We start from the raw sequence: 57,671 nt of genomic DNA, 5'->3' as shown, positions 1-57,671 counted from the left end.
GCGCACTTAAATCAATATCCGCTAACCAATTCAAGTGAACAGCTTCTAAAGAATCTGAATAAAGCGCTTCGTTGTTAAAGCTTTGTCCTACATAGAGAATATTCTCTTCTAAGTTTTTTCCGATGACAAACCAAGGGTCACCTGCACCACCGATTCCAAGACCTTGTCTTTGACCGATTGTGTAATACATTAATCCGTCGTGTTTACCTTTCACTTCACCTTCTAATGTTTGCATTTCACCTGGTTTAGCTGGTAGGTATTCACTCAAAAACTCTTTGAAGTTTCTTTCGCCAATAAAACAAATTCCTGTGCTGTCTTTCTTTGTTGCAGTTGCTAAATCATGTTTTTTGGCAATTTCACGGACTTCAGACTTATCAAGCTCTCCTAATGGAAACATCAGTCTCGGGAGTATTTCTTTCGGTATTTGATTCAAGAAATACGTTTGATCTTTATTTGAATCAACTCCGCGAAGCATTTGTGCTTGACCATCTATTTCACTGACACGGGCATAATGCCCAGTCGCCAAGTAATCTGCTCCTAACCCCATTGCATGGTCTAAGAAAGCCTTGAATTTAATCTCTTTATTACACATGACATCCGGATTCGGCGTTCGTCCCGCTTTATATTCATCTAAAAAGTAGGTAAACACTTTATCCCAATATTGCTTTTCAAAATTTACGGAGTAGTACGGAATGTCTAACTGGTTAGCAACACGTGCAACGTCTTCGTAATCTTCCGTCGCTGTGCATACACCAAACTCATCTGTGTCATCCCAGTTTTTCATGAAAATTCCTACGACATCATAACCTTGTTGTTTCAAAAGCAACGCAGTAACAGATGAATCGACGCCTCCAGACATACCGACCACTACTCTTGTGTCTTCTGGCTTTTTCATTTTTTCACCACCTAACCTCTTGTATGATTTGGCAATAACCTGTTTAAGATTTTGCTGATTCTTTCAACACAAAACTGAATTTCTTCCTCGCTCGTTTCGATTCCAAAGCTAAAGCGAATGGAATTATATATACGGTCATTTTTTTCACCATACATTGCTTTTAATACATGTGATGGATCAATCGAACCGGCAGTACAAGCAGAACCGGAAGAAACCGCAATGCCTTCTAAATCTAGATTCGTCAAGAACATTTCTACTTCCACACCCGGAAAACTAATGTTCAAGATATTTGGCATATGCTCTTCTTTTTTTCCATTCATGTGATAATCGATGGAAAGTTCGTTCAATCCAGCAATGAATTTCTCGCTGAGCCTTTGATAATGAGTCATTCGATCTTCTCGTTCTTTCTCCAACAACTCAATAGCTTTTTTAAACCCTACAATCCCAAGCATGTTTTCTGTACCGGATCGCCACTTTCTTTCTTGTTCCCCGCCGAAAATTTGTTGAGCCAAATGAATATCATCATTTCGATATAAAAATCCGATTCCTTTTGGTCCGTAAATTTTATGCGATGAAACAGATAGAAGGTCAACATTGAGTGCAGTCACATCAAGTTTTTCCAGTCCGTACGCTTGTACAGCATCCGTATGGAAAATAGCTTGGTGTTCTTTTAAACGTTCACCAATAGCCTCAATCGGTTGTTGCATGCCAGTTTCGTTGTTTACCCGCATGATGGAGACGAAAATTGTATCCGGTCGAAGGGCTTCTTCAACTGCTTCGACAGAAACGACTCCCGACTCATCCACAGGGAGAAAGGTCACTTCAAAGCCTTCCTTTTCTAACTCCTCCATTGGATGTAAAACAGCGTGATGTTCAATCTGGGTCGTGATGATATGCTTGCCTTTATGGGCATGAGCCCGTGCAACTCCAAAGATCGCTAGATTGTTTGCCTCGGTTGCTCCACTCGTAAATATAATCGAAGAAAAATCGGCTCCGATACTCCGTGCAGCTTCGCTTCTAGCTTCATCCAATAGTTTTCTGCTTTCTCTGCCAAAGGAGTGGATACTGCTTGGGTTTCCATATGTCCCTTCCAGTGCTTCCATCATTTCTTGTTTGACTTCAGGGTGTAAAGGAGTTGTTGCTGCGTAATCTAAATAAACGCGTTTCACAGAAGTCACCTACTTTTTCTATTAAATATAAAACATATCTTCTTCTTGATAAATGGAGCCATCGTGCTCTGCTAAATCAGCCAACGTTGTTGAATCGAGTACATCCTTTACGGCGTCACGAATTCGTCGCCACAATTCTTGCTGAGCAGGTTGTTCATCCTCCATCTCTTCAACGGGGCGAATCGGTCCTTCAAGTGGTTTTATGATGTCTGCTGCCGTTATATTTTTCGGCTCTTCAGCCAATAAATAACCACCTTTAGCTCCGCGAACACTTCTGACCAAACCAACATTGCGAAGTGGTGCGATTAATTGTTCAAGATAATGTTCAGATAAATGATATTCTTGTGCAATTACTTTTAGCGAAATCGGATTTTTACTCGGATGTCCTTTTGCCAATGCAATCATGATCGTTAGTCCGTATCTCCCTTTCGTAGAGATCTTCATCCAATATCCCCCTCATCAATAACCAAATCTAACAGATGGATTGGCACCTTTTGCGAAAACCATCTGACATTATAGCATGTTTTAATACATTGTGGAATTTAATGAACTAGCGCTTCTTTTCATCCTGTCGCGATTCGTTCGATAACTTTTTCAACTTCTCGTATGTTTGCGCATATCTTTTTTCTTCACCTAACATTTTAGGCTGATAATATGACATACCACGGAGGGACTCAGGTAAATATTCTTGGTAAACCCATCCAGTAGAAGAATGATGCGGGTATTTATATTCAACTCCATGTCCCAGGTTGGATGCACCTGCATAATGCGAATCCTTTATATGATCTGGTATATCCGCCGTCACACCTTTTTTGACATGCTTAATCGCTTTATCCAGTGCTTTATAAGCGGTATTCGACTTCGGTGATAAACATAACTCAATGGTGATCACACTTAGAGGAATCCTCGCCTCAGGCAAGCCTAATCGTTCGACGGATTGAATGGCAGGCAACACACGTGCAGCTACGGCTGGACTAGCCAAACCAATATCCTCGTATGCAATCACCAACAATCGACGCATGATGGCTTCCAAATCGCCGCCTTCTAACAGTCTAGCTAAATAATATAAGGCGGCATCCGCATCACTGCCACGAATACTTTTTTGAAACCCCGATAGCAGATCGTAATAAATGTCTCCTTTATTATCATGCACAAAACCTTTATTTTGAATGCTTGACTGAACCGTTTCGAGTTCTACTTGGTAGGTACCTTCATCCGTCATATCCGAAGCGTAAACAACTTCTTCTAAAATCGTTAAAGCTGTACGCCCATCACCTGTCGTTTCAGCGATCAGCTTCAGATGATCATCCGAAATATCAATCGTCATGTGGGATAATCCTCTTGGGTCTTTTAACGCTCGATGAAGAAGTCCTAATATATCGTCTTGATTCAACGGATGTAATTGCTTGATCTGCCCACAGCGTGATCGAATTGCATTATTTACACTATGATAAGGATTTTCAGTTGTCGCACCGATGAATGTTATAATTCCTTCCTCCATCGCATTTAGCAATGTATCCTGCTGTCCTTTGTGAAAGCGATGAATCTCATCGATGAACAAAAGCACATTTCTAGTTAATTTTGCTTCTTGGATAATCTGTTCAACCTCTTTTTTGCTGGCGCTTGTCGCATTAATCGCAAAGAATTCCATATTGGAAGAACCTGCAATGGCATAAGCTAAAGAAGTCTTCCCAGTTCCGGGTGGTCCATACAGAAGCATTGATGGTACATATCCATTTTTAATCATTTTATATAAAGAAGTGTTCTCACCGATCACATGTTTTTGACCGACAACTTCTTCAATTTTCTCAGGTCGCATACGGAATGCAAGTGGTTCATTATTAAACATATCGTTCTCCTTCAATTCATGCTCAATCTTTTTCTATTTTACTATAGATGTCCAGTTTTTTCTGAGTTTGAGCCTGGATTTCTATGTATATTATCCTCACAACTTGCACATGATAGAAATAGGAAACTATCATTCGAGATAAAAGGAGTTGGGAATATGGTTAAAGTGAGGCAAGACGCTTGGTCTCATGAAGATGATTTATTACTGGCAGAAACTGTGCTTAGACATATACGTGAAGGAAGTACACAATTAGTGGCTTTCGAGGAAGTCGGTGACAAACTGAATCGAACGGCTGCTGCATGTGGTTTTCGGTGGAACGCTGAAGTCCGTAAAAACTATGAAAAAGCAGTAGACTTGGCCAAAAGGCAACGGAAAGAACGTAAAAAAGCAATGAAGCAACAAGCAACGAATGGAGTCACAAACATCTCCGAAGCGAAAGAAATAACGAAAACGAATCAACAACCTACCACCATTGATGAAATTATTCATTTACTAGAACAACTAAAAGAATCTACTTCAATCAATGATGAAGCTGAATTCGAGCAAATGAAGGAATATAATCAACAGTTAACCAATGAAAATGAAGAATGGAAAGCAAAATACGAACAACTGCAAAAAGATTACGATACCTTAAAAGAAGATTACCAGACATTTGTGAACATCATGGACCGTGCAAGGAAAATGGTCGTATTGGATGAAGATTCGTCCCTATCCTCACCTGCTTTTAAGATGGCGAAAAATGGCAATTTAGAGCAAATTGCGAAATGAAAAAAGCAGGACACAAAGCATGTTCATTAAGATCTCTCAATAATTGATTTCTTCCAATATAAACATATAAAAAAAGCTATTTTAAGGTTTGCTTAAAATAGCTTTTTTGTATGTACACAATCCCAATTGTGCCGTTCCTCCTTAATGTTTTGAACCCGCTCCAGGCAGGTGGGTGTCCTGTTCTGTGCTTTGTATGTCCTATAAAAGGCATATACGCCACACAGAAACGCCGGACTCCCTTACATAAAAGTGTTCGGTCAAAACGTACGACGGAGAAGACGAACACATTAGGATTGCTCTGTTTCAACTTTGTAATCAAATAATATCACATACATTATCCAATATCAAGAGATACAAGCGCCCAATTTTTGGTTTTCTTAATCTTTTTTTAGAATATTCAGCTTACTGGTTTTCATTATCTTTCAATTCTAAGTGTAATTCAGCTAGTTGCTCATCCGACACCTTAGACGGCGCCTCGGTCAATGGATCTGATGCTGATGCTGTCTTCGGAAATAAAATTGTGTCGCGAAGATTCGTTTTGCCGGCCAAAAGCATCACCAAGCGATCAAAGCCAAGGGCAATTCCACCGTGTGGAGGTGCTCCAAATTCTAATGCTTCCAACAAGAATCCAAATTGTTCTTCTGCGGATTCTTTTGTGAAACCGAGGGCTTCAAACATTTTATATTGCAAGTCTTTTTCGTAGATACGCAATGATCCACCACCGAGTTCAAAGCCATTTAACACAACATCATAAGCTTGTGCTTGAACATTTTCTGGTGAATCTGTCAATTGATCGATATGCTCAGGCTTTGGCATTGTAAATGGATGGTGAGCTGCGTGATATCGTCCATCTTCGGAATCATATTCAAACAATGGCCAGTCAGTAACCCATAAGAAGTTTAGTTGCTCTTCATTGATTAAGCCAAGCTCTTTTCCTAATTTTAATCGAAGTGCACCTAAGCTGTCGTAAACAATTTGTTTTTGATCAGCGACGAATAGAAGCAAGTCATTTGCTTTTGCATCTAGCTGATCACGTAATGATTTAGCATCATCTTCATCGAAAAATTTGGCGATCGGACCTGTCAATGCACCATTCTCGTCAATTTTAATCCATGCTAACCCTTTTGCTCCATAGATTTTCACAAAATCCGTTAATTGATCGATGTCTTTTCGTGAAAATTGGTCAGCCTGATTTTCAACATTTAATGCACTCACTTGACCGCCGTTTTCCACGGTTTGTTTAAACACATTAAAGTTTGAGGTTGCAGCGAACTCATTGATTTGTTTTAGCTCCATACCGAAGCGTGTATCCGGTTTGTCTGACCCATATCGCTCCATTGCTTCTTGATAGGTCATTCGAGGAAATGGATCGGCTATGTCTTTTCCTTTAACCTCTTTTACGACAAATCGAAGCATCTCTTCCGTCATGTTCATGATTTCTTCTTGGTTCATGAAAGACGTTTCAATATCAATTTGTGTAAACTCAGGCTGGCGATCGGCACGTAAATCTTCATCACGGAAACAACGAGTAATCTGATAATATTTTTCGAATCCTGAGACCATCAGCAACTGCTTAAAGAGTTGCGGCGACTGTGGTAACGCATAGAACTCTCCTTCATGAACACGACTAGGGACTAAATAATCCCGCGCTCCTTCAGGTGTGCTTTTCGTCAACACTGGCGTTTCCATTTCCAAAAAGTTTTGTCGATTCAAATACTGGCGAATGGCTTGGGCAATTTCATGCCGTAAAATAAATGTTTCTTGCATCGTATTCCGTCGTAAATCTAAATAACGATATTTCAAACGAATTTCTTCTGAAACATCTATTTTATCCTCAATCTGGATCGGCAATGCCTTCGATTTACTGATAATCGTCAGCTTGTTGGCTACGATTTCAAGTTCACCTGTTTTCATCGATGGATTGATGGTACCTTCATCTCTTTGTTTCACAACACCAGTAACCTCGATGACATATTCACTTCGAATCCTTTCTGCTTGCTCCAATGCTTCTTTCGATTCTGGACTGAATACAACTTGCACAACCCCTGAGCGATCGCGTAAATCAATAAAGATCAGTCCGCCAAGGTCCCGGCGTCGTTGTACCCATCCTTTTAATAATACAGTCTGCTCCTCTTGATCAAGAGTAAGCATCCCGCAGTATGAACGTTCGAGCATCTTATTTCCCTCCAATATAAGTTGCAATCTCGTTGAGTGGAACGGTCGTTTGTTCCCCGGTTGCTAATTCTTTTACTTTTGCTTTACCTTCATTCATTTCCTCTTCTCCAAGGATGACGACAAATTTAGCTTTCGCCCGTTCAGCTGCCTTAAACTGAGCCTTCATTTTTTTATTCAAATAATCCCGGTCAGCTCGAATTCCTTGTTGGCGTAGTTGATGAATGAGTTCGGTTGCTTTGAATGTCACTTCATCGCCAATCGAAACGATATAACAATCAATTCCTGCGTTCGTTTCAAGCGATAGCTTTTCGGCATCAAGTGCCATCAACAATCGTTCAATACTCAAAGCAAAACCGATTCCTGATGTTTCAGGGCCACCAAGATCTTCAATTAATCCGTTGTATCGGCCACCACCGGACAGTGTAGTAATGGAACCAAACCCTTCTGCTTCACTCATGATTTCAAAAGCAGTTTGTGTATAATAGTCCAATCCCCGAACAAGATTTTCATCTACAGTATAGGAAATCCCCATCGCATCCAAATGTTTTTTGACAGATTCAAAGTAGTTGCTTGAATACTCATTGAGGTAATCCAATATAGACGGTGCTGTTTTCATCGCTGGATGATCTTGATCGACCTTACAGTCCAGTAAACGGAGTGGATTCTTTTCCAGTCTAACTTGACAATCTTGGCATAGCTCTTCTTGATGTGGCTGAAAATGGTTGATCAATGCTTCCCGGTGGCTTTGACGGCTTTCTCGGTCGCCTAGACTATTGATGACTAACTTAAGCGACTTTAATCCAAATGCTTCATAGCACTCCATCGCAAATGCTAATACTTCCGCGTCAATTGCCGGATTGTCACTACCAATCGCTTCAATGCCAAACTGAGTAAATTGCCGCGTGCGTCCTTGTTGTGGTCGTTCATACCTGAACATCGGCCCGATATAATACAATTTAGTAGGCTGCTCTGGTAGTCCGTGCATTTTATGTTGTACATATGATCTTGCTACAGAAGCTGTGCCTTCAGGGCGTAATGTTAAGCTTCTCCCACCTCTGTCTTCAAATGTGTACATCTCTTTTTGAACGATGTCTGTTGTATCACCGACACCTCGCTGAAATAATTCTGTTCGCTCAAACATAGGCGTACGTATCTCTCTATAATGATATTTTTCCGATAATTTTCTTAACGTATTTTCAATGACTTGCCATTTCTCTGTTGCTTCTGGCAATAGATCTTCCGTACCTCTAGGTATATGAATCAACGTCAGTTCCTCCTTCGTTTTATGTAATTCTTTTGAAAATAAAAAAATCCCTATCAATCCGCATTCCAATTGATAGGGACGAGTTTACCCCGTGTTGCCACCCTGATTAAAGCAACCTAAGAGAGTTGCTTTCACTTCATTTCATTAACGCTTCTCGCGGCCTATACCTACTTTTACATTCGGCAAGGCACCTCCGGAATGTCTTTCACAAAGGACATATGAGTTTGCTTCCAGCCATGGCAAACCCTCTCTGTCATATGTGTTTCTTTGCTACTTTTTCCCTCATTGGTATTGATCACTATTCAATTAATTTCAATTATCATAGCTATATTTCAATAGCTTGTCAAGACTAATCATCTGTATCCAATATTAAGGTGACAGGGCCATCATTGATCAGTGACACTTCCATGTGTTCACCAAATTTCCCTTCTTCTACTTCTATACCTAACTGTCTAATCCGATCATTAAATTGCTGGTATAATTCAAGTGCTTGGTCTGGCTTAGCCGCTTGCATAAAGTTAGGCCGTCTGCCTTTCCTTGTATCTCCATATAATGTAAATTGAGAGATGGATAAAATTTTACCATGGACATCTTTAAGTGAAAGGTTCATTTTCTCCTGATCATCTTCAAATACTCGCAGGTTAATGATTTTCTCTGCTAAATAGTTCACATCTGTTTCGGTGTCTTTTGTCGATACTCCAAGTAGAACGACTAGTCCATCTTGGATCTCGCCTGTCCGTTCTCCGTTGACATCGACAGCACCACTCGTCACACGTTGAATTATAGCTCGCATTACTTTTACCCCTTTATCCATCAAAATCCATTAGTGAATCAGTCGCTGAACGGCAAAAACATCTCGGATCTTTTTAATACGTTCGACGATTCGTCGTAAATGCTCTAAATTGTGAATTAAAATGGTTAAGTTAATCGTTGCAATCTTATTCTTGTCTGATTTTCCATTCACATGCGTAATGGAAGTATTCGTCTCATTGACAGCTTGTAAAATTTCATTTAAGAAGCCACTACGATCATAACCGGTAATTTCCAAGTCTACATGATAACTTTGTTGACGCTGGCTGTTTCGTTCCCATTCCACATCGATCAAACGTGTTTCATCTTCATTGGAAATGTTTGGACAATCGGCACGGTGCACGGAGACTCCTCTTCCTTTTGTAATATAGCCGACAATTTCATCCCCTGGAACAGGGTTGCAACATTTCGATAGACGGATAAGCAAATTATCGAGTCCGCGCACAATGACACCAGATGTAGAGGCTTTCCGTTTTTGTGGAGAGACTTCATTTTGAAGATTTTCAAGCGTCTGTTCCAAATTGACTTCTTTTTCTTTTTGACGAATTTTTTCAGTTATTCGATTGGTAACTTGAAGAGCCGTTACACCTTGGTAACCCACTGCTGCATACAAGTCATTCTCATGTTGAAAATGAAACCGATCTAATGCCAACTGAATATTTTCTTCCGTCAATACTTCTTTTGGTTGGAGATCCATATTCTTAATCTCTTTTTCTACCAACTCACGTCCACGTTGAACATTTTCTTCTTTCCGTTGTCTTTTGAAAAATTGTTTAATTTTATTTTTAGCTTGAGTTGTCTTCGTTATTTTCAACCAATCTTCAGAAGGCCCATACGAATGCTTGGAAGTCATGATCTCAATAATGTCGCCCGTTTTCAATTGATAATCAAGCGGTACGATTTTCCCATTTACTTTGGCACCAACCGTTTTGTTCCCAACCTCAGTATGGATTCGATAAGCAAAATCCAACGGTACGGAGCCACTCGGCAATTCGATGACATCTCCTTTTGGTGTAAAAATATAGACCATGTCTGAGAAGAAATCGAACTTGAGTGATTCCATGAATTCCTCTGCATCTCTCGTTTCATTTTGCCATTCCAGGATTTCTCGGAACCATGCTAGTTGTTTTGACATATCTTTTGGGGCATCGTTCTCTGCTTTTCCTTCTTTGTAAGCCCAATGTGCCGCAATTCCATATTCAGCAATCTCGTGCATTTCAGAAGTTCTGATTTGGACTTCTAACGGATCACCTTCCGGACCGATTACCGTTGTATGAAGTGATTGATAAAGATTTGGTTTCGGCATGGCAATATAATCTTTAAATCGTCCAGGCATTGGTTTCCAAAGCGTGTGAATAACCCCTAATACGGCATAGCATTCTTTAATATTTCTCACGATAATTCGCACAGCCAGCAAATCATAGATTTCGTTAAAATCTTTCTTTTGAATGGCCATTTTCCGGTAAATGCTATACAAGTGTTTTGGTCTACCGGATATTTCTGCCTCTATGTTAATTTCGCCTAATTGCTCATTAATTTCTCCAATAACCGTATCAATGTATTGTTCACGTTCACTTCTTTTTTGCTTCATCAGTTGAACAATTCGGTAATATTGTTGCGGATTCATGTAGCGAAGCGCCGTATCCTCAAGTTCCCATTTTATGGTTGAAATTCCGAGTCGGTGAGCCAATGGCGCGAAGATTTCTAAGGTTTCATTTGCGATTCTCCGCTGTTTTTCCTCCGGTAAAAATGATAATGTGCGCATATTATGTAGTCGGTCGGCAAGCTTAATTAAAATCACGCGAATATCTTTCGCCATCGCGATAAACATTTTCCGGTGATTTTCTGCTTGTTGTTCTTGCTTAGATTTATATTTGATTTTCCCTAGTTTCGTAACTCCATCAACCAATTGAGCCACTTCTTCACTGAAAGCTTCTTTTAAATCATTATAAGTGATTTCGGTATCTTCGATTACATCATGAAGAAATCCGCCTGCTATTGTTGCCGGATCCATCTTTAGATCAATTAAAATATCTGCCACTTGAATTGGATGTAAAATATATTCTTGACCGGACTTTCTAATTTGACCTTCATGGGCTTTGGCTGCATATTCATAGGCACGCTGAAGAAAAGCCACGTGTTCTTCATTCATATAATGACTGGCTCTTTCTATCACTTGATCGATTGTTCGTATACTGTGTTTAGACATATACAACCACCTAGCTGCTTCCTTTTCTTTTTTTCCATTATTCATAAATAAATGGCATATGTAAAGAGAAACACTTCTTTTTGTGCGTTTCACACGCCCCGTTGTAGATTTTTCGCAATTATTAATTGCTCTGTTCGTTCACTCAATTGAGTGGATATAATTAAAAAAGAGTTGGCTGACCCTTTCGAAGAGTCAGCCGATCAGCTTATTCATATGTCATTAACGGTAAAATGTCATAGCCTTTCAACTTGTCACGGCCATTTAAATAGGCTAACTCAATCAAAAAGGCACACCCTACAACTTCTCCACCTAACTCTTCCACTAATTGAATCGTCGCCTCGACTGTCCCTCCAGTGGCCAATAAATCATCTACTACTAAGACTTTTTGCCCTGGCTTAATGGCATCCTTATGAATTGTCAAAACGTCTTTTCCATATTCCAATCCATAGTCTACCTTAACAGTCTCTCTTGGAAGTTTTCCTTCTTTTCTCACGGGTGCAAACCCAATTTCAAGTGCGTAAGAGACTGGGCATCCAACAATGAATCCTCTAGCTTCAGGACCTACTACAAGTTCGGCTCCTACTTTTTTGGCATACTCGACAATCTCGTCCACTGCTGATTTAAATGCTTTCCCATCATCCATCAATGTGGTGATATCTTTAAATTGAATTCCTTCTTTTGGCCAGTCTTCAACGATTGTTATATGTTTTTTATAATCCATGTAAGACTACTCCTTCCTTCCCTTGGCGACCGCGTCTCATGGAAATCCACTCTTTCAATTCTTTGTAGTTTGAGTAATATAGCGTTTTTTCCATTTTTATTCGGTTTAACCGTTGTTGATAAGTAACTGATTCACTTAATTGTTTAGGTTTTGTTTGATCGAGATAATAAATGTCACCATCTACTATATTAACAAAATCTAGATCAAAAAACACTTGGAGCATAAAATCCAATTCGTCTTCACTGACTTTTTTTGCTTCTGCCAGCAATTGACGTTGTTGATATTCAATAATTTGATGTTCTTTAATAGTGATAAATAGGTCTTTGAATGCTTCTCTTGATGGAAATCGTTCAAAGTATGATGACCGTTCGATTTGATAGCATACGTACAGTGTGTGAAATGAAAGACGCCCTAATACGTTTTCCAATTCTTCTAGTGTATTTGGTAAATCATGAATCAGTAGATGCTTATGTTCTTCTAAGTAGTGCAGATCAGTCGTGTTTTCAACGTGAAATGCTGAAAAATTCATTTCTTTTGGTTTGTTTTCAGGTTGAAAATAGATAACCGCCAGCTCATCCGGTGAAACCGAAGAGGGTAAGTTAAACTTTTTTCCACGGAAGTCAAAGAGCTGCCATTCTTTGCATCGTACATCTTTTAACAATACCTGTAATTTCCGATTACCATTCCACTCATTGATCTGTACTTCACCAGCTAAATCAATCTTACTTCCAGTACTTAACCGATCAACGACATCTCCAATCTGAAAACCTACAGCTTCAATCCGCTTACCACCAGCGTTCCCAGATAGCTTCAAATGATTACTCTTCGCACCGATTTTACGTAACTCTTTAATTTCCACATCATTGATTTGAAACACTGGCCGATTATTATTCATGCCAAACGGTGCTAGCATTTCAACTAATTCCGGAAAATCCATGTCAACTTCTTCCCAATCGATCACTTCTTCTATTTGAAGTGTCGGGTGGAAATCAGCGGGTGTTAACTCACTCTCAGCTTGCTGATTAAGTTCTCGTCTCAATTCATCAATGTCTTCTGTACGTACGGTCATGCCTGCCGCTTGCGGGTGACCTCCAAAATGAACAAATAAATGCTTCAGTTCCATGCCATGTTTGAAAATATCAAAAGCAGGAATGCTTCTGGCGCTTCCTTTAGCTACTTGTTGTGTATTATCGATGCTTAACATCAGTGTCGGACGATGGTATTTATTGATGATTCGAGAAGCAACAATACCTAGCACTCCAGGATTCCAGTCCTCTTTTGCAATGACCAAAATCTGGTCATCTGAATAATTTGTCTCAATCATTTCATCTGCTTCTTCAAAAATCTGCTGAACAAGCTTCTGTCTTTCCTTATTAATTTGATCGATCTCTAGCGCCATTTCAGCGGCCAACACGGCATCTTTCTCCAATAACAGATCGACAGCCAATCCTGCGTCTTGTAATCGACCGACAGCATTTAACCGCGGACCAATGACAAATCCAATGTTTTCAGTTGTCATCGCACCAGTTAATTTACCAATATTTTTCAAGGCCATCAATCCGGGTAACTTCGTGTGAGTCAATGCTTTTAATCCTTCCCTCACAATCACCCGATTTTCGCCAATCATCGGTACCAAGTCTGCTACCGTACCAATTGAAGCCAGAGCTAGATAATCATCGTCCAATTTTCCAGTCAATGCGTGTGCCAATTTTAAGGCTACACCTGCTCCCGCCAAATCATTAAATGGGTATTGGTTCGATAATTTTGGATGGATCATTGCGACAGATTCAGGTAACTCATCTTGCTCTTCGTGGTGGTCTGTGATGATTAAATCCATCCCTAGTTCAATTGCTAGTTTCGCTTCTTCAGGAGCAGCAATACCGTTATCGACCGTAATAATCAAACTGACGCCATGCGCTTTGATTGCTTGGAAGGCTAGTTCATTCGGTCCATATCCTTCTGTAAAGCGGTTCGGGATGTAGTAGTCTACATCAGCTCCCATATTTCTTAAAACTGAAACTAGAATAGCAGTAGAAGTCACACCATCTGCATCATAGTCTCCGTAGATCATGACTTTTTCGTTTGTTTGAATTGCTTTATGAATTCGTTTCACTGCAGTATCCATCTCTTCAAACAAAAATGGATCATGCATTTGTTTTTTTGTTGGATAAAGAAAAGTTTCTGCCTCTTCTTTACTATGTATCTTTCTCTTCGCCAACATGCGGTTGACAATCGGAGATGGATGAATCTGTGTTGGTTCATCAATCAGCTGATCGTTCACCAACCAATTCATTTTGCTCTCAAGCATAATAAAAACACCCCTAACGAATCTATTATACTAGAGGTCATTAGGGGTAGCAATAAAGATTAATTCCATTCATTCTTCTGTTCATTTTCCGAATCTTCACCTTGTTGTTGATCTATTTCTTGGTCACCTTCGTAACTGGTACCATGATTTTCTTCAATTGTTGATGTTTCTTCTTGTTCCAAGAAAGATTCATTTTCTTTTTTCAGCTGTCTGATTTCTTTTTTTAATTGATAAAATTTAGCATACGTCACGCTTGCAACAGCTAAGCAACCGAGTAAGGCAGATAATAATATAACAAGTATTAAGGGTGCATCCGTCTGCACAAACAAGAAATCCACCTGCACCGGTTCAACATTAATCACTGCAAAGACCGCAATAATTAGGGCAAATAATAAAGTTAATATAATCCATGTTTGTTGCTTCATCAAAGTCCCTCCTCATCACTTTTGTGCATTGTTCTTTATTTACCCGGTAAGTACGTGTGTTATTCTTTTGGTTTTATGATTACTCGACTAACCACCAACCACTTCTATATGATGCTCACTTTATTCCGTAAAAAGTTACAAAAAGACCCGAACGGATGATAGAAGCTCGTTCGGGTCTAAGACTTGCTATTTTTGTTTTAAACTTGAGGCCCACCGGATGGTTTTTTCTTCTTTTGAACAATTGGATTGGACTCAATATTTCTTCCTCTCCATACTAACCATAGCTGAGCCGCCAAGAACAAGGATGAATACGTTCCTGCAATCAAACCAACGATTAAGGCAAAGGAGAAGTAAGTGATGGCTTGAGCACCAAAGACAAACAGCATGACCGCTGCAAACACAACAGTAATCACTGTGTTAAAGCTACGCGTCAACGTCTGCATCAAGCTTTTGTTAACGACGTGAGCTAACTGCTTGAATGACTTGACTCGTTTTTCAAGACTCAGATTCTCCCTGATCCGATCAAACGTAACAATCGTATCATTGATCGAATAACCGACAATGGTTAAGATCGCTGCAATAATCGTAATATCAAACTCAAACTGGAAAATACTGAATAACGCCAAGATAAAGAATGCATCATGCAGTAATGCGATAATCGCCGTTATCGCAAAAATCAATTCAAATCGGATGGCGACATAGATCACAATACCAATTGAAGCAATCAATACGGCATAAACTGCGTTTTTAGCCAGCTCTTGTCCCACCTGAGGTGAAACGGTGCTGACACTCGGTTGGTTTCCGTATAGTTCTTGAAAATGATTGTTGACTTCAGCAATCTCATCTTGCGAAAGTACTTTGTCAAAGCGAACCATCGCCATTTCTTCGTTATCCCCAGCAAGTACTAGCTGTTTTGGATCATGTCCGAGTTCTTCAAACTCTGTACGCACCTCTTCGACTGTCAATTGGTTCTCAGCCATGACTTGAACTCTGGAACCACTTTCAAAATCGACTCCTAAGTTCAATCGCATCGTTGCTAAAAATATGGCTCCAACAATAATCAACAGAATTGACGTGCTAAAATAAATTTTACGGTGTTTCACAAAATCAAATGTCTTACCTAAGAAAGTCGGTTTAACTTCCTCTCCTTTACTGATATCCATAATTTCATTCGGATTGACACCTAACCATTTTGGCTTATTGTTCAAGGCTTTACTTTTAATCCACAGATTCATCAGTAACCTTGTACCATAAACAGCAGTGATGAAACTTAGTAATATACTGATGATTAACATCGTAGCAAAGCCTTTGACAGAGCTTGTACCAAAGATAAATAAAACAATTGCTGCTAAAATTGTTGTAATATTCGCATCCAAAATCGTAGTAAACGAACGTTTATTACCAGCTTTTGCTGCTGAAGCAACGGTTTTTCCTGCCCGCAATTCTTCCTTCAGACGTTCATACGTGATGATATTCGCATCGACAGCCATTCCAACACCTAAAACGAGAGCCGCAATACCTGGTAGCGTCAATACACCATTGATTAGATTAAAGACGAGCAAAATCAAATAAATATATGCACTAAGTGAGATAACAGCGATGACACCTAGGAAACGATAAACAATGATCATAAAAACAAATATTAGAATAATCCCTAGAATTCCCGCATAAACGGTTTTGTCGAAAGCTTGCTCACCAAATTGAGCCCCGACAGCGACAGAATAAACTTCTGTTAATTCCGCTGGTAATGAACCAGCATTGAGCATATCTGCTAAATTCTTGGCTTCTTCAACGGTAAACGATCCATCAATTTGAACATTTGTTCCAGGAATTGGCTTACTTACACTAGGTGCTGAAATAAATTTCGGGTCTTCTTTCCCGTATTCTTCAGCAAAGGAGTCCCCTTCTTGATAGTCCAGCCAAATAACAATTAAATTTTGTGGATAAGGAACCTCGGCGGTTGGTCTACTCGGTAATTGAGAAACCTCACGCGTTAACTCTTCAAAGTTTTCGTATTCACTATTTGAAAAGTTTCTTTTCGTTTCTAATGTGACAATTGGTTGGTTAAATTCGTTAAAGTTTTGCTGTGCACTACCCTCAACCAGTTCTGAGCCACCAAAATAAAACTCATCTTCTACACTTCGAAAAGACAAACTAGCCGTTGTCGAAAGTATTTCTCTTGCCTCATTTTGGTCACTCACACCAGCCAGTTGAACGCGTATCCGATTTTCACCTTCGATATCAATAACTGGTTCATTGACACCTAGTATATCCACCCGCTTATACAGGCTTTGTACAACAGCTTCCATCATTTGGTTATTTACTTCTTGATCGTCATCAATCGGTTCAACTTCATAAAGAATTTCAAACCCGCCTTGTAGGTCGAGACCAAGTGGAATATCTTTTGTAATTCCTTGGGTTGTCGTTCCGATTATTCCTCCTAAAAGTAGAACAATTAGAAAGAAGGCAATAATTCTGCCTTTTCTTTTCATATGTAAGACTCCTTCCTTGTTAACGTTGCTTCTGTTCGTTCATTTAACCGATTTATTTTTGACCTTCCTCAGTTGCAACTTCTAATGCCCCAATCTGTTGGAACAAATCATCATTATTTGCTTGCTTTTGCGCTTCGACAGTCAAATAACTCATGTATGTACTGCCGCTCAAATGCAATATATCCTGTATAACTTGATGAAGCCTTAACCGTTTTTCTTTTTTCCATACCTTCGCTAAGAGGCACGTCCAGATTTCTTCCGCATTGACTCCATCATAGCCTAACAATTTTAGTTCATCTACTTTACTTTGTAAAACTTCATACGTTTCATTTCGCCATTCATCAACATGTCGAGTATAGTGATCCAATCGTTCGACGCCCCTGTCTATTTTGAATTACAGTCCAATTAATAAAGGCTTAAGTAATTGACATCATAAAGACTTGTCATGACTTGTACCTATTGAAGCATATAAATTATTGTACCTAAAAATTATTCATTTGAGAAGGCAGGGCCTACGAGATGTCCAAACAAACTTTTATTAAAGGTGCATTAATTTTAATTGTCGCGGGTATGATCAGCCGCTTACTTGGCTTTGTCAATCGCATGGTCATGGCCAGATTATTAGGGGAAGAAGGCGTCGGAATCTATATGCTGACAGTTCCGGCGTTATTGTTGATGATTACATTATCTCAAGTAGGGATTCCAGTGGCCGTTTCTAAATTAGTCTCTGAAGCTGTTGCAATCAATGACAGAAAACGAATCAAAAAAATTCTTTATAGTTCGTTTACCATCACAGTCAGTTTGAGCATTGTATTAACTATATTTTTCGCCTTATTCATTCCAGTTATTGCAGAGAGGCTATTATTAGATGAACGGACATTGTTACCGATGCTTGTGATGAGTCCGATTATTATTATCATTGCAATTTCATCTGTATTACGGGGATATTTTCAAGGGTTACAGAACATGAAGCCACAAGCCTTTGCACAAGTCATCGAACAAGTCATTCGAATTGTACTCGTCGTCATCATGATTAAATTACTGTTACCTTTTGGATTGGCTTATGCAGCAGCCGGTGCTATGGGGTCCGCTGTTCTTGGTGAACTCGCTTCATTAGCTTATATTTTTTACTGTTTTAAACGATCGCAGAAAAGAAGACAATTAACCGTTTCACGCTATCCGTTCCGCTCATTGAAAAATACATATGTAAATATATTTCAGATTGCTTTACCGACAGCAGGGAGCCGGATGATTGGCTCAATTACTTATTTCTTTGAACCCATTCTTGTGTCACAGAGTTTATTTATCGCAGGATATACCGTCTCACAAAGCACTTCTCTTTATGGGCAACTAACCGGCTTTGTCATGCCGCTTCTATTATTACCGACTTTTATCACCCACTCATTATCTGTCGCTTTAATTCCATCGGTTAGTGAATCAAACGCCTTAAAGCATCATCGAACCGTTCATTTTCGAATTACTCAAGCATTACGGCTATCCTTTGTATCTGGCGGACTGGCGACCATCTTATTTATGTTATTGTCTGCAAGTTTACTTCAACTGATCTATGGAACGAATAATGGTGCCGAATTTTTGAAGTTTATGGCTCCGTTTTTTATACTGTTGTATTTTCAAGCGCCACTCCAAGCTGCTCTTCAAGCGTTGAATTATGCCAAACATGCGATGATTAATAGCCTGATTGGTGCAATGGTTAAATTATCTGTTTTATGGTTACTCGCGACCAATCCGAATTTTGGTATCGATGGTGTCATTCTTTCGGTCGTTGTAGGGATATTGGTGGTTACGTTGTTGCACTTTGCTGCTTTATATCGTCTGATTCGATTCAAATTACCTGTTTCATTGATCATTCGAATGGGTTTTCTACTTACCCTCTTGTATATCGTTGGGAATTGGATCATCACAAACCATTCTTTTACATCTGACTTTCAATTAATTTTAGTTGTCTCGGTTAGTTTGGGAATCATGTATCTGATTGGTTTACTAATTATGAAGTTAGTGACCATAGAGGAGTGGAGACAACTCTTTCAAAGAAACTCAAAGTAAATGATCGTTGACTAGTTGCAGTTAAGAGACTAGGAACTGTTTTGAATGCTGCTAATCGGGGGTGGAGCTCAATTTTGAGCTCTACCCTTTTGGTGTTTCTGATTGAAGATAGCGCTCTAGGGTGCTCTATCTGCGATTAGAGCGCTTCTATTCAAAGATGGCACGAAGGATGGACACTTTATCTGTGATTAGCGTGCTTCTTTTGTAGAAGTTTACCAAGCTAGCTTCAGTAATAAACGTTGGTGTTTTTAGGTAGCTGTTTGCCTTCCTACTACCGTATTAATTGCCTCTGCTTCTTAACAAATTAAGAATGTCTTAAGCGCTGACTATTCAATATCAACGTTTATCACACAAAAAAACACCGACCGAAGTCAGTGCCTCTCCATTCGTCTAGCCATTTTGTTTTGAAGTAAATAACCGATTGCAGAAATTCCATCACCTAAAAATATCTTACGTATAGATAAATGGATGATAAAATCATCGATATCAATACGACTAGCATTCCGTAAGCCATAAACGTTATAAAACGAATCTTTATCTGGTGTGTGCTAGCTATTCCGGCAACGACGACATTGGCGGATGCTCCTAATAATGATCCATTCCCGCCGAGGCATGCGCCAAGTGCCAATGCCCACCACATCGAATCTGTTGCGACCACTCCATACTGTTCAAATTCAAACAAAACCGGGATCATCGCAGCGACATAGGGAATGTTGTCTAAGAATCCAGATAGCAAACCAGCTGACCATAAAATATACATGGACGATGTCATCGGTTCGCCACCTGTAATGTCCAAAAAGCTCTCTGCCATCCGATCAATCAAGCCGACCTCTTCCAAACCACCGACGAGCACAAACAGCCCAATGAAAAAAAACAATGTTGTCCATTCCATTTTTTCAAAAACCGTTTCAGTCATTTTATCTTTTTCCGATAAGAGTAATAATAATAAGGCTGAACAAAATGCAATCGTCGTCAGTTCAATATGTAAATACCCATGGAAGGTAAAACCAACGATTGTTAAACCTAATATAATAAGTGATTGATACAATAAGGGTGATTTTTTCAGTACATCTGTCGGTTTGATCTTTTCCATAGAGGCTGGGGCAGTTTGTGGCCGCAATTGTTTACGAAACAAAAATAATAATAGTGCCATGACAACAGTGAAGATGATGAGAATAATGGGCCCTAGATGAACAATAAATGAAATAAAGGTAAATCGTTCAACCGCTTGTCCGATCATAATATTCGGTGGATCACCAATCATGGTTGCTGTCCCACCAACATTTGAGAGGATAATCACCATGATCAAGTAGGGTACAGCAGGTAGATTTAATTGCTTCGTCATATTGATGATGACAGGTACAAGTAGCAAGACGGTCGTGACATTGTCCAACAACGCGGAACCGATTGCTGTCATCACTCCGATCCACAAAAACAGAGGAACCGGTTTTCCATTGACCTTTTGAATCATCCAAATCGATATAAACTCAAACACACCTGTTTTCTGTGTAATTGATATCAATACCATCATGGAAAATAATAAGACAATTGTACTCCAATCAACATAAGTCGATAACGCTTCGTCTACACTGAAAATATTGAACAAAATAAGGATTGCAGCTCCACTCAAAGCGACGAGTGCGCGGTTGATTTGATCCCAAAGCAAAAAAATATAACTGATAATGAATACAACTAACGTGATCACTAGTTCCATATCCTTGTCCCCTTTAGTCTCTCTTATCAAATAAGTACGTCTTTTTATAAGGAAACATGCATAATTTATAGCAATAGTCTTAATACAAAGGGGGACAAAGCATAATGAATAATCGATTACGTGGTATCTTATATGGAATTGCATCTATTCTAGTTCTTATGTTTTTCTGCAGTTTGATCATTGCTATGTTTGTGAAATTTACAGATTTATCAAGCACGACGTTAACATGGACAACCTTTATCGCGAGTATTCTCGTTTTGATGATTGGTGGATTTATCGCTGGTAGAAAAACGTTTCATAAAGGATGGCTAACAGGCCTTTTAACCGGGGCTATCTATGTGTTTGGGGTCATGTTTTATCAATTTCTAGCTTACGATTACTGGCTTGCTGATCGTCAAGCAACCTATTTTCTTATTTTCCTCATCGCTGCCATTACGGGGAGTATGTTTGGTGTGAATTTCTCTAAAAATGAAAGTTAAATGTTCTACTGACTTTCCTAAAAAGCGGTACTTAATCATAAGTTGGAGGCTGGGAAGAATCTTTAAAGTTGAGTCAGATTGAAACATTTTGTCAAAAAATACTTGCTTCGGAAACATACTGCCGCATTCAATTACTCAGAGCAAAGTAAGGCCTTTGGAAAGATTGGCTTTCGAATGAGTTAGAGAATGCATGTAAAAAAGAGCACTAACCGAGTAGACTTTTCAATTCGGTTGGTGCCGGTTTTTTTATGTAAGACAAGAAACGGATGATGGCAGGCATATTTGCGGATTAACACTGAAGGTTTGCGAATTAACGCTGAAGCTCCGCTAATTAACACTGAAGATTCGCTAATTAACACTGAAGCCTTGCGATTTAACCCTGAAGATCCACAATTTAACACTGAAGCCCTGCAAATTAACACTGAAGCCCCACAAATTAACACTGAAGTCCCGCAGATTAACACTGAAGATCCACAATTTAACACTGAAGCCCTGCAAATTAACACTGAAGCCCCACAAATTAACACTGAAGGCCCGCAGATTAACACTGAGATCCACAATTTAACACTGAAGCTCCACAAATTAACACTGAAGGCCCGCAGATTAACACTGAAGTTCTAAAACCAAGCACTAAAAACGATCCCCAAAACACTTTGTGATCGATCACAGATGTCACCTTATGCCATTTGGGTACAAGCACCCCCGTAAGCGGATCGCCTAACACCAACGTTCATCACCGAAAATCACGCTAAGTTGTGTATTACCCGAACAACTTCTTTAACCAAAAAAACTGACCAATCAGCAAAAATTGCCTGTTGGTCAGTTTTCTACGTTATTGATTATTGTTCTTCACTTCACGAACCGACGTGCGATCGTATGTAAGCTTGTTTCCATCATTCACTTCAAGTACGATCGTTCCTTCGTCTAATGCATGAATGCGTCCATGCATACCACCGATAGTGACGATTTCATCACCTTTTTGAAGATTGTTTTGCATTTCTCGCACTTGCTTCTGTCTCTTTTGTTGTGGACGAATCAAGATAAACCAAAACAACACAATAAACAATACAATCGGTAATAATCCTGTCAATGCTTCCATCTATATTCCTCCTCCCTAGAAATTCTTTGCGTTTGGTTTGTTAAAACCATATTGTTCGAAAAATTCTTCTCGAAAATCTCCTAAACGATCTTCTGCAATTGCTTCTCGCACTTGCTTCATCAATTTTACCAAAAAGTAGAGGTTATGATAAGTAGTTAACCTTATTCCGAATGTTTCATTTGCCTTAATTAAATGTCGAATGTACGCTTTTGTGTAATTTCGGCATGTGTAGCAATCACAGTTTTCATCAATCGGAGTAAAATCGCGGGCAAATTTTGCATTCCGGACGACCAATCTCCCATTGGATGTCATGCATGTCCCGTTTCTTGCTATTCGTGTCGGGAGAACGCAATCGAACATATCTACGCCGCGGATCGCTCCGTCAATTAATGAATCCGGTGAGCCGACCCCCATCAAGTATCTTGGTTTCTCATCCGGCAATAAAGGCGTCGTGAATTCCAACGCTCGATTCATAACATCTTTTGGTTCACCAACAGATAAGCCTCCAATCGCATACCCTGGAAAATCAAGTGACACTAAATCACGGGCACTTTGTTTACGAAGCTCTTCATATTCGCCACCTTGAACGATGCCAAAAAGCCCTTGTTCTGTTGGTCGCTGATGGGCTGCTAAACATCTTTCCGCCCAACGGGATGTTCTTTCCACCGATTTTTTCATATATTCAAAGCTTGCCGGATATGGTGGGCATTCATCAAAAGCCATCATAATATCTGATCCGAGATCGTTTTGAATATGCATCGCTTTTTCTGGAGACAGAAACAGTTTTGCGCCACTGATATGGTTCCTGAAGTGGACACCTTCTTCTTTAATTTCACGCATGTCCGAAAGACTGAACACTTGGAATCCACCAGAGTCTGTTAGAATTGGCTTGTCCCAATTCATGAACTGATGAAGCCCTCCTGCTTCCTTGACGATATCTTCTCCAGGTCGAAGCCATAAATGATACGTATTTGATAATATGATGTTCGCCCCGATTTCATTCAACTCTTCTGGACTCATCGTTTTAACCGTTGCCAATGTACCAACGGGCATAAAAACAGGCGTATCAAAAGAACCATGGGGTGTATGCACGGTTCCTAAACGCGCGCCTGTTTGCTTACAAACTTTTTTTAACTCATAGGTGATAGCCATGAACTCTCTCCTTGATATTTGATTTCATATTCGTTAATAAATAAACATTGCATCGCCGAAGCTAAAGAACCGATAGGATTTTTCTACCGCTTCTTTATACGCTCTCAATGTTCGTTCTTTACCAGCGAAAGCGCTGACTAACATGATTAGTGTCGACTTTGGTAAGTGAAAATTCGTAATCATTGCGTCAATCGCTTGGAATGTGTACGGAGGATATATAAATATATCCGTCCATCCGCTTCTGGCTTCAAAGGTGCCATTTGTATCGCGGGCAATTGTTTCTAATGTTCTGATGGAAGTAGTTCCGACAGCAATGATTCGATTCCCTTTCGCTTTGATCTCATTAAGGGATGATGCAGTTTGTTCGTCCAATCGGTAGAATTCTGCGTGCATTTCATGATTTTCAATATCATCCGTCTGGACAGGTCGGAAGGTACCTAAACCGACATGCAACGTAACATAAGCGATGTGAACTCCTTTTTGCTTAATTTGTTCCAATAAATCCTCAGTAAAATGAAGCCCTGCAGTTGGTGCTGCTGCTGACCCAACTTCTTTTGCATAAACCGTTTGATAACGGTCTTGGTCTTCTAGTTGTTCTTTAATATACGGTGGTAATGGCATTTCACCTAGCTGGTCAAGAATTTCCATAAAGATGCCTTCATAATGAAAGCGAACGACTCGGCCGCCATGTTCTTTTTCATCAAGGCATTCGGCTTTCAATAAGCCATCACCAAAGTGAATCCATGTACCCACTTTTACTTTCTTGGCAGGCTTTACGAGTACTTCCCAATCATCTCCATTAACTTGGTGAAGTAACAATAATTCAACCTTACCATATGTGTCTGCCTTGTAACCCATCAAACGTGCTGGGAGCACTTTTGTATTGTTTAACACAAGGCAATCACCAGGATTCAAATAATCAATGATATCCGTAAATTGCTGATGGTAAAATTGATCTTTCGCTCGATCGATTGTGAGCAATCGTGATGCTGACCGATCCTTTAGCGGTGTTTGTGCAATTAATTGTTCTGGTAAGTCAAAGTCAAACTCATTAATATCCATGTTGTTCCTACTTTCTATTGATTGCCGATTACTTAAATTTTCCTAAAATAAAAAATACAAGCGATAAAATAATACTAATGACAATAGAGGTCATGACCGGAAAATATACTGTCGTATTCCCTTTTTTGAAAACGAAGTCACCAGGAAGCCTTCCAATCACTGTCCAAAGGATTCCAACAATCACTAATACAATACCTATGAGGATTAGAATTTTTCCTAGCCCATCCATTTAATCGTTAACCTCCCTATTGAAGTGGCGATATGCTTCATACGTTGCAATCCTTCCACGTGGCGTGCGTTGAATATATCCCTTTTGCAATAAAAAAGGTTCATACACGTCTTCAATGGTTTGAGATTCTTCGCCAATGGTTGCTGCCAATGTTTCCAATCCAACTGGTCCGCCTTGAAACTTATCGATAACCCCTAATAAATATTTATGGTCGATATGATCTAATCCAGCCGCATCCACCTGTAACATGTTCAATGCTTCTTTTGTGATATCCACTGTAATGGTGTCCATTTCACTTACTTGGGCAATGTCTCGCACGCGTTTGAGCAACCGATTGGCAATACGAGGTGTACCGCGTGAACGGGAGGCGATTTCCTTTGCTGCATCCTCTTCAATTTCCATTTCAAATATGTCAGCTGTACGTTTAATGATATGACTTAGATCTTTCTCTTCATAAAACTCCAGTCGACTTAATACACCAAACCGATCACGAAGAGGAGCAGAAAGCAACCCAGCACGAGTTGTCGCACCTACAAGTGTAAATGGCGGCAAATCTAATCGTACGGATCGAGCGCTATCCCCTTGACCGATTACAATATCCAAAAAGAAATCTTCCATCGCTGGATAGAGTATTTCCTCAACCGCTCTAGGCAAGCGATGAATCTCATCAATAAACAAGACGTCTCCTGTTTCAAGGGAAGATAAAATCGCTGCGAGATCTCCAGCTCTTTCGATTGCTGGCCCGGATGTCGTTCGAAACTGTACACCCATTTCATTGGCAATAATCGATGCCAGTGTCGTTTTCCCTAAACCTGGAGGACCATATAACAAGACGTGATCCAATGGTTCTTCGCGCATTTTTGCCGCTTCAATAAATATGCTCAAGTTTCGCTTTGTTTTCTCTTGTCCTATATATTGCCTCAATATTTGAGGTCTTAAACTTTGTTCCACCTGAAGATCTTCTCCTTGAAGATCTCCAGAGATCATTCGATCATCCATCATTCCACCCACTTACCGTATTAATAGTTGCAACCCTTTTTTCACTACGTCATCCGTTGATTCAAGATTTTCAGCTTTTAGCTTGCCTTCAATCGACTTAATTTCCCGATTGGAATAACCGAGAGCTCTTAATGCTTCAATCGCTTCATCAACATAAGGACTGGTTGCGTGGATCATATGAATTGTTTCTGTTGTTTTGGATTCTTCATCATGAAAAGTCAGCCACTCTGTCACTTTCCCTTTTAAATCCAAGATCATTTGACGTGCTGTTTTCTTTCCGACACCCGGAAACTTGGTCAAGAATTTCTCATCCTCTTGCTCAATCGCTTGGGCAAAGTCTCGGACAGGTACCTGTCCGATAATTGCACTAGCACTTTTAGGTCCGATTCCGGATACTTGTATTAATTTTTTAAATAATGATTTCTCTTCTTCCCTTTTAAATCCATATAACATGTGTAGGTCTTCACGAACATACTGATATGTATAAACTTTCACTTCTTGTCCTAAGGATTCTTGAAATTGATAAGGATTGGCACAATATATTTCATAGCCGATTCCTGCCGTTTCAACGACCAATATATCGTCTTCAATCTCCTCTAATTTCCCACGAACATAAGCAAACATGAACTTCTCTCCTATTCTTGAACAAATGTTCTCTCATTAGTTTAACATGGAAACCAATCCTTGTGGTCTTATATGAACGATAGAAAAACCAGTCATGATTACCCAGAACCATAACTGGTGCTACTGTTTTATTTCATATTGTGATGGACATCTTGAACGTCATCAAGGTCTTCGAGCATATCAATCAGTTTGTTCATCTTCTCTTGATGATCTTCTGCCACTTCTGCATCAGTATCAGGAATCATCGTCAGTTCAGCTGCTTCCAACGGATAATTCTCTTCTAATGTCTTCTTACAGGACTCGAAATCTTCCACTGTTGTGTAAAGCTCAAACACTTCTTCATTAGATTCAATCTCTTCGCAACCAGCTTCGATGGCTTCGAGCATAAATTCATCTTCATCCATCGAAACATTTTCCCTCGCTATGACGATGTACCCTTTTCGTTGAAACATAAAAGAGACGCAGCCATTTTCCCCTAAGTTGCCGTCATTTTTGGAAAAAGCATGTCTGACTTCTGAAGCTGTTCGGTTTCTATTATCCGTCAACACATCAACCATAACGGCAACCCCTCCAGGGCCATAGCCTTCGTATGTCGTCTCTTCATAATTTTCGCCATCCACGTTTCCGGCTGCTTTCTGTACTGCCCGATCGATATTATCTTTTGGCATGTTATTGGAACGTGCCTTATCAATCGCCAAACGGAGAGCGGCATTTGTTTCAATATCTGTTCCGCCTTGTTTTGCAGCGACATAAATCTCCTTCGCCAATTTCATGAATATTTTTCCTCGTTTTGCATCTTTGGCATTCTTTTTGTGTCTAATATTATGCCATTTTGAATGTCCTGCCATAAACTCCTCTTCCCTTCTTGATTAATCGACTAAATCATATACACGATATACACGACCACTTTCGATGGTCTCTCGTTTATGAATTAATTGGAACAACAATTCAGCAACTTCACCCGGACTTCGTAGCTGTCCTTCTTGTTTAAATTGCTTAAACTTCTCAACGTCTTTAAAGCTTTCACTAGTTGATTCACGAATCTCAGATTGCATGTCAGTATCCATAATCCCCGGACTAAAGGCAACATGTACTTCATCTCGTCCGATTTCCTTAGCTTCCATAGCCGCCGTTTGTGTAAATAAGTTGATCGCCGCCTTTGTCGATCCGTAAGCACTCCATCCATAAGTACTTCGTTCTGCAGCTCCCGAAGTGATATTTACAACGGTAAGCGGTACATCGATTGAACTCTTCTTCAACTCATTGAGAAGAATCATCGGTGCTGTTGTATTCAAAGCGACATGCTTCGAAATGTCATCACTATCTATACTACCGACGGGACCAATCGGCGAAACCATACCGGCATTATTGATCAGCAAGACCTCTTCCGGTGACTCTGCTTCAAGAATTTGGCTAATTTTTTTCCCAACAGAAATTGTGGATTCAGGATCACTCAAATCCGTTGGCAAATGCGTATGCGTTAGTTGGTGTGCTGAAGCTTCTTCATGTACTGTAGGTAACTCAGCCTTTCTCGCAAGCGTAATGAGCTGATATCCCTCTTTTAGCGCTAACATAGCACTTTCTTTTCCCAATCCCCTAGAAGCACCTGTAACAATGGCGTATTTCATTTGGTTTCTCCTCCCTTTTTGAATCTTTTGGTATTCATTTCAAAAGAATGATGTTGAATTGGTTGTTAAATCGGTTATTCTATCCGTGAATCAAAATCAGGGTTTACATCCACAATTATATCAGAGCGATCGGTGATGTCTTCAACAATTTCTTTAACGCGTTGGACGGTTTCTTTCGGATCCGAGCGACTTTCTAAATTAATCGCAACAAAGATTTTGTCTTCTCTGATAGCCAGTCCAACTTGCCGTACTTCTTCCAATTGCATCAACTCATAATAAATATGCCGTTCGGTTTTGTTTCCAGGCCCTTCTTCATCGTTAGTGTTCTCACTTGAATTATTCATGGATCGCTCTAAATTTTTTTGCTCATAATATTCGGTTGGGTTCGAATATAAATTATAACGGATTAACTCCTCATCTGTCACCTTTTGGTCCTTTTGCATCTCTGCCGTTTGCCCACCATCTGTTCTTTGTTTATCCTTTTCTGGATTGACCCAAGTGCATCCGGTCATAATGATCGCTATTAGTGTAAGGAATATCGTTTTTTTAATCATAAAATCACCTCCTTTCATTAGTTTGAGAAAGGAGGTGCTAACCATACATTTAACGTGGTGAAAATTGATGGAAAACCACACATTTATTTGATTGAATTTATTTGTAATAACTGGTTAGTAAGAATAGACATAACCCATACACGGATTGTAGTAAATAAATGGCTGCTGCTGTTGTTCAAGTGAACCCCATCCCTGAACAAAAGTCATGTCTGTGTACAGGGGTTGTGTCATAGGTGCATATCCGTCTGGATAGGAATATGCGTGATTTTGGCTTTTCACTAATGGGGAAGGGATCTGCCACACACGCTCATCCTCTTGAATTTCAGGAAGATAGTCTGCTGTTCTTTCAGGTGGTTCCATCCGAGTCAGTTGGTCATTGGATAACTCTTTATGCTCTTTTTGCTCTCTTTGCTCAATAGAGGTATCCGTATGATTTGCGTCATCACTCTGATTTGCTGAACTAGAACTCACTTGCTTTTTTACTTGCTTTTCTACTTGCTTTTCTACTTGCTTTTCGCGCTCAATGGGAACGCGCAATTTCATCCCTTGCATGAGTTCAAACGGGTCGGCAATTTGTTTATTCATACGAGCAACTTCTTGAAAGGAAAGACCATATTTCTCGGCAATCGACTTAATTGTTTCACCTCTTCGAACAATATGAATTCTCAAATTCAATGACTCCTTTCATTTCAATCTACACTTAGTTTATGCAAGAAGACGAAAAAATTGAGTCAGTAGCCTATAATTCATATGTCTGGTTCAGGCAATAAAAAAACTGCACATCCTTCATACAGGAACGTGCAGTGTTTTCTATTCTTATTCAACAAATTCAAATTCAAAATCTAACAAGCGAACGATATCTCCGTCTTCTGCTCCTCTTTTACGGAGCGCTTCATCGATTCCTAAATGACGCATTTGTCTCGCAAATCGGCGAACAGACTCATCCCGATTAAAATCCGTCATTTTAAATAACCGTTCAATTTGCGGACCTGTTAATACGTAAGCACCATCAGGGTCCCGTGTAATTCGGAAGCTTTCATCGTCTTTTTCATGTCGATAGATCACGCGTTCATCTTGAAGATCTTCTTCTTGCGTTTCAAACGCATTTTTCGGAATTTTTTCCAATGTATCGGCAATTGAATAAAGCAGATTGCTTAAACCTGACTTCGTCAAAGCCGAGATCGGAAAAATTTTCTGTGAACCGTCAAAATGCTCTTTAAATTGTTCAAGTTGTTCTTCAGCACCAGGCATGTCCATTTTGTTTGCAACAATTAGTTGAGTACGTTCCATCAAACGTTCGTCATATTGCTCGAGCTCTTGATTAATCGTTTGATAATCTTCATAAGGATCTCTTCCTTCAGTTGCGGACATATCGACCACATGAACAATTAAACGCGTGCGTTCAATATGACGTAAAAATTGATGGCCGAGTCCGACACCTTCATGAGCACCTTCGATCAATCCTGGTAAATCCGCAATCACAAAGCTCCGATCATCTTCCGTCCGGACCATACCTAAATTAGGGTTAAGCGTGGTAAAATGATAATCGGCAATTTTAGGTTTTGCAGCACTGACGACAGATAGTAGTGTTGATTTCCCGACACTTGGAAAGCCTACTAATCCCACATCCGCCAAGACTTTTAGTTCGAGTTGAACATAAAGTTCTTCACCTGGCTCACCATTTTCAGCAATTTCAGGCGCACGGTTTCTTGCATTACTAAAATGAATATTTCCACGTCCGCCACGTCCGGCTTTTGCAATGACTGCTCGCTGTTTATGCTCGATTAAATCCGCTATGACTTTGCCGGTGTCTGCATTTTTTACTGTTGTTCCTGGTGGCACAGGAACAACGAGTGGAGCAGCGTTTTTACCGTGCATACTTTTGTTCATTCCATTTTCACCGCGGGTTGCTTTAAAATGTTTTTGATAACGAAAGTCCATTAACGTATTCAAACCTTCATCTACTTCAAAAATGACATCACCGCCGCGGCCGCCGTCACCACCAGCTGGACCACCCATTGGTTCATATTTTTCTCGCCGGAAAGCAACGATTCCATTACCACCATCGCCTGCTTTGACGAAAACTTGTACTTGATCTACAAACATTCTCTCACCTACTTATAACGATATTGAAAAACAATTTTTTGCAAATCATTTTCCGTTTCGTTTTCTGGATCATTCTGTTTATCTTTTTCCACATCAGTAATAATATAATCAATTTGGATTTCTGGTTGGTAAGACAAGTGAATCCATAATGAAGTATCTTCTTGGACGACTTCTTCAACTTGGTCTATAACCGATTGAACATCTTGTTCCATAGCTTTGTCATAAGTCCGCAGAGGCTGCGTCTCACCAGTCGTTTTAAAATGTAATCTGACCTCTGGGTGATCTATTTTCCACAATAGTATTCGACTGACATATTCAGGAGCATCTAAAGATTGTAAAGCTCTTTCAGTATTTAGCTCATCAATAAAATGATTTAGCTTGTCCATCGATTCCTCTTTCATATTCATACTTTGATATCCATGAATCACCTGGAGCTCATTTAGTAGCTTGTGCCGATACAACTTCATCGTATTTAAAAAGGTTTCCGTATCCATAGAGACCACCTAACGTGCCATTTTTCTCTATTTTACCATATTACCATAAACCAAGGCATTCACCTTGTCGTTCGTCGAAGTATTTTCAGATAATCCACCGTTTGTCACAATTATTCACCTATGAATGAATCAATTCATACATCAAATCGCAAGAGCGTCAAAGCTTTTAAATAATGGCTTTGTTAAAACTTAGTGTTGATTTTCTTATGATACAGCATAGAGCATGGAGTTGTTGAATTGTGAGAAGCGAAGGTGGCGACTCCTGGTCGACTAAAAGCGGTCACGTCCTGTGACCAACGTCGACATTAGACCGTCCGGGTCGTCACGGGATAAGCTCGAGCCGTGCCCGCGGTAAAGAAGACACTGCGATTTATCGCAGATGTCGCCCTTATGCCCTTTGGGTAAAAGCGTCCACCGATAGCGGATCACAATATCAACAACGGACTTTAACAAAGCCTAAATAATAAAAAGCGCAAAAATGAATTTGATTCAAGTGGCTGTAACAACAACAATTCTTTTAGACCAAAAAAACTGGTCCAAAAGGTTATCTTTTGAACCAGTTCTTTATGTGTATGATTAAGCTTCTTGAACTTCTGGATGAACGCTGACTTTCTTACGGTCACGTCCATAACGTTCGAATTTAACAACACCATCAATTTTAGCAAAAAGTGTGTCGTCACCACCGCGACCAACGTTATCGCCTGGGTAAATCTTTGTACCGCGTTGACGATAAAGAATGGAACCGCCAGTTACAAATTGGCCGTCTGCACGTTTCGCTCCAAGACGTTTGGATTCGGAATCACGACCGTTTTTAGTACTACCAGCACCTTTTTTCTGTGCGAAGAACTGAAGATCTAAACGTAGCATGTGAAAGCACCTCCTTACTGATTAGATAACTTTATATATTCGCCATAATCGTTTTCAATCGTTTGAATAGACACAACCATACCTTCAAGCAATGTTTGGGCTTTCGCAAATGATTCATCATCCATTTGTGATGATAACGTCATTTTTAAATAGCCACCTTCTGCACCTTGCTCGATTTCAGGTTCGACATTACATAATGAAATAATCGAATTGATTGCTCCGAATGAAACAGCAGAGACTGCTGCACAGACCAAATCGTAGCCATATGGACCACTATTTGCGTGTCCGGATAATTCAAAAGACATGATTTCATTTTGATCGTTTCGTTCAACGATTACTTTTACCATCGATTTCTTCCTTACAGACTGATTTTGTTGATGGTAACTTTTGTGTAAGGTTGACGATGACCTTGTTTACGCTTGTAGTTTTTCTTTGGCTTATATTTGAAAACAGTGATTTTACGTCCTTTACCCTGTTTCTCAACAGTTCCAGTAACGCTAGCGCCATCTACAAATGGAGCACCCACTTTTGTTTCATCTCCACCAACGAAAAGTACTTTGTCAAAAGTCACTTCGTCTCCAGCTTCACCGACTACTTTTTCCAAGTAGACTGCTTGGCCTTCTTCAACTTTAACCTGTTTACCACCAGTTTCGATAATTGCGTACATTCTTGCACCTCCTCGTTTACTTAGACTCGCCATAAAGGTACTCATCGGTGATGAGTTTAGTAACCTTTTCTGCGCGGTTGCAGCAAATTGGTGCGACAATTTGCATAACAATAAAACATTACCATAGATTAAAACAATTTGTCAATCGGTGTTCCTTCTGTTTGAAGTTTTTCTAGCAACCAATCAACATTCCCTATTTTATATAATTTGAAGGGACTTTGTAAAGAAGAATCTGCATGAATGACTAAAGAAAATGTAAATTGATGATGACGATGCAATTTCTGAATAGCTTCTTTTACATATACTAGGTTATTCGGTTCAACAGCAACTTCTACACACTCTACTCTTTCACTCTGATAGGCCAACAACTCATCTTCCAACTGATGGACCAAAAATTCTTTTGAATGTTGAATTGTCGGATCCTCGATTTGGAAAAAATCATAAATGCTTTCACTTGTTCGTTTTGCCGTCAATTCCATCAGTCCTAGCTTCGTCATGCCGACCACTTGAACCGGTAAGTTCCTTTGTTGGATCGTTTTTCTTAACAGCTCCTCAATAGACTTACGGTTCTCTTTTTGTTCTAAGTTGATAAAGTCAATTAAAATAATCCCGGAAATTTTTCGGAATTGCACTTCTTTTAAAGCTCTTGTCGCTGCCTCTTTATTGACATGATGAAAAAGCCGTTCACGTACTTGATGGCTCCGTGAACGAGCTGAATTAACGTCGATGATCGTCATAGCTTCTGTTCGATCAATCACGAGTTCCGCCCCACTATCCAACTTAATTTTTCTAGCGGTAAACCTTTCGCCTAATTGAGTCAATGTGAATGGCCGATGACTGTAAAAGCGTTCATCAAACTGGATACGCTCGCTTACGTTTGGAAACTTTTCTCTCAAGAATCTGGCATAATTGACGTCATCGCAAATGATTTTATCGATCGATTCAATTTCTTTTCGTACATATTCATCCCATGAATCTTTTTGACGTAAGACGGTGCCCGTTTTTTGTTTCGCTTCTTTCTGAAACTGTCCCCATTTTTTTCGCAATCCACGAACCGATTCAATGAGCAGTTCATCAGTCATATGCTGGGCTACTGTTCGGACGAGCACGCCTTCACAGTCGTTTAATTGCTCATTGAGTAATGTGTTAATATAACCAGCTTTTTGCTTTGGAATTTTTGAAGAGATTTTTAATACCGATTCAGTCGGAAAAAATACAATATAGTCATTTGAAAGTTCGAGTTGATCGCTGACTGTCATTCGTTTAGAAGTGGTGGCAGTCTTCTCAACTTTCACCACAAGGCGTCTACCTTTATAAATAGACTGGGCTTGTTTTTTTAATGGCAAATAAGCGATCTCGTTTCCAAGGTCGATAAATGCAGCTTGAATACGAGGATCGATATCTTGAACAACACCACTGACCAAATCACCTACACGGTAGGCGGATGCTGTTTGGAAGAAAAACTGTGTCGCATTTCCATTCGTCAGCTCTAGACAATATTGTTTATCTGACTGAACTTGAAAATAAAACGTTCGCATCTACTTGTCCACCAATCATGATTTAGGAGGGACCGCCGAAAATAAAAGAGATAAATAATCATCTTCTGATAACAAAGCTCGATTTTCAATCTGAATAAAATGATAGTGATTTTTTTTGAATCGTTTCATCATTTCCTGAAGTGAAGTTTGGATTGGAAACTCCAGCTTATGGATTTTGTTGCGATTGACGGTTGGATACATGTATCTGGCAAGCATATGTTTCATTAAGTAAAGATGATGTCGCCGATACGTAAACCAGTTATCTAACCATAAAATCGATGATAAGACAATTAATGGCGGACTGACCCATCCATTTACTAGCAGTATACCATTAGCAACGATAATCATAAATATTGAGAAACTTGTGGCCAAAAGAATGGAACGATGAAAAGGGAGCCAATGACTGATTAAAAAGAAAAGGAACCTTCCTCCATCAAGAGGGAGGATTGGCAATAAATTAAAAACAAGAAGCATCGTATTCATCCACATGAATTGATCGATATAAAAAACTGGGATTGAAGAAAAGGATAGAAGATGGATCACACCAAAAATCCAAATATGTTGAATCGGTCCAGCAATGGTGACCCACAATTCTTCATAAGTCGGTCGATTATAAAAATCCTTTGTTTCCATGACACCACCAAATGGCCAAATAACTAACCGAGTCACTTCCCATTTAAAATATCGTGCAACAGCCAAATGCCCACATTCATGAATAAATATGAGCAAAAACAATGCAGCCATTTCTATGAATAATCCAAAAAAGTAACTAAGCAATAGTAAAATAATCAGCAATGGATGAATCTGAATGACGGATTTAAACGTTCGAACCGATTGAATAATCATTCTATTCTCCTAAGATTTCCTGGAGTGGATTCAGGTATTTACTCCCATCCTGAATCGCAAAATACAATGCCGATGTGCCTAATTCATCTGGACGAACAGAGCCGATCGTTTGATTTGCCGGAATTGTTTGGTAATGAAATACATCAATTTCATCCAATTGACCATAAATTGATTTTCGTCCATCGTCGTGCTGTAAAATGATGGTCCGTCCTGTATCCGGTTTATTACCGGCGAATAAAACTGTCCCTTTATCTAAAGAATAAACGGCTTCTTCTGCGGTCACTTCAATATGTATGCCTTCGCCCTCTGCGGTAATACGGTCCTCATCCAATCCAGATACAGGGATGGATAAAACATTACCAGGTAAATCATTTGGTTCAGCTTGGTCAAAGCCTAACGATACGAAAGAACCGCCAAAATGGGATTCATACCAAGAGTGCATTGTGGCAAACGGTAAATCCTCTGTCAGTGCGTAATGAACGGTCTCTTTTGATTGTTTAATCACTGGCAGTTCAGAATTGTAGATTAAAAAAGTGAGAAAGAAGATAAAAATAGACAATAAAAACTTCGGAAACCAAGTTGACTTCAATCGAATGGTTCCTCGATCGTTCGAGTTGGATAGCCCTGTTGGCTGGTTTCCATATCGTTCGTCATCACTGAGCAAGGGGGAATGATTGATACTGACTTTTGTACCTGCTTTCATGTTCTTTCGATTAACGATATTTTTTCTAATTTCATCTAATTTTTTACTCATAATCATCCGTCCTTTTTTCTTTTGTACTAGCATATTCGGACGGGCTTTCGATTATGAATAGGTTCAATTTTGATAGGGGGTTATAAAGCGAGAATTTTTTGACAGGAAGGAGACTCCAACGACTTAATAGTGGTTAAGGCATTATTTATATTATTGAGACTTGTCTCCAAAATAGTGGGACTCTCCGCTCCCGAACAAACAAAAACTCCTTCACGTAATTGACGTGAAGGAGCCTCATATACTATTTTGCTTTCATTCCAAATATTTTTTTCACTTTTGACATAAAACCTTTTTCTTCGTCAAAAGACATCAACGGAACCGATTCACCTAAGATTCTTCGAGCTATATTCCGATAGCTGATCGATGCTTTTGTATCTGGTTGGAAAGCTACAGGCTCACCGTGATGTGATGCTTTGATCACATCTTCATCGTCTAAAATAACACCGAGTAAATCGATGGAAAGCGTTGAAACAATGTCATCGACACTTAACATATCACCACTATCGATCATGTGCTTCCGTATGCGGTTTATAATTAAATGAGGATCTTGTAAACCTTCTTTTTCCAACAAACCAACAATACGATCCGCATCCCGAACACTCGATTTTTCTGGTGTTGTTACTACGATTGCTTTATCGGCTCCTGCCACAGCGTTAGAAAAACCTTGTTCAATTCCTGCCGGACAATCAATTAATATGTAATCGTAATCTGGCTTTAATTGTGCAATTAGGTCTTTCATCGCTTCAGCAGTAATGTCATTTTTATCATTGGTTTGCGCAGCTGGCAATAAGTGTAGACAATCGAACCGTTTATCTTTCACCAACGCTGTTTGCAATTTGCAATTTCCGTCAATCACATCAACGATATTGAAAATGATTCTATTTTCCAATCCCAATACGACATCCAAATTACGCAAACCAATATCAGTATCAACAAGACATACTTTTTGATCCTTCAACGCTAATGCAGTTCCAATATTTGCAGTGGTTGTCGATTTTCCGACACCACCTTTTCCGGAAGTAATGACGATTGCTTCACCCATTCTCGATACCCCTTTCCAATCGATCGATGAGATTTGGTCGTACCTTTGGCAAGTAGTTCACTTTCTCTACTTCTATCATATCATTTTCGAGATTAATATAAGCAAACTCTCGGTCAGAGCCTTCGACATCATAGTCTGGAGACCGACTGATTTTATTGGCAATCCTGAGTTGGCTCGGATTCATATAAGAAGCCACGATGACACATTCCTTGTTTCCATCGGTACCTGCATGAGCAATTCCTCTTAGTTTACCAAAAACATAAACATTTCCGGTGGCCATGACCATCCCACCAGGATTGATATCTCCAAGAATTAGAGCGTCACCCTCTACCTGATGAACTTGTCCAGAACGAACGTTTCGAATCGCAGGTCTGACAGACATATTATTGATTTGTTTCGTCACTTCATCACTTGTCAATACATAAGATTGAAATTGCTTAATTCGATAACTGCTATTCTTTTCAATAATCTCATGGATTTGCTTTTTCTGTTCTGTTCGCAAGTAACGATATTGACTATGTAAAATCAATTCGGTCCGGTCTTCTTTATTGCTTGTTTCTAGCTTTGTTTTCAGCTCATTCAACAGCTGTTCAAATGAACATTCGTCATTTAAATAGACCGTTATGCCTTCCTGCGTCCCTTTCATCAGAACACTTTGCATACTATCATTCAAAGAGGTCACCCTCCAATCTTTTATCTCTCTCAATCTATTTTACCAAAAAATCATCGTTTCGGCTCTTCTTTCCATTTTGTTAATTTCTTTGAGAAATACGGAAATATCAACAAGAAAAATAATAGGTTCATCAGAACAGTCGGTGTTAACCGTTCCATCAAATATTCTTTGATCGGTAAGTCAATGACACCGATTAAAAGATAGGTTCCATAAATTAAGAACTCACAAACAATCAAAGCATAAAACACGAGTAGTAAAGTAACTAAAAAATTAACATGTAATAACTTCTTAAACAAGTGAACGCCATATAAAGACAGTCCATAAGCAAGTAAATAAACACCTAACAAATCTGTATAAACCAACTCAGAAATAAAAGCAAATATGGCACCGTAATAAATCCCTGCATAACTATGTTCTTTATCATAATATAAAGTAATCATGACCGAAAAGACAAGAATCCAATGTGGGATAAAATATAATTCCAGTAGAATATTATTCGGTAAAAGCTCCGTTGCAATGCTTTCTGCGATCAATAAAGCAAAAAGAATCAGAGGAAGGAATAAACCTTTCATACTATTCTTCCTCCTCATCGATTACTGGTGAATGTAAATCCCGATCAACAACCATCAAGTGATTGATATCATATAAATTCGCAGCTGGTTTTACATACGCAATTTTAGTCAGCCCGTATTGATCCATTTCAACACGTTCGACCGTCCCAATCAACAGCCCTTTTGGGAAAACGCCTCCCATTCCAGAACTGACAATCGTTTGGCCTTTCTCAATATCATCCTCATTCTCTAAGTCTCGGAAAATTAAAGATTCAGATTCTTCGTCATAGCCTTCAATCAATCCAAATATCGGCTCTTCTTGATCGACTTCAACGCTGATCCGATTTTGTTCATCAAAACCACTCAATAATTGAACAGTGGACGTTAACTGAGACACTTCAATAACCTTTCCGACCATGCCTTCACCATTTGTGACGGCCATATTTCGTTTAATTCCGTGTTGCTCACCCTTATTGATGGTTACATGGTCAAACCATCTTTCGGGGCTCCGCGCAATCACTGTTGCTTTCACTTGACTGTAGTCGCTTAATGACTCTTCAATATCAGCCAAAGCTTGTAAATCTTTATTTTCTCTTTTTAGATCATTTAATTGAAAAGCTTGTGTTTTAAATTGTTGCAATTCATTTTTTAAAAGCTCATTCTGCTCATAGACGTCTTGTACATCATCAATATCTTCAATCACATCCATCACCAGATTAATCGGTGTGTAAATGATATTTTGAAAAAAACCGACTGTATCCAATACAAATTCACTGACGATGTTTGTATTGGATTCTGTTCGCATGGAATAACCAATCAATGCAACAATAATGATTAAACCAGTTAATAAAACGATTAATTTTCTTCTTCGAAAAAACGAAGGCATAACACTAGCACCTACTTAACTTAATGTGTTTCGTTTTGCGACATATGGAGATCTTTTAAAGAATTCAATGTGTTCCAAAGCTTTCCCAGTACCGATTACAACGGAATCCAATGGGTTTTCAGCAATGAATACAGGCATATTTGTTTCTTCACTGATCACTTCGTCAATCTTATTCAATAACGCTCCACCACCGGTCAAAACAATTCCGAAGTCCATAATATCAGCAGCTAATTCCGGAGGAGCAGTTTCTAACGTTTGCTTTATTAATTCGACAATTGCGTAGACAGTTTCTTGGATGGCATAAACGACCTCGTCATTGCCGATTGTCACTGTTTTCGGTAAACCGGAAACGAGATCTCTTCCTCGAACATCCATTTCTTCATTATTATCTAATTTCTTTGCAGATGCAAGTTCTGTCTTTAACATCTCAGCTGTGGACTCACCAATCAATAAGCTATAGTTTTTCCGGATATATTGAATAATTTGCTCATCCATCTCATCGCCAGCTATTCGGATCGATGTGCTCGTCACCGTTCCACCTAGAGAAATGATTGCTACTTCTGTCGTACCACCACCGATATCCACAATTAAACTGCCGGTGGGTTCCCAAACAGGCAAACCTGCCCCAATCGCAGCTGCAAACGGCTCTGAGATTGGAAGAGCATTTTTTGCACCTGCTTGCCTAGTCGCATCCAAAACTGCACGCTCTTCAACCATCGTAATTCCCGAAGGTACACAGACGATAACATTCGGCTTTCTGGAGAACAAGGAAGGTTTTCCTTGTGCTTTTTCGATATAATATTTCATCATTTCTGCTGTCGTATCGTAATCCGCAATCACACCATCTTTCATTGGGCGAATGACCGATAATCTTCCCGGCGTCCGGCCAATCATTTGTTTTGCTTCATTACCGACTGCAATGACCTCATTTGTATTGTTATCCTGAGCGATCATGGAGGATTCACGCAAGATAATTCCTTTTCCTTTTGAATAAACCAATGTATTGGCCGTCCCTAAGTCAATGCCAAAGTCTTTCGTAAAAATCGATGTTGCCATCATGATCGTCCTTTCTTCATCCCTTTTTAATAAAGGGTACGTTCCGTTCGTATCAAACATGAATAAGCGCCCCAACAAAATGACCATTTGCTGGTAGGCGCTTAGCTATCCATTTTGTATTTATATTATACGCAATTCCAGAGAAAATAGATAGGTTAATGAGACTCATATTCATTGTTTTTTGTATTCAATAAATGAAAGTTCTTGAACAGAAAGGAAATTGATAGAAAGGAAGGTAATTGTGTGGATTGATATGATTTTAGTATAATCATTTCAGCTTATAAAGTATGAACACTCAGACATATCCTTTTTCTTTCAAAGAAACATATTTACGGTCACCAATCACCAGGTGATCCAGGATTTCAATGCCTACTAATTTTCCGGCTTCACATAATCGTTTGGTTACTTGAATATCTTCTTGAGATGGCGAAGGGTTGCCGGAAGGGTGGTTATGGGCGCAGATAATTGAAGCGGCTGATCGACGAACCGCTTCCCGAAAAACTTCACGTGGATGAACAATCGAAGCATTCAAGCTTCCGATAAAGATCGTTTGTCTGTGTATGACGGTGTTCTTAGTATCCAAATATAAGCAAACGAAGTGTTCCTGTTTTAGGTGTCTCAGCTCGTCCATAATATAATTGGCTCCATCTTCTGGACTCCGAATGACATACCGATCAGTCACTCTGAAGTTATGAATTCTTCGCCCGAATTCTAAGGCAGCCAATAAATTAATCGCTTTCGCTTCTCCTATTCCCTTTATGGAGGTTAATTCATTAATCGTTGCATCCTTCAATAAATAAATCCCTTCAAAATGTTTTAATACACGAATAGCAAGTGACAGGGCTGAATTTCCCCGTGTCCCACTACCAATTAGTATTGCCATTAACTCCTGATTAGACAACGCTTCTGGCCCAGCCTTCATCAGACGCTCTCGAGGTCGGTCATCCTTTGGTACATCCTTAATTAATAACGATTCGGTTTCCAAAACATTCGCTCCTTTCAAGATTACGCTTCTTTATTGTATCTGGTGCCTTATTAAAAGACAAAAAGCGAAAAAGCAACGAACGCACTGGAAAACATCAATTTGTTATTGTCTTTTGACTCAATCTATACTAAATAAAGAAGATAACTTCATTAAGAGAGTTCTGCTAAAAAGAATGCTAAACTTAGCTGCATTGTTTTTTCATCCATAAAACGATCACCGGACTCATTGATTAACTGAGTTAATCGGGCTGCATATGGGTTACTCTCAAATCTACCAGGCATTTCTTGTACCCACTGTTGGAAATCTCCTTTTGAAAAATTATCGATCAATGCTTCTCCCGCTTCTAACCAGGATTGATCATTTTCAGAGACTTGCATCTTAACAGCCGGTAATTGCCAATTCTTCACTAAGAAATCTTCTAATCGAACAAGCCCCCTATTTTCAAGCCACTCGATTGACTGTGACTCTTGTTCACTTGATGTTATATAACCACCAACAACAAAATATTGACCTTCGTTTTCTACATAAATCGCCGGAACATCATAAGTTTGCTGAATGGAAGTCACATGCTCCTCAGCATTGTCCGTCGAAGAAAATATTCCATATTGAATGAGTTGGAATTGTTGTTCGCCAATAGCGAAATTCGATTTGCCTTCCGCGTCATTTGACTCGTCGTCGTTTGTTACGTTCGAAACAGGTTGTCCCTCTGATCCTGTTGGGTCATCAGCTGTATAATCCGAGAAGAAATACATTAAACCCGCCCCAAATACAAGTCCAAGTACAATAGCAAATAGGATCGGTTTTAACCACTTCGTAAGTTCTATCTTCTGAAAAGTGGGCCTTTTCTTTTGTTTTGGGGTGAGAAAATGTTCAAGATCATGCTTTTTTTGTTGGTCATCGTAGTCGTCAGATTTAGTAATGGCCACTCTTACTTTTCTTTCTTCTTCCATGCTCTCTACCACCTTTGTTTCTAGTGATTCTCATCCTAGCACAAGCCTATGAAAAAATAAGTGGAATTTTGTCTGTTGAAAAGCAAAGATTTTCGACATAATTATCATTGTCTTTTGGTTCATGATTGTTTCGCCTTCTGGTTCTCTTTTTAGACAACAAAAAAAGCAAAGCACCCGATTTCTCACGCTTCCGTTGTTGACAGCGTCTCTCGAGTACGGAAGGATTACAATTTCTCGCGCTTCCGTTGTTGAGAGTGTCTCTCGAGTACGGAAAACACCCGATTTCTCGCGCTTCCGTCGTTGAGAGTGCCTCTCGAGCACGGAAGGAACCCGATTTCTTGCGCTTCCGTTGTTGAGAGTGTCTCTCGAGTACGGAAGGCTCCCGATTTCTCGCGCTTCCGTCGTTGATAGCGTCTCTCGAGTACGGAAGGATTACAATTTCTCGCGCTTCCGTTGTTGATAGCGCCTCTCGAGCACGGAAGGTAATGCGTGTCCTTTTTGGACGATATCTCCGACTACGGCAGTCAGCGAATCTTACGTTAAGTTGCGTACTTATCCTAACAAATATTTTAGAGCTATTTTGACCTCATAAAAAAATCCGTATGATGACTGACTTCCTTACTCATCATACGGATTTTTCACTCCGTTCATTAGCTTTTTATACAATTGATGCAACTTTGTTTTTTCCGCTTCGTTTTGCACCTACATACATCGCCCGATCCGCCTGGCGAATTAACTCGTTCGGTGATTCACAATGGTCTGGATAAGTAGCAATGCCTAAACTTGCTGTGATCGGTATGGCTACCGGCTGCCCATCCTCAATGTTTTTCATCAATACAAAAGGCTCGGAAGAAATCAGGTTACGAACCTCTTCAGCCAATTCACGAATTTCCTCGTGATTCATCCCTTTGACTAAAATGGTGAATTCTTCTCCTCCATACCTGGAAACAATTCCTCTGTCACTGATGAAATCTTCCAATCTCCTGGCAAGCTCGACTAACACTTCATTTCCCGCTTCATGGCCATATGTATCATTCACAGATTTAAACGAATCTAAATCGATAATGATAATGGAAAGATTTTCATCAATCTCTTTCGCTTGTAAATCAAGCGCATACTGCTCAATATGATCCGTCAAATAACGATAATTGTATAAATTCGTCAATTGGTCATGGAAACTTTTCCTTCTTTCTTGTTCATAGTGTCTAGCATTCTCCATTGCGATGGATAAGAAATTTGCTAGAATTCTCATAAGCATTAAGTGATAGTCCTGATAAGCACGCCTGCTTCGATCACCAATGACCAACACACCAACGACTTTTTCACTCCGAATAATAGGGATGCCTAAAACACTTTGCACATCGCTTGGCAAACTGTTTTCAGTATACTGATCTAATGGAGCACGAGTATTGAACAATACTGCTTTTCTTTGAGCATAAATTTTCCCAAGCAATCCACTGTTTGTCGACAATACCTCTTCCGGATGTTTAACCGTTTGCCGATCCTTTACAAAGCGAATTAAAGTCAATGTTTGACTAGCATTTGAAACATCGTAGATATAAATGAAACTTGCTGGAATTAATTTACAAACCTCTTCAACAAACGTATCTAACACATTTTTAACATTTAATCTTCTTGATAATTCTTGACCGATATCACTTGTTTTACGTAAATAGTGATTCACTCGACGCCCATTATAATAAAGGCTAATAGCGATTGATAGAAGGATAAATGGGATTCCTACGAAATAGATTGCTGCAATTTTCAGATCGATATAGAGTAAATAAAGTACTAAACCTAATGGAAAGACAATTAATGTGAGAAAAACATCGGCGAATAAAGACTTTCCTATTTTCATGAGACGTTCGTCGTAAAAAAATACATTTAAAATAACTAATACAATTTGATTTAAAATCAACCCAGTTGCAATATAACCGACTAATGCAATACTTTCAGTGGACGTATTTAATTGAAGAACTCCATGTTCGCCACCGAGCCAATAATAGACAGCCGCTGAGCCAATCGATGTAATTAACATCATTAATGAATTGCTGGCAATCCGAAATATTTCATCTTTGCTGATCCGGAGTTTATAGATTAATGTTAATAAAGCCAGCTGCGTTAAAATAATCTCAGCGAATAATCCAAAATAAAGAAATGCAGCAAAACTGATTCCGTTAGCCACAAAGATTGAAATCTGTCCGATTTGTATAGGGAAATAGGAAACCGCACACATAATTAAGGCGAACGAAACTAGGTCGGCCCATTCCCCGGTATAAGATGGCTCAAATGTGGTATAGACATAAAAAATGGAAGTTGGAAAAACAACCAACCATATAAGCCATATTAAAAGCTGTTTTTTCTTTGTCATGGAGCCTTCCCTTCTCCCTATTTATGTTGTAAGACATAAGCTCTCACTTGAGATACAAAGTAAAGCGATCCTGTAACGATAAGAATGTTTTCGGTTGAATCCTTTTCAATAAACTGATCAATAACAGTTTCCCAGTCTTCCTGGACATATGTGTGAGTTTTCTGGAAATTTTTATATAGTTCATTGTACTCATAGCTTGTTGAAAAGTCAAACGGCGTTAAGTAAATTTTTTGAAAGTTTTGTTCAAGGATATCTAGCATTTGGTCGATTGGTTTATTTTTTACGACAGACAGTAAAACGGTGACCCGATTCGATTCCCATTGGCTCTTAATCGCGGTAACCAATTGAGTCATTGCTTCTACATTATGTGCGCCATCTAATATGATTTTTGGCTGATCACGGATGACCTCTAGACGTCCTGGCCATTGGGATTGAAGAAGCCCTTTTCTTATTTCCTCATCGAGTAGCTTAAACTTTTCTTTTTTACTTATTAAAATCAGTCCATATAAAGCAAGTGTGGCATTTTCGATTTGATGCTTCCCTTTCATGCTAAGTTCGAGATTATGCAAACACATATCTTTAGACAAAAAGTCAAAAGACTCTCCCCAATCAATGTAATTATTTACTTGGTAATTATAATCAATATTTAATTGATAGAGTGAGGCATTGTGCAGCTTAGCTTTTGACTCGATTACACCAAGTGCTTCTTTTTGATGTACATTTGTAATAACCGGTATTCCTGTCTTGATGATGCCTGCTTTTTCATAAGAAATCTCTTCGATTGTATTGCCGAGGATGTTTGTGTGATCCTTACCTATGGATGTGATCATTGAAAGAATCGGTGTAATAACATTCGTAGAGTCCAATCGACCACCAAGTCCTACTTCCATGATTCCAAAGTCCACACGTTCTTCTTGAAAATGCATCAATGAAATAACCGTAATGACTTCAAATTCCGTCGGTGCACCCAATTCTGTTTGACTGATTTTTTCACAAATTGGCTTAACCTGTTCCACATAGCTTGCTAATCTTTGTGGATCAATTGGATGGCCGTTAATCGAAATGCGTTCCTCGAACCGCTCAATATAAGGAGAAGTAAATGTTCCTGTTTTAAACCCATGACGCTGAAGTAGATTTCGTAAATAAGTCACGGTAGAACCTTTTCCGTTCGTTCCTCCTATGTGAATAAGCTTCAATCCCTTTTCAGGATGTCCTAAGTATTCTAATAACTGTTGAACTCGATCCAAACCTGGTTTAATACCAAATTTTAATTGTTGATGAATCCATTCAATTGCTTCATTTCCATTCACATTATTCATCCTTTTATTTTTATGTATTTAAAATAACATAAACTGCCTACATTGTGTCAGACAGTTTATGTTATAACAAAAATTATTTGAGTTTTTCGAGTTCTTGAATACGTTCTTCGACGAGCTTGCGTTTTTCCAAGTAATCTTTTTCTTTATCCCTTTCTTGTTGCACAAGTTTTTCAGGGGCTTTTTGAACGAATTTTTCATTTGATAATTTTTTCTGAACCAATTCTACTTCAGATTGCCATTTGTTAAGTTCTTTTTGTAATCGACTTAATTCTTCTTCTAAGTTCACCAAACCTTCAAGAGGGAAGAATAACTCAGCACCACTGACGACTGCTGTCTTGGACTGTTCTGGTGCTTGAATGTCTGTACTAATCTGTAAGTCTTCAGGATTACAGAATTTTTCTAAATAATGACGATTATCTTCCAACTCATTCACAATTGATTCGTCACTCGCTTTAACTAAAATACGAATCTCTTTCGACATCGGCGTATTGACCTCTGCCCGAATATTCCGTACAGCACGGATGATTGCAACAAGTCGTTCCATCCGTTTGGCGCTTTCTTGGTCAGTGTAAGCTTCATTCACTTGTGGCCATGCTGCTACGGTAATGGATTTTCCTTTGTGTGGAATGTGTTGCCAAATTTCTTCTGTGATGAATGGCATAAATGGATGAAGTAATTTCATGATTGAATCCAATGTATGAATGAGGACAGATTTTGTTGTTCGTTTTTGTTCTTCATCCTCACCATACAACGGAAGTTTTGCCATCTCAATATACCAATCACAAAAATCGTCCCAAATAAAGTTATATAGATATCTTCCCGCTTCACCAAAGTCATATTTATCGATATTTCTTGTTACCTGTTCGATTGTCTCATTCAATCGAGTCAAGATCCATTTGTCGGCAACTGATTTTTCGCCCGAAAGATCAAGATCCTCATAAGCGAAATCTTCTAAATTCATAATAACGAATCTTGAAGCATTCCAAATTTTATTGGCAAAGTTCCAAGTCGACTCAACTTTTTCCCAGTGGAAACGCAAGTCCTGTCCTGGTGAAGAACCTGTCGATAAAAAGTAGCGTAATGAATCAGCACCATACTTTTCAATGACATCCATCGGATCGACACCATTTCCTAGTGATTTACTCATTTTTCTACCTTCTGCATCACGAACTAATCCATGAATCAACACATCTTTAAACGGTCGACGGTCCGTAAAATGCTTAGATTGGAAAATCATTCGGGATACCCAGAAAAAGATGATGTCATAACCTGTCACAAGTGCACTCGTTGGGAAATACCGGTTGTAATCTTCACTGGATTCATCTGGCCAGCCCATCGTTGAGAAAGGCCATAAAGCAGAGGAGAACCATGTATCCAAGACATCGTCATCTTGTTCCCAATTCTCCAGATCTTTTGGAGCTTCTCGACCGACATATAACTCACCTGTTTCTTTATGGTACCAAGCTGGAATTCGATGTCCCCACCATAATTGACGCGAGATACACCAATCGCGGATGTTTTCCATCCAATGGAGATACGTTTGTTCAAAACGTTCTGGGACAAAATTGACTTTATCCTCAGTCTGTTGTAATTTGATTGCTTCCTCAGCAAGTGGACCCATTTTGACGAACCATTGAGTTGATAAATAAGGTTCAACGACGGCTCCGCTACGTTCGGAATGTCCTACAGAGTGCATATGTTCTTCAATATGAAAAAGAACACCTTCCTCTTGTAGATCTTTTACGAGCTGTTTTCGGCATTCGAAACGATCCATGCCTTCATACTTGCCCGCGTTTTTATTCATCTGGCCACCCTCATCCATAACCAAGACTCTTTCAAGGTTATGACGGTTTCCAATTTCAAAGTCATTCGGATCGTGTGCGGGTGTAATTTTTACCGCCCCAGAACCGAATTCCATATCGACATAATCATCACCAATAATCTCAATTTCTCGGCCAACAATTGGTAGAATTACTTTTTTACCAATTAGATGGTTATACCGGTCGTCCTCTGGATGAACAGCGACCGCTGTATCGCCAAGCATCGTCTCTGGCCGAGTTGTCGCGATTTCAATAAATCCATCTTCATCCTTTAGTGGATATCTCATGTGATAGAATGCACCTTTGACCTCTTGGTGAATCACTTCGATATCAGACAAAGCTGTTTTTGTACTTGGATCCCAATTAATAATATATTGTCCCCGATAAATCAGTCCTTGTTCATAAAGGGATACGAAAACTTCTTTGACAGCATTGGATAGACCTTCATCAAGTGTGAATCGTTCTTTTGAGTAATCCAGACCTAATCCAAGTTTTTCCCATTGGCTTCGGATAAAGCTCGCATACTCTTCTTTCCAATCCCAGGCTTGCTCAAGAAATTTTTCTCGTCCAAGGTCATGTCTGCTTTTGCCTTCTTCTTTGAGCTTCGCTTCGACTTTTGCTTGAGTTGCTATTCCTGCGTGATCCATGCCAGGCAACCATAAAACGTCATATCCTTGCATGCGCTTATAGCGTGTCAAAATGTCTTGCAATGTCGTATCCCACGCATGACCTAAGTGTAGTCTTCCCGTAACGTTTGGCGGTGGAATGACAATTGTATACGGTTCTTTTTGATCATTTTCTTCCGCTTCAAAAAACTTTCCTTCCATCCAAAATTGGTAGCGGCCTTTCTCTACCTCTTCCGGATGGTATTTTGGTGCCATTGAGGTTTCTCTTTGTTCACCCATTTCATTTCCTCCTTTTATATTATGAAAATAAAAAAATCTTTCCATCCTTATAAAAAGGACGAAAAGATTTAAATTTCGCGGTACCACCTTTGTTCACAGCATAATTACACTGTGCATCTCACCTGTTAACGGTTTTCCCGTCTTCTTCTACTATCATTTCAAAGAAGCTGCCAATTCAGAGCGACCTTCCAAGTTTTCAATCCGAGGAAACTTTCAGCAATTGTTTCCCTCTCTGTCGGTGTTCAACCTGTACTCTTCTCCTACGGCATTTACGTTTATTCGATTATCATTATTATAAACAACGAATGCATCAAAATCAATGAATTAATACACAGTGTTACCGCATTTTTCATATTCTATACAAAAGGAGGTCATCCGAGTGGGTAAATATCATCGCTACCGGTTCCCTCATGGGTTTCGCCGAGTCATTATCGTTGTGGAATACTCTATTCTCCCAGTCGTCTGCTATCAGGTTTTACGTACACTGTTTTTACCTACGACATTGGATATGTTTTTGTGTATTATTTTTATAGGAATCTTCATTATGTTTCGGTCCAAATGGATTTAACTTTTTTTTGCAGTTTTCGGAACATAAATAACATCGCCTTCCTCAAGCGCAGTAGAATCATCTAAATTGTTCACTCGTTCCAGTTTCGAAGAAGGTAAGTTATAGAATTCAGCTATCGATTCCAATGTTTCATTTTTTTGAACAAAACGAACTGTCAATTGTGAAGATGTAGGCTCGTCGTTTCGAAAGAATTTGGATAAATAACTTAACCCACTGGCTTCTTTTTTCTGACCTACTTCAGTTTCTTCTTTTGTTTCTGGATCAATCGCACTCACTTCATAATCATCAAAGTCAGTGTCCTCGTGATCTACTTCAGTCGATTCCGCATGTTCTTTTTTGTACAAATCTGTGTCAGTTTTCTTAGCCTCTGCTTTTTCTTCATGTTTTTCTTCTAATTCATCTTCATTGGATTTCTTTTTATTGAAGAACTCAGCAAATGTTTGTGACTTATCTTTTTTGAAAAATTCTCTTCCTTTTTGTTCTTCTTCAGAATCCGTTGTATTGGCGACTTCTTCAAATGGCTCTTCTTCCTGCTGGGCTGTTTCTTGTTCTGCCGTTTGTTCTGCTTCCGCATTTACTTCCTGCTCATCAGATTGGTTGGAATCTTCTTGTTGATCTTGAAAGGTTGGGAACTCTTTTAATTCAAAATCAGAAGGTGCAGATTGTTCAGGATAGACGTCTTCTGCTTCCCGTTCCGAAATCCCATCGATTCGAATACTTGATTGAATATTTAATGTATGAGGTTCTGGAAGTTCATAATCAAAGAAATCTACCTTTACTTCAACACGATGATCCGTTTGCACACGGTCTGTCGGAACCGTAATATCCACTGGAATTGGATACTGAAAAGTCATAAATCCATTGTCCAACGTTCGTACTTGCTGTACAACATTCTCCTCTTCGTCATCAACAATGTACAGGGGTTCTTTTTTTGGCATAGTTTGATAATCCCCCGAAACAATCAGTACTCCTCTTAACTGAATATAATTCGATTCTTGGATGACATCTACCTCGGGATCGATTGAGATACTGTAAAGGTCATCCACCTCTTCTCCTTGTCGAAAATTAATTTTTTCATAAATTTTAAATGCATATGGTTCCTTACTGTTGGTCATAAGCATCCTCCCTATATCCTTTTTTCAAATCCTGTGTGATTTGATATTCGCATCAAAGAAAACAGAACCTTTCTCTAATCTATATGATTCATATTCGATAAAATGAAAACTTCATTAAAGAAAGCACTTTCGGGAGTAATTTTCAGTTATGCTCAGAATTAAGAAAAGGGATTGATTGATCTTTTTGGTCAAAAGTAATTGATGCTAAGAGGAATGTTTTATTAACATTGTCGAAGATGGAATCAAAACATGCAGACGTTTGCAGTCAAGTGAATGCAAATGCAACGGACGACTATTGATGGTTGAGTCTGACTGCTGAAGTTTTGTTCTTATCTGCTGAAGTCCGGCTGATAACTGCTGAAGTTTTGCTCTTCACTGCTGAAGTGCGGCTGATAACTGCTGAAGTTTCGCTCTTCACTGCTGAAGTCCGGCTGATAACTGCTGATGTTTCGCTCTTCACTGCTGAAGTCTGGCTGATGACTGCTGATGTTTCGATCCTCACTGCTGAAGTGCGGCTGATGACTGTTGATGTTGGATCTGCCAAATTGGAGCTAGCCTATTAATTGTCAGACACCAATGTCATATAATTTCATAATGGATCAACAAACACACATCTCGAGCCATAGAAAACTTTATTATGGTCGCAGTTGTCTTCTTATGTTCTGTGGGTCGAGGCAAAGTGTTACGAAGTGTCAGTAAAATAAAGAAAACCGAACGATTGATTTATCCAAATCGTTCGGTCTTTCATTACTTACTTATTGTATTTTTTAAATGCATTACGTGCAGCTTCAATGGTCTGCTCAATTTCATCCATTGTATGTTCAGTCGATAGGAACATTCCCTCGAACTGTGAAGGTGGAAGGAAAATTCCTTGCTCTGCCATTAAACGATAATACGTAGCAAACCATTTGAGATCAGACGTTTGTGCTTTTTCGAAATTGATCACTTCTTCATCAGTAAAGAAGAAGCCAAGCATAGAGCCTGCACGGTTTACTTGTAATGGAACACCATATTCTTTAGCCGCTTCCTGAAGTCCTTCAACAAGGCGGTCGGCTTTTTCATTAATCGCATCATATGACTCTTCTGTCAATTGATTTAAGGTTGCAATACCTGCTGCCATAGCAAGTGGGTTACCGGATAATGTGCCTGCTTGATAAATATCGCCTTCTGGAGCGATTCGTTGCATAATTTCTTTTTTACCGCCGTAGGCACCTACAGGAAGTCCGCCACCAATAACTTTTCCGAGACATGTTAAATCTGGTGTGACACCGAAATGACCTTGCGCACAGTTATAACCAACACGGAAACCTGTCATGACCTCATCAAAAATGAGTAATGTTCCGTGATCTTCGGTAATTTTGCGTAAGTTTTGTAAGAAATCATTAACTGGTGGTACAACACCCATATTTCCAGAGACCGGTTCAACAATGACTGCTGCTAATTCATCGCCGTATTGTTCAAAAACATAGCGCACACTTTCCATATCGTTATATGGAACAGTAATGGTATTTTGAGCAATTGACTTAGGTACTCCGGGACTATCCGGCAATCCTAACGTCGCGACGCCGGAACCAGCCTTGATTAAAAGCGAGTCACCGTGACCGTGGTAGTTCCCTTCGAATTTTAAAATTTTATCTCTTCCTGTATATCCCCGAGCTAAACGAAGTGCACTCATTGTAGCTTCTGTACCCGAGTTAACCATCCGGACTTTTTCGATAGAAGGTACACGATCGATCACAATCTTCGCCAGTTCATTTTCATACTCGACGTTTGTACCGAAACTCGTTCCTTTTTCCATCACTTCTTTTAACTTGGAGACAACCGCATCGTGAGCGTGTCCAACAATTAAAGGTCCCCAACTGAGCACATAATCAATATACTCATTACCATCCACATCAAATATGCGCGAACCCTTACCTTTTTCCGTATAAATAGGTGTCATATCGACTGATTTGAACGAACGAACCGGAGAGTTGACTCCCCCTGGTAATAAATCTTTTGCTTCTTCAAATAATTTCTGGGATTTTTCATAACGATTCATATTGAAAGACCTCCTTAGGATTCACTTAACCATTTTGCGACATCTTTTGCAAAATAAGTGATAATCAAATCAGCACCTGCCCGCTTCATGGAAGTTATCTTTTCCATAACAATGGCTTTTTCGTCGACCCAGCCATTTTGTGCCGCTGCTTTGATCAATGAATATTCACCACTCACATTATAAGCTACAACAGGCAATGTATACCGATCTCTTACCTCTCTGACAATGTCAAGGTAACTAAGTGCCGGTTTGACGATGAGAAAATCTGCCCCTTCCTCAACATCCGAATCTGCTTCACGCAATGCTTCAATGCGGTTAGCCGGGTCCATTTGATACGTTTTCCGATCGCCGAATTGTGGTGTACTATCGGCCGCATCGCGAAACGGACCGTAAAAAGCAGAAGCATATTTTACTGCATAAGACATAATCGGAATGTTTTCAAATCCTGCTTCGTCTAATCCTTTCCGAATTTCTTTAACGAAACCATCCATCATGTTTGACGGGGCAATAATGTCAGCACCTGCTTCAGCTTGAGATACAGCAGTCTGTACATGTAATGGTAGAGAGGCATCATTGTCGACATATTCATCGTGAATGACACCGCAATGTCCATGTGAAGTATATTCACACAAGCAAGTATCCGCAACGACGAGCATTTCAGGGTATTCTTTTTTGATTAAACGGGTTGCTTGCTGGATGATCCCTTCACTGTCATATGCCTGTGAACCAACTTCATCCTTCTCTTTGGGTATGCCAAACAAAAGCACAGCTTGGATTCCTAGCGCGTTAATCTCTTTCAATTCTTCTGCTAACCGATCCAGTGAAACTTGATACACTCCTGGCATGGATGATACTTCATTTCGTTGTCCGTTCTCTTCCAAAACAAACAACGGATAAATAAGATCTTCTTTATGCAATTGTGTCTCTCTTACTAAATCACGCATAGCGGGTGTTCTTCTTAGCCGTCTATGCCGGTCAAATGTATTACTCATTTTAATTCCTCCTCAAGCACTTGCTTCACACGGTCGGCCAACCCGTGAAGTGTATACTCTTCTGGTACATACGTTTTTGTAAAACCTGTCTGAAGTGCCTCTTCTTGGGTAGTTGCACCGATGCAAAAACATGGCTTTTCGTATATTTCTCCTGGCGTCTGATCTAATAATGTAAAAAAGGCATGAATAGATGATGGTGAAGTGAAAACATAGTAATCAAACGGCCGCTCTTTATATAGCTGGTTTAATTGCTCCTGTGCTGAGAAATTGATCACCGTTCGATAAACATACATATTCTCAAAAGAAAGTTGTTGCCGTTCAAACTTTTCATCAATCGTTGTTTTCGACAATTCCCCTTTTATTAATAATACATTTTTAGGTCTGTCAATTTCGAGAAATTCTTCTCCCATATGTTCAGCATCGAATGTACTCGGTATGAAGTGAACAGTTAGGCCTTTTTTTTCAATTTCAGCTGCAGTACCTGTACCGACTGCAGCTATTTTTTTATTAGACAAATCGATCATGTCATAACCTAACCAGGCGATTGTTTCATAAAAAAACCGGACACCTTTTGCGCTCGTAAAGAAAAGCCAATCAAATTCATTGAAACGCTTTAAAAACTGTACATTTTCTTCTCTCTTCCAGATCTCCGTTTCAATCACAGGTACACAGGAAACATCACACGGTGCATCTTTCAACGGTTCGGTGAATTTTTCTGCCTGTGAGGAGTGTCTGGATAGAAAAACCCGTACTTCTCTGGGTGTTGCACTCATTAGGATTCATCCATTTCCGCTTTTGCTTCCGCAACTAATTTCTCAGCACCTTGCTCGATTAAGTCTTCAGCAACTAGTCGACCTGCTTCAATTGGATCTTTCGCTCTTCTTGTTGATTGAATGACCGTTTTGCCATCAGAGGAAGCGACTAACCCACGGATCTCAATTTCATCGTCTTCAAGCGTTGCATATCCTGCAATTGGAACCTGGCAACTACCTTCCAGCATATTGAGTAGCTTACGTTCTGCCTTCACTGTTTTTTCAGTATATTCGTCATTAATTTGCTGGATCAGTTCAAGTAGTTCAGTGTCATCTTCACGACATTCTAACGCTAGGGCACCTTGACCAATAGCCGGTAAGCAGACATCTGATTCTAAAAATTCAGTGACAATGCTAGGGTCCCAGCCGACGCGTTTCAGTCCAGCCGCAGCCAACAGAATGGCATCGTAATCTTCTTCTTCCAACTTACGGAGGCGTGTTTCAATGTTCCCTCTAATCCACTTAATTTCTAAGTCAGGTCGATAGGCAAGTAATTGTGCACCTCGTCGTAAACTACTCGTTCCGATAATTGCCCCTTCTGGTAGGTCATCTAGCTTCACATGGTCTTTTGCAATATACGCATCCCGGTGGTCTTCACGCTCAGGAATACATCCAATCGTCAAACCTTCTGGCATCTCAGATGGAATATCTTTCATACTATGTACAGCCAAATCAATCTCATGGTCGTACATTGCTTTTTCGATTTCTTTTACGAAAAGACCTTTTCCACCGACTTTAGAAAGCGTTACGCTTTGAATACGGTCTCCTGTAGTCACAATCTTCTTTACTTCGAATGTATAGTCATTTGTCTTTTTCTTCAATTCATTAATAACCCATTCCGTTTGAGTGAGGGCTAGATTACTTCTTCTTGTACCAACGACAATATTTCGCATGTCAAACTCCTCCTAGAATTACTATCTATCATTAATAGTAATAAAGTTATATCTATTTGTAAAAGATAATCCCATGTTTGTTCTCTTGGCATTCTTTACGCTTGCATAGATAAAACAACCAGAAGACTAAGACTGCCTCCTGGTTGTTTTGTCATCGTTAGTCTATATTCGCTAAACATATCATTAGATTTATTGAATTGCTTTGATCAAGCCAGCAATCGGTAGGGATTGACTAACTGTTTTATGACTATGATGTTTATTATTTTGGAATTCCAATTCTTCTTGGACCTCTTCTTCGATCCCGAAGATCTTAACAAATAATTTCAGCATCTCTTCGGCTTCTTCGTCGCCAGCCATTTCTTTCGCTTGAAGAATAGGCTCTTTCAACATTTGATTGATGATACTTTTCGTATGCTTATTCAATACTTTTCTTTCTCGATCGGTTAAGTCAGGCATCTTCCGTTCAATAGATGCCATGGTCGTCTCCTGAATGGAAAGAGCTTTATTGCGCAATGCTGAAATCACCGGAACGACGCCTAGTGTTTGAATCCATTCGTTGAATTCATCCAACTCTGTATCAATCATTTGTTCAATTGCATTCGCAGCTCTCTGTCTCTCTTCCAGGTTTTTATTAATGACTCCTCGAAGATCGTCGATGTCATAAACAATCACACCGTCCAAATCATTTACAGATGGATCGATGTTTCGTGGTACGGAAATGTCTATTAAGAATAATGGCTTTCCATTTCGACGACTAACTAATGGTGCTAACTGTTCTCGCGTAATAATAAAGGAATCCGTCGATGCGGATGTAATAAGAATATCCGCTTCTTGCAGGACATCATCAAGTTCGTCCATAGACTTAGAAAAGCCTTCAAACTTATCAGCGACTTCTTTCGCCTTTTCATAAGTTCTATTAATAACGGTAATTTGTTGAATCCCAGAACCATGTAGATTCTTTACTGCGAGCTCGCCCATTTTTCCTGCACCTAATATGGCAACATGCTGTTCTTTTAGGTCACTAAAAATTTGTTTTCCTAATTCTACTGCGGCGTAACTAATGGAAACAGCATTTTCACCGATCGCTGTTTCGCGATGAGCTCGCTTCGCTACCGTAACTGCTTGTTTGAATAGTTGATTGAAGATCAAACCTGAAGACTCAACTTCTTGAGCAACCTGAAAAGCTTTTCGAACTTGCCCGAGAATTTGTGTTTCTCCTAAGACCATCGAATCGAGTCCTGCTGTCACCTTCATCAAATGACGTACTGCATCGGTCTCTTCTTTAATTTCAATATATTTTTTAACATAATCGAGTTCTAATGAGAATTGGTTAGCTAAGAACCGTTTTACATAATAACGCCCTGTGTGTAATTGATCCGCTACGACGTATAACTCTGTTCGATTACAGGTGGAAACAATTACGTTCTCAAGAATACTCTTTTCTTGGTTTAACTCGAGCATTGTTTCACTTAAATGTTCATCTGAAAAAGCCAGTTTTTCACGGATTTCAACCGGGGCTGTTCGGTAGTTGACGCTCAATACAATAAAATGCATCTTTCTTTCACCCCTCATTTATCGTACAATCATCTATGAATTCAGTATAACAAACAAAGTATCGCTCACTTGCTAACTACTTTGAACGAATTATGAAACTTATATTATATTAGAATGATTTTAATTCCATATAGTAGCCTATCATAACCGATGAGTTACAGCAAGAAAACCGTTTAGGGAGTGGTTTTTTGAAACAATCCAAAACATTTATCGGAGTCTTATTAATCGGATTTGGACTATTTTTTGTTTTACAACAGTATTCTATACCAATTCTTTCCCGTTTTGATACATGGCCTACCATTTTAATCATTTTGGGAATGGCTTTTTTAGCACAAGGATATTTAAATAAACAACCGGAATCCATTTTGCCGGGAGGTATTCTTACTGGTCTCGGCATCCATTTTCATGCCTTACACCATTGGCATAATTGGATTGATCACTGGGGTATGTATACGTTGATTGTTGGTTTTTCATTCTTACTCCGCGCACACAAAACAAATCAAGGGGTTATGATTGGCCTTATATTGGTAATCATTTCACTAATCGGCATTTCTTCCATCACGCTACCGAAATGGTTTGGTTGGGTTGACTACCTCTTTATGCAAATTGAACAATTTTGGCCCTTCTTGTTGATCGGTCTTGGCGCCTTCTTTTTATTCAAAAAATAGTGTCGAGATGAATCTGGTTTAGAGGATTATATGTACAGAATGCTAATGTCATTCGCAGCAAGATTGCTTTGATAAAATTTAATCCGGAACAGAGACATTAGAACAGTTAAATACCCGATTATGTTTGATTTTTTGCCAGCAATAATCATGAACCTTTTGAGTTAATTTTTACAAGTTAGACATGGATGTGATAATAGCCATTCTCTTCTCGTGTTTCAGTCACGCGAAAGATTTTCAATCCTGGTAAGGTCATCTTATGATGCATATGCACGCAGTTCCTTTCTTTTTTTGTTTTTGTGGTATAAAACAAGGATAACAAATAAGGAGCTTGCGTGTTTTTTGTCTCATCTAACACTTAGTTGGTGTCAGGCGAGGAGCGTCGGCGGTGACGCCTGGGTCGCATATATGTAGAAAACGAGGGCATAACACGCCAGGATAGGCCCATATTTCCTGAGGTTGGGCGCATATACCTACATCATCCAGATTGGTTCCACTGGGATCTGATTGGG

General features: G+C 39.4%; 55 protein-coding genes, 1 other RNA gene and 3 other annotated features (1 of these 59 cut by a window edge). Of the genes, 7 read left to right on the top strand and 49 right to left on the bottom strand.

All coding sequences use genetic code 11. The annotated features are described in order from the left end of the window. The 4 genes from mnmA to KQ486_RS06500 form a co-directional block, all read right to left on the bottom strand. Positions 1 to 895, bottom strand: partial view of a tRNA 2-thiouridine(34) synthase MnmA gene (mnmA, locus tag KQ486_RS06515; RefSeq protein WP_216687102.1) — the 5' portion only. The gene continues 221 nt to the left of window position 1, outside the view; 895 of the gene's 1,116 nt are visible here — the first part of the coding sequence; its start codon is at positions 893 to 895; its stop codon lies off the left edge, out of view. Between the two features lie 11 nt (positions 896 to 906). Beyond that, positions 907 to 2,064 carry a cysteine desulfurase family protein gene (locus KQ486_RS06510; protein WP_144160481.1) on the bottom strand — a complete coding sequence of 386 codons (1,158 nt, stop codon included), beginning with the start codon at positions 2,062 to 2,064 and terminating at the stop codon, positions 907 to 909. 21 nt (positions 2,065 to 2,085) lie between these two features. Continuing rightward, on the bottom strand, positions 2,086 to 2,508 hold the full coding sequence (cymR, locus tag KQ486_RS06505) for a cysteine metabolism transcriptional regulator CymR (protein WP_144160485.1): 423 nt from the start codon (positions 2,506 to 2,508) through the stop codon (positions 2,086 to 2,088). A gap of 106 nt (positions 2,509 to 2,614) precedes the next feature. Further along, positions 2,615 to 3,913, bottom strand: a complete 1,299-nt coding sequence (locus tag KQ486_RS06500; protein WP_216687101.1) for a replication-associated recombination protein A — start codon at positions 3,911 to 3,913, stop codon at positions 2,615 to 2,617. Positions 3,914 to 4,069: 156 nt separating this feature from the next. Between KQ486_RS06500 and KQ486_RS06495 the strand changes: the two genes are divergently transcribed. Then, a complete protein-coding gene (locus KQ486_RS06495; protein WP_216687100.1) occupies positions 4,070 to 4,681 on the top strand; it encodes an RsfA family transcriptional regulator in 612 nt (203 codons plus the stop codon). 115 nt (positions 4,682 to 4,796) lie between these two features. Here the strand turns inward: KQ486_RS06495 and ssrS are convergent. From ssrS to KQ486_RS06445, 10 genes are all read right to left on the bottom strand, one after another. Beyond that, positions 4,797 to 4,978: non-coding RNA, 6S RNA (gene ssrS / locus KQ486_RS06490), on the bottom strand. Between the two features lie 105 nt (positions 4,979 to 5,083). Continuing rightward, positions 5,084 to 6,856: an aspartate--tRNA ligase gene (gene aspS, locus KQ486_RS06485; RefSeq protein ID WP_216687099.1), complete on the bottom strand. Its 1,773-nt coding sequence runs from the start codon at positions 6,854 to 6,856 to the stop codon at positions 5,084 to 5,086. A 1-nt stretch (position 6,857) separates the two neighbouring features. Further along, positions 6,858 to 8,120: a histidine--tRNA ligase gene (hisS, locus tag KQ486_RS06480; RefSeq protein ID WP_144160496.1), complete on the bottom strand. Its 1,263-nt coding sequence runs from the start codon at positions 8,118 to 8,120 to the stop codon at positions 6,858 to 6,860. A gap of 71 nt (positions 8,121 to 8,191) precedes the next feature. After that, positions 8,192 to 8,415 (bottom strand) — a binding site (T-box leader). A gap of 54 nt (positions 8,416 to 8,469) precedes the next feature. Continuing rightward, the gene (dtd, locus tag KQ486_RS06475; protein ID WP_144160499.1) at positions 8,470 to 8,913 is read right to left on the bottom strand and encodes a D-aminoacyl-tRNA deacylase; all 444 of its coding nucleotides are present in this window, start codon (positions 8,911 to 8,913) and stop codon (positions 8,470 to 8,472) included. 30 nt (positions 8,914 to 8,943) lie between these two features. Next, positions 8,944 to 11,139 carry a RelA/SpoT family protein gene (locus KQ486_RS06470; protein ID WP_216687098.1) on the bottom strand — a complete coding sequence of 732 codons (2,196 nt, stop codon included), beginning with the start codon at positions 11,137 to 11,139 and terminating at the stop codon, positions 8,944 to 8,946. A gap of 205 nt (positions 11,140 to 11,344) precedes the next feature. After that, on the bottom strand, positions 11,345 to 11,860 hold the full coding sequence (locus KQ486_RS06465) for an adenine phosphoribosyltransferase (protein WP_144160503.1): 516 nt from the start codon (positions 11,858 to 11,860) through the stop codon (positions 11,345 to 11,347). After that, the gene (gene recJ, locus KQ486_RS06460; RefSeq protein WP_216687097.1) at positions 11,850 to 14,168 is read right to left on the bottom strand and encodes a single-stranded-DNA-specific exonuclease RecJ; all 2,319 of its coding nucleotides are present in this window, start codon (positions 14,166 to 14,168) and stop codon (positions 11,850 to 11,852) included. Before recJ ends, KQ486_RS06465 begins: the two co-directional genes overlap by 11 nt. A gap of 59 nt (positions 14,169 to 14,227) precedes the next feature. Then, positions 14,228 to 14,593: a LapA family protein gene (locus KQ486_RS06455; RefSeq protein WP_216687096.1), complete on the bottom strand. Its 366-nt coding sequence runs from the start codon at positions 14,591 to 14,593 to the stop codon at positions 14,228 to 14,230. Between the two features lie 197 nt (positions 14,594 to 14,790). Next, a complete protein-coding gene (secDF, locus tag KQ486_RS06450; RefSeq protein WP_216687095.1) occupies positions 14,791 to 17,085 on the bottom strand; it encodes a protein translocase subunit SecDF in 2,295 nt (764 codons plus the stop codon). 52 nt (positions 17,086 to 17,137) lie between these two features. Beyond that, positions 17,138 to 17,452, bottom strand: a complete 315-nt coding sequence (locus KQ486_RS06445; protein WP_216687094.1) for a post-transcriptional regulator — start codon at positions 17,450 to 17,452, stop codon at positions 17,138 to 17,140. A 152-nt stretch (positions 17,453 to 17,604) separates the two neighbouring features. Between KQ486_RS06445 and spoVB the strand changes: the two genes are divergently transcribed. After that, positions 17,605 to 19,149 (top strand): stage V sporulation protein B, encoded by a 1,545-nt coding sequence (gene spoVB / locus KQ486_RS06440; protein WP_216687093.1) that lies wholly within the window; start codon positions 17,605 to 17,607, stop codon positions 19,147 to 19,149. Between the two features lie 439 nt (positions 19,150 to 19,588). Here spoVB and KQ486_RS06435 read toward each other — a convergent pair whose 3' ends face one another. Further along, a complete protein-coding gene (locus KQ486_RS06435; protein WP_144160521.1) occupies positions 19,589 to 20,863 on the bottom strand; it encodes an ArsB/NhaD family transporter in 1,275 nt (424 codons plus the stop codon). Positions 20,864 to 20,967: 104 nt separating this feature from the next. Between KQ486_RS06435 and KQ486_RS06430 the strand changes: the two genes are divergently transcribed. Both KQ486_RS06430 and KQ486_RS06425 read left to right on the top strand, forming a co-directional pair. Beyond that, positions 20,968 to 21,342, top strand: a complete 375-nt coding sequence (locus KQ486_RS06430; RefSeq protein WP_144160524.1) for a TIGR04086 family membrane protein — start codon at positions 20,968 to 20,970, stop codon at positions 21,340 to 21,342. Between the two features lie 282 nt (positions 21,343 to 21,624). Next, positions 21,625 to 21,963, top strand: coding sequence for a hypothetical protein (locus KQ486_RS06425; RefSeq protein ID WP_216687092.1), 339 nt, complete (start codon positions 21,625 to 21,627; stop codon positions 21,961 to 21,963). Between the two features lie 211 nt (positions 21,964 to 22,174). Here the strand turns inward: KQ486_RS06425 and yajC are convergent, their stop codons facing one another. From yajC to KQ486_RS06285, 28 genes are all read right to left on the bottom strand, one after another. Beyond that, positions 22,175 to 22,441, bottom strand: coding sequence for a preprotein translocase subunit YajC (yajC, locus tag KQ486_RS06420; protein ID WP_144160527.1), 267 nt, complete (start codon positions 22,439 to 22,441; stop codon positions 22,175 to 22,177). 15 nt (positions 22,442 to 22,456) lie between these two features. Beyond that, positions 22,457 to 23,593, bottom strand: coding sequence for a tRNA guanosine(34) transglycosylase Tgt (gene tgt, locus KQ486_RS06415; RefSeq protein ID WP_144160530.1), 1,137 nt, complete (start codon positions 23,591 to 23,593; stop codon positions 22,457 to 22,459). A gap of 33 nt (positions 23,594 to 23,626) precedes the next feature. Further along, positions 23,627 to 24,655, bottom strand: coding sequence for a tRNA preQ1(34) S-adenosylmethionine ribosyltransferase-isomerase QueA (gene queA / locus KQ486_RS06410; RefSeq protein WP_216687091.1), 1,029 nt, complete (start codon positions 24,653 to 24,655; stop codon positions 23,627 to 23,629). Positions 24,656 to 24,683: 28 nt separating this feature from the next. Then, entirely contained in the window at positions 24,684 to 24,884 is a 201-nt protein-coding gene (locus KQ486_RS06405; RefSeq protein WP_216687090.1) for a DUF2905 domain-containing protein, read from the bottom strand. Next, on the bottom strand, positions 24,885 to 25,883 hold the full coding sequence (gene ruvB / locus KQ486_RS06400) for a Holliday junction branch migration DNA helicase RuvB (protein ID WP_216687089.1): 999 nt from the start codon (positions 25,881 to 25,883) through the stop codon (positions 24,885 to 24,887). It abuts the gene before it with no gap. Positions 25,884 to 25,895: 12 nt separating this feature from the next. Next, positions 25,896 to 26,507: a Holliday junction branch migration protein RuvA gene (ruvA, locus tag KQ486_RS06395; RefSeq protein ID WP_216687088.1), complete on the bottom strand. Its 612-nt coding sequence runs from the start codon at positions 26,505 to 26,507 to the stop codon at positions 25,896 to 25,898. Positions 26,508 to 26,635: 128 nt separating this feature from the next. After that, a complete protein-coding gene (locus KQ486_RS06390; protein WP_216687087.1) occupies positions 26,636 to 27,355 on the bottom strand; it encodes a YebC/PmpR family DNA-binding transcriptional regulator in 720 nt (239 codons plus the stop codon). A 21-nt stretch (positions 27,356 to 27,376) separates the two neighbouring features. Beyond that, positions 27,377 to 28,135, bottom strand: coding sequence for an SDR family NAD(P)-dependent oxidoreductase (locus tag KQ486_RS06385; protein WP_216687086.1), 759 nt, complete (start codon positions 28,133 to 28,135; stop codon positions 27,377 to 27,379). Positions 28,136 to 28,209: 74 nt separating this feature from the next. Further along, the gene (locus tag KQ486_RS06380) at positions 28,210 to 28,689 is read right to left on the bottom strand and encodes a YhcN/YlaJ family sporulation lipoprotein (RefSeq protein WP_216687085.1); all 480 of its coding nucleotides are present in this window, start codon (positions 28,687 to 28,689) and stop codon (positions 28,210 to 28,212) included. Between the two features lie 114 nt (positions 28,690 to 28,803). Beyond that, positions 28,804 to 29,358, bottom strand: a complete 555-nt coding sequence (locus tag KQ486_RS06375) for a LysM peptidoglycan-binding domain-containing protein (RefSeq protein ID WP_216687084.1) — start codon at positions 29,356 to 29,358, stop codon at positions 28,804 to 28,806. A 147-nt stretch (positions 29,359 to 29,505) separates the two neighbouring features. After that, entirely contained in the window at positions 29,506 to 30,795 is a 1,290-nt protein-coding gene (obgE, locus tag KQ486_RS06370; RefSeq protein ID WP_216687083.1) for a GTPase ObgE, read from the bottom strand. A gap of 8 nt (positions 30,796 to 30,803) precedes the next feature. Further along, positions 30,804 to 31,289, bottom strand: coding sequence for a Spo0B domain-containing protein (locus KQ486_RS06365; protein WP_144160560.1), 486 nt, complete (start codon positions 31,287 to 31,289; stop codon positions 30,804 to 30,806). Positions 31,290 to 31,865: 576 nt separating this feature from the next. Further along, a complete protein-coding gene (gene rpmA, locus KQ486_RS06360) occupies positions 31,866 to 32,156 on the bottom strand; it encodes a 50S ribosomal protein L27 (RefSeq protein ID WP_144087585.1) in 291 nt (96 codons plus the stop codon). Between the two features lie 14 nt (positions 32,157 to 32,170). Further along, complete coding sequence (locus KQ486_RS06355) at positions 32,171 to 32,503, bottom strand: ribosomal-processing cysteine protease Prp (protein ID WP_144160563.1); 333 nt, start codon at positions 32,501 to 32,503, stop codon at positions 32,171 to 32,173. A gap of 11 nt (positions 32,504 to 32,514) precedes the next feature. After that, entirely contained in the window at positions 32,515 to 32,823 is a 309-nt protein-coding gene (gene rplU, locus KQ486_RS06350; protein WP_144160567.1) for a 50S ribosomal protein L21, read from the bottom strand. Between the two features lie 12 nt (positions 32,824 to 32,835). After that, positions 32,836 to 32,912, bottom strand: a sequence feature (ribosomal protein L21 leader region). 39 nt (positions 32,913 to 32,951) lie between these two features. Then, a complete protein-coding gene (locus KQ486_RS06345) occupies positions 32,952 to 34,361 on the bottom strand; it encodes a ribonuclease E/G (protein ID WP_144160570.1) in 1,410 nt (469 codons plus the stop codon). Positions 34,362 to 34,376: 15 nt separating this feature from the next. Beyond that, positions 34,377 to 35,207, bottom strand: a complete 831-nt coding sequence (locus KQ486_RS06340; RefSeq protein WP_144160573.1) for a site-2 protease family protein — start codon at positions 35,205 to 35,207, stop codon at positions 34,377 to 34,379. 1 nt (position 35,208) lies between these two features. Then, on the bottom strand, positions 35,209 to 35,961 hold the full coding sequence (locus KQ486_RS06335; protein WP_186278527.1) for a M23 family metallopeptidase: 753 nt from the start codon (positions 35,959 to 35,961) through the stop codon (positions 35,209 to 35,211). A 241-nt stretch (positions 35,962 to 36,202) separates the two neighbouring features. Continuing rightward, positions 36,203 to 37,003, bottom strand: a complete 801-nt coding sequence (gene minD / locus KQ486_RS06330) for a septum site-determining protein MinD (RefSeq protein WP_144160579.1) — start codon at positions 37,001 to 37,003, stop codon at positions 36,203 to 36,205. Further along, entirely contained in the window at positions 36,996 to 37,676 is a 681-nt protein-coding gene (minC, locus tag KQ486_RS06325; RefSeq protein WP_144160582.1) for a septum site-determining protein MinC, read from the bottom strand. The genes minD and minC overlap by 8 nt, the downstream gene beginning before the upstream one ends. 50 nt (positions 37,677 to 37,726) lie before the next feature. Further along, positions 37,727 to 38,248, bottom strand: a complete 522-nt coding sequence (gene mreD / locus KQ486_RS06320; protein ID WP_144160585.1) for a rod shape-determining protein MreD — start codon at positions 38,246 to 38,248, stop codon at positions 37,727 to 37,729. A gap of 1 nt (position 38,249) precedes the next feature. Further along, entirely contained in the window at positions 38,250 to 39,113 is an 864-nt protein-coding gene (gene mreC, locus KQ486_RS06315) for a rod shape-determining protein MreC (RefSeq protein WP_144160588.1), read from the bottom strand. Between the two features lie 15 nt (positions 39,114 to 39,128). Continuing rightward, entirely contained in the window at positions 39,129 to 40,169 is a 1,041-nt protein-coding gene (locus tag KQ486_RS06310) for a rod shape-determining protein (RefSeq protein WP_216687129.1), read from the bottom strand. A 295-nt stretch (positions 40,170 to 40,464) separates the two neighbouring features. Beyond that, positions 40,465 to 41,154, bottom strand: coding sequence for a RadC family protein (gene radC / locus KQ486_RS06305; protein WP_144160591.1), 690 nt, complete (start codon positions 41,152 to 41,154; stop codon positions 40,465 to 40,467). Between the two features lie 149 nt (positions 41,155 to 41,303). After that, positions 41,304 to 42,104 (bottom strand): hypothetical protein, encoded by an 801-nt coding sequence (locus KQ486_RS06300; RefSeq protein ID WP_144160594.1) that lies wholly within the window; start codon positions 42,102 to 42,104, stop codon positions 41,304 to 41,306. Between the two features lie 658 nt (positions 42,105 to 42,762). Beyond that, positions 42,763 to 44,475 carry a sensor domain-containing diguanylate cyclase gene (locus KQ486_RS06295; RefSeq protein ID WP_216687082.1) on the bottom strand — a complete coding sequence of 571 codons (1,713 nt, stop codon included), beginning with the start codon at positions 44,473 to 44,475 and terminating at the stop codon, positions 42,763 to 42,765. Positions 44,476 to 44,492: 17 nt separating this feature from the next. Next, a complete protein-coding gene (locus tag KQ486_RS06290; protein ID WP_216687081.1) occupies positions 44,493 to 45,785 on the bottom strand; it encodes a bifunctional folylpolyglutamate synthase/dihydrofolate synthase in 1,293 nt (430 codons plus the stop codon). A gap of 82 nt (positions 45,786 to 45,867) precedes the next feature. Next, the gene (locus KQ486_RS06285; RefSeq protein ID WP_216687080.1) at positions 45,868 to 48,519 is read right to left on the bottom strand and encodes a valine--tRNA ligase; all 2,652 of its coding nucleotides are present in this window, start codon (positions 48,517 to 48,519) and stop codon (positions 45,868 to 45,870) included. 51 nt (positions 48,520 to 48,570) lie between these two features. Next, positions 48,571 to 48,794, bottom strand: a binding site (T-box leader). A 59-nt stretch (positions 48,795 to 48,853) separates the two neighbouring features. On the opposite strand from KQ486_RS06285, the gene KQ486_RS14715 reads away from it, so the two are divergent. Next, positions 48,854 to 49,087 carry a YszA family small membrane protein gene (locus KQ486_RS14715; protein WP_500646136.1) on the top strand — a complete coding sequence of 78 codons (234 nt, stop codon included), beginning with the start codon at positions 48,854 to 48,856 and terminating at the stop codon, positions 49,085 to 49,087. Here the strand turns inward: KQ486_RS14715 and KQ486_RS06280 are convergent. After that, the gene (locus KQ486_RS06280) at positions 49,084 to 50,202 is read right to left on the bottom strand and encodes a LysM peptidoglycan-binding domain-containing protein (RefSeq protein ID WP_216687079.1); all 1,119 of its coding nucleotides are present in this window, start codon (positions 50,200 to 50,202) and stop codon (positions 49,084 to 49,086) included. The genes KQ486_RS14715 and KQ486_RS06280 overlap by 4 nt on opposite strands. A gap of 302 nt (positions 50,203 to 50,504) precedes the next feature. Here KQ486_RS06280 and KQ486_RS06275 point away from each other — a divergent pair, with 302 nt between their 5' ends. Then, positions 50,505 to 50,765: a hypothetical protein gene (locus tag KQ486_RS06275; protein ID WP_216687078.1), complete on the top strand. Its 261-nt coding sequence runs from the start codon at positions 50,505 to 50,507 to the stop codon at positions 50,763 to 50,765. A gap of 188 nt (positions 50,766 to 50,953) precedes the next feature. Here the strand turns inward: KQ486_RS06275 and hemL are convergent, their stop codons facing one another. The 5 genes from hemL to hemA all read right to left on the bottom strand — a co-directional run bounded on the left by hemL (position 50,954) and on the right by hemA (position 56,494). Beyond that, on the bottom strand, positions 50,954 to 52,243 hold the full coding sequence (gene hemL, locus KQ486_RS06270; protein WP_144160612.1) for a glutamate-1-semialdehyde 2,1-aminomutase: 1,290 nt from the start codon (positions 52,241 to 52,243) through the stop codon (positions 50,954 to 50,956). 14 nt (positions 52,244 to 52,257) lie between these two features. Beyond that, positions 52,258 to 53,235, bottom strand: coding sequence for a porphobilinogen synthase (gene hemB / locus KQ486_RS06265; protein ID WP_144160615.1), 978 nt, complete (start codon positions 53,233 to 53,235; stop codon positions 52,258 to 52,260). Then, positions 53,232 to 54,008, bottom strand: a complete 777-nt coding sequence (locus tag KQ486_RS06260) for a uroporphyrinogen-III synthase (protein WP_144160618.1) — start codon at positions 54,006 to 54,008, stop codon at positions 53,232 to 53,234. Before KQ486_RS06260 ends, hemB begins: the two co-directional genes overlap by 4 nt. Next, positions 54,008 to 54,940 (bottom strand): hydroxymethylbilane synthase, encoded by a 933-nt coding sequence (gene hemC / locus KQ486_RS06255; protein ID WP_144160621.1) that lies wholly within the window; start codon positions 54,938 to 54,940, stop codon positions 54,008 to 54,010. Before hemC ends, KQ486_RS06260 begins: the two co-directional genes overlap by 1 nt. A 189-nt stretch (positions 54,941 to 55,129) precedes the next feature. After that, entirely contained in the window at positions 55,130 to 56,494 is a 1,365-nt protein-coding gene (gene hemA, locus KQ486_RS06250) for a glutamyl-tRNA reductase (RefSeq protein ID WP_216687077.1), read from the bottom strand. Positions 56,495 to 56,682: 188 nt separating this feature from the next. Between hemA and KQ486_RS06245 the strand changes: the two genes are divergently transcribed. Beyond that, entirely contained in the window at positions 56,683 to 57,162 is a 480-nt protein-coding gene (locus KQ486_RS06245; protein ID WP_144160627.1) for a LiaI-LiaF-like domain-containing protein, read from the top strand. Positions 57,163 to 57,671: the final 509 nt, after the last annotated feature.

The sequence above is a fragment of the Allobacillus halotolerans genome (assembly GCF_018967645.1).
Classification (GTDB): Bacteria; Bacillota; Bacilli; order Bacillales; family Alkalibacillaceae; genus Allobacillus; species Allobacillus halotolerans.
This window is presented reverse-complemented; position numbering and strand designations above follow the sequence as displayed.

Bases quoted from the DNA above. Each gene is read 5' to 3' on its own strand.
- cymR (WP_144160485.1), bottom strand. From the start codon at position 2,508: ATGAAGATCTCTACGAAAGGGAGATACGGACTAACGATCATGATTGCA.
- KQ486_RS06500 (WP_216687101.1), bottom strand. From the start codon at position 3,913: ATGTTTAATAATGAACCACTTGCATTCCGTATGCGACCTGAGAAAATT.
- KQ486_RS06495 (WP_216687100.1), top strand. From the start codon at position 4,070: ATGGTTAAAGTGAGGCAAGACGCTTGGTCTCATGAAGATGATTTATTA.
- aspS (WP_216687099.1), bottom strand. From the start codon at position 6,856: ATGCTCGAACGTTCATACTGCGGGATGCTTACTCTTGATCAAGAGGAG.
- dtd (WP_144160499.1), bottom strand. From the start codon at position 8,913: ATGCGAGCTATAATTCAACGTGTGACGAGTGGTGCTGTCGATGTCAAC.
- KQ486_RS06470 (WP_216687098.1), bottom strand. From the start codon at position 11,139: ATGTCTAAACACAGTATACGAACAATCGATCAAGTGATAGAAAGAGCC.
- KQ486_RS06465 (WP_144160503.1), bottom strand. From the start codon at position 11,860: ATGGATTATAAAAAACATATAACAATCGTTGAAGACTGGCCAAAAGAA.
- recJ (WP_216687097.1), bottom strand. From the start codon at position 14,168: ATGCTTGAGAGCAAAATGAATTGGTTGGTGAACGATCAGCTGATTGAT.
- KQ486_RS06455 (WP_216687096.1), bottom strand. From the start codon at position 14,593: ATGAAGCAACAAACATGGATTATATTAACTTTATTATTTGCCCTAATT.
- secDF (WP_216687095.1), bottom strand. From the start codon at position 17,085: ATGAAAAGAAAAGGCAGAATTATTGCCTTCTTTCTAATTGTTCTACTT.
- spoVB (WP_216687093.1), top strand. From the start codon at position 17,605: ATGTCCAAACAAACTTTTATTAAAGGTGCATTAATTTTAATTGTCGCG.
- KQ486_RS06435 (WP_144160521.1), bottom strand. From the start codon at position 20,863: ATGGAACTAGTGATCACGTTAGTTGTATTCATTATCAGTTATATTTTT.
- KQ486_RS06430 (WP_144160524.1), top strand. From the start codon at position 20,968: ATGAATAATCGATTACGTGGTATCTTATATGGAATTGCATCTATTCTA.
- yajC (WP_144160527.1), bottom strand. From the start codon at position 22,441: ATGGAAGCATTGACAGGATTATTACCGATTGTATTGTTTATTGTGTTG.
- tgt (WP_144160530.1), bottom strand. From the start codon at position 23,593: ATGGCTATCACCTATGAGTTAAAAAAAGTTTGTAAGCAAACAGGCGCG.
- queA (WP_216687091.1), bottom strand. From the start codon at position 24,655: ATGGATATTAATGAGTTTGACTTTGACTTACCAGAACAATTAATTGCA.
- KQ486_RS06405 (WP_216687090.1), bottom strand. From the start codon at position 24,884: ATGGATGGGCTAGGAAAAATTCTAATCCTCATAGGTATTGTATTAGTG.
- ruvB (WP_216687089.1), bottom strand. From the start codon at position 25,883: ATGGATGATCGAATGATCTCTGGAGATCTTCAAGGAGAAGATCTTCAG.
- ruvA (WP_216687088.1), bottom strand. From the start codon at position 26,507: ATGTTTGCTTATGTTCGTGGGAAATTAGAGGAGATTGAAGACGATATA.
- KQ486_RS06390 (WP_216687087.1), bottom strand. From the start codon at position 27,355: ATGGCAGGACATTCAAAATGGCATAATATTAGACACAAAAAGAATGCC.
- KQ486_RS06385 (WP_216687086.1), bottom strand. From the start codon at position 28,135: ATGAAATACGCCATTGTTACAGGTGCTTCTAGGGGATTGGGAAAAGAA.
- KQ486_RS06380 (WP_216687085.1), bottom strand. From the start codon at position 28,689: ATGATTAAAAAAACGATATTCCTTACACTAATAGCGATCATTATGACC.
- obgE (WP_216687083.1), bottom strand. From the start codon at position 30,795: ATGTTTGTAGATCAAGTACAAGTTTTCGTCAAAGCAGGCGATGGTGGT.
- KQ486_RS06365 (WP_144160560.1), bottom strand. From the start codon at position 31,289: ATGGATACGGAAACCTTTTTAAATACGATGAAGTTGTATCGGCACAAG.
- rpmA (WP_144087585.1), bottom strand. From the start codon at position 32,156: ATGCTACGTTTAGATCTTCAGTTCTTCGCACAGAAAAAAGGTGCTGGT.
- KQ486_RS06355 (WP_144160563.1), bottom strand. From the start codon at position 32,503: ATGGTAAAAGTAATCGTTGAACGAAACGATCAAAATGAAATCATGTCT.
- rplU (WP_144160567.1), bottom strand. From the start codon at position 32,823: ATGTACGCAATTATCGAAACTGGTGGTAAACAGGTTAAAGTTGAAGAA.
- KQ486_RS06345 (WP_144160570.1), bottom strand. From the start codon at position 34,361: ATGCGAACGTTTTATTTTCAAGTTCAGTCAGATAAACAATATTGTCTA.
- KQ486_RS06340 (WP_144160573.1), bottom strand. From the start codon at position 35,207: ATGATTATTCAATCGGTTCGAACGTTTAAATCCGTCATTCAGATTCAT.
- KQ486_RS06335 (WP_186278527.1), bottom strand. From the start codon at position 35,961: ATGAGTAAAAAATTAGATGAAATTAGAAAAAATATCGTTAATCGAAAG.
- minD (WP_144160579.1), bottom strand. From the start codon at position 37,003: ATGGGTGAAGCAATCGTCATTACTTCCGGAAAAGGTGGTGTCGGAAAA.
- mreD (WP_144160585.1), bottom strand. From the start codon at position 38,248: ATGAAAGGTTTATTCCTTCCTCTGATTCTTTTTGCTTTATTGATCGCA.
- mreC (WP_144160588.1), bottom strand. From the start codon at position 39,113: ATGCCTTCGTTTTTTCGAAGAAGAAAATTAATCGTTTTATTAACTGGT.
- KQ486_RS06310 (WP_216687129.1), bottom strand. From the start codon at position 40,169: ATGGCAACATCGATTTTTACGAAAGACTTTGGCATTGACTTAGGGACG.
- KQ486_RS06300 (WP_144160594.1), bottom strand. From the start codon at position 42,104: ATGGAAGAAGAAAGAAAAGTAAGAGTGGCCATTACTAAATCTGACGAC.
- KQ486_RS06295 (WP_216687082.1), bottom strand. From the start codon at position 44,475: ATGACAAAGAAAAAACAGCTTTTAATATGGCTTATATGGTTGGTTGTT.
- KQ486_RS06285 (WP_216687080.1), bottom strand. From the start codon at position 48,519: ATGGGTGAACAAAGAGAAACCTCAATGGCACCAAAATACCATCCGGAA.
- KQ486_RS06280 (WP_216687079.1), bottom strand. From the start codon at position 50,202: ATGACCAACAGTAAGGAACCATATGCATTTAAAATTTATGAAAAAATT.
- hemL (WP_144160612.1), bottom strand. From the start codon at position 52,243: ATGAATCGTTATGAAAAATCCCAGAAATTATTTGAAGAAGCAAAAGAT.
- hemB (WP_144160615.1), bottom strand. From the start codon at position 53,235: ATGAGTAATACATTTGACCGGCATAGACGGCTAAGAAGAACACCCGCT.
- KQ486_RS06260 (WP_144160618.1), bottom strand. From the start codon at position 54,008: ATGAGTGCAACACCCAGAGAAGTACGGGTTTTTCTATCCAGACACTCC.
- hemC (WP_144160621.1), bottom strand. From the start codon at position 54,940: ATGCGAAATATTGTCGTTGGTACAAGAAGAAGTAATCTAGCCCTCACT.
- hemA (WP_216687077.1), bottom strand. From the start codon at position 56,494: ATGCATTTTATTGTATTGAGCGTCAACTACCGAACAGCCCCGGTTGAA.